The organism is Vicinamibacteria bacterium, from assembly GCA_035620555.1.
Lineage (GTDB): Bacteria > Acidobacteriota > Vicinamibacteria > Marinacidobacterales > SMYC01 > DASPGQ01.
Window position 1 is genome coordinate 1 of sequence record DASPGQ010000221.1, and the last position, 45,764, is coordinate 45,764.

Consider the following 45,764-nt stretch of genomic DNA (forward strand, 5'->3'; position numbering starts at 1 on the left):
CCGGGGTCGATCCCGAGAATCCTCAATTCAGCTCGACAGGGCGGCTTCGATCTCTGCTTCCTCGATGTCGAAGTTCGCCCAGACTTGGGTCAGGTCGTCGTGCTCCTCGAGCGCGTCCATGAGCTTGAGCATCTGCTGTGCCTGCCGGCCCTCCAGCTTCACGCTCGATTTCGGGACCATGGAGAGCTCCTCGGCAGCTATGCGAATGTGCTTGCTCTTGAGGGCCTCCCGGACGGCCTCGAAGGAATCGGGAGACGTATAGATCTCCCAGCTCGACCCGTCCTCTTTGACGTCGTCCCCTCCGGCTTCGAGGACTGTTTCCAGAAGGGCTTCCTCATCGATGTCGGTGCGCTCGACGACGAGATAGCCTTTCTTCTCGAAGAGCCAGTTCACCGAGCCGGACTCACCCAGGTTGCCGCCGTATTTGGAGAAGAGGTGGCGAACCTCACCCACGGTGCGATTGCGGTTGTCGGTGGTCGCCTCGATGAGAACGGCGACCCCCCCGGGACCATAGCCTTCGTACTGGACCTCTTCCAGGCTGTAACCCTCGAGCTCCCCCGTGCCTTTCTTGATCGCTCGCTCGATGTTGTCCTTGGGCATGTTCTCCGCTTTGGCTTTGTCGACGGCGAGCCGGAGCCGAGGATTGAAGCTCGGATCCCCTCCGCCGATGCGTGCGGCAACGGTGATCTCCTTGATGATGGCGGTGAAAGCCTTGCCGCGCTTGGCGTCGGCCGCCGCCTTCTTGTGCTTGATCGAATGCCATTTGGAATGACCCGACATAAGCGGAATCGTAGCATGGGGTCCGCGTTTACCTCAATGCTGCAACCGCTCAGTCATCGAAGACGAAAGTGGGCTCCTGGTAGTAGCGGACCTTGTGCTCCGTGACCTTGTGCTGAATCTCCTCCGCGAGCCAACGTCTCTTCTCCTCGAGGGGCAGGCTCGATTTGAGAAGCGGCAGGCGCAGGTTGAACCCGAGTACTCTTCGCGGCACGAGGATGCGCGTGACTCCCGACGGAAGCCGCTCACCGGCCTCGGCGATCGTTCGGATCTCCTCCTTGCGGAAATCGGGGAAGGAAACCAGCGCTCCGAAGTGCGGATGGTGCGATCGCAGCGTCTCGATGTCGTCGTGGCTGACACGGTCCATGCGCGCGTCGCCTCGGTGATAGACCTCGACGATCGAACGCCAGTAGAAGACTCGCTCACCGATCCCCTCGCCGCCGTAGAGATGTGTCGAGGCAGTTTCACCGGTCGAGATCGTTGCGAGATAGTCGGGGCCGTCTCGACGGGGCTCCCCGCCCCGGGCCACGATGCCGGGAATGTCGTGGACCTTTCTCGTGAGCGTGCGGGCCTCGATGTCGCGTACGACGTGATTCCAGTGGCGGACCTCGAGCGCAGGGTCGTCGAAATCCTCGACTTGAACCAGGAGATGAGGGATCTCGAGGTTCTCGAGCGCGGAGACGCGATTGGCGCCATCGAGCAACAGAAACTTCTGGCTCTGCCGCAATCTCGCGACGACGGGCGGGTTTCTCAACACCCCGTCGGCCGAAAGGCGATCGAGGAGACGGGCGACGCGCTCTAGATCGACGTCCTCGTGCCGGAGCAAGTCCTGGATGGAGACGACCCTGAGGTCGGGGAAGCTACCGGTGGGTGCACCCATGGAACGCTATTGTAATGCCGGCGCTCAGCTCCTCATGACTTGATGGATCTTACGTTCTCCGCGCCCTCCCGGTTCGGCGGTTCTTCTTCAGGGCGCTTTCGACCAGTTTGTCGATGTCCTTCACCGGCAGTCCGTCGATCGCCCGGAGCAGACGAGCGACCCGGCCAGGTTGACGATGGATGATGCGACGAATGTCGCTGCCGATCCGGCCGGCGAGCGAGAGAAATTCGTCGGGGTCCCGGTCGAGTGCTCTCGCGATTCGAACGACTTTGGACTCTGCCGGAGGGGGGAAGACGTCTCTCTCGATCGGGGCGAGATAGCTTGGACTGATACCAACCTTCTTCGCGAACTTCGCGATGCTGATGTTCTTTTCCTCTCGCAGTTTGCGGACCGTTCGGCCAAACTTCATCGCGAGGAGCCCCGGCGAATTCTAATGGGCAGTTCGGAGGAAGGTCAAGAAATTGAATTGGCGATTCAGTATTCCCAGTCGGAATTCAGTTTTCCTGATTCACGACTCCAGCCAATCCGACAGGGAGACGAGCGTTCCGCCTTCCGCTTTGCTCAGTTGAACGGTGTTCAAACCCTGGTGGTTCTCCGTATCGAAGCTGATCGGAGTCCCGAGGAAATTGTCGCTCCAGTCGTGGATGCTCTCGAGGGACTGGATCAATTTGAGACGGGTGAGATCCGGGCCCGCTCGTCGCAATCCCTCGACGAGCACTTCTGCCCGCGAGAGACCCCACATCGCGTAGGTTCCGAATTGGATGCCCTGCCCGTACTTCTGGATGATTTCCCGGGCCCGCGCCACCCCGGGCTCATTAGAGCCCGGCTCGGGGACGCTGGAGGCCACGATGGCGCCTTCCCAGCTGGGCCCCGCGAGCTCGAACATCACCGGATCGGAGAGAATCTGACTCGCTACGATTTGGGGTTGATACCCCTCGATCGCGTCGAGTGCCTTCACGAGCGCCGCGGCTCCTTCGGCAATCGTCCACACGAAGATCAAATCGACCTCGGCGTCCTTGAACTTCTGCGCGACACCCGACAAGTCCTCGGCGCCGACCTGGTAGGGCTCGGAGACAACGATTTCCTTGTCGGTATTACGAAGTCCGAGGCGGACCCCCTCCTGGCCCTCACGACCGAAGGTGTCGTCCTGGTACAGCAGACCGAACTTCTTGGCGGTCAGCTCCTCGGCCGCGTACTTGGCGAGAATCCGCCCTTCGGTGACGTAAGCCGGAAACGTGGAGAAGACGTAAGCGTTCACCGGTGACGTCCAGATGCGCGCTCCCGAGCCGGGATTCACCCAGGGAATGAGCTTGAGGGTGAGATAGTCTTTGACGGCGAGGCAGTTGGCGGTGCCGTTGCCGCCGAGTATGGCAAAGACTCGATCACCGTCGACGAGCTCCTCGACGACCGATGGCGTTCTTGCTGGATCGTAGCCATCGTCCTTGATGATCAGGCGGAGGTTACGTTCGTGGATACCACCCTCTTCTTCGTTGATGTAGGTGAAATAGGCATCCATCGCGCGGGCGATAGTCGAGAGGTTGGATGCGGGACCGGTCATGGGCGCCCACGTGCCAATCAAAATCTCGTCGCTCGTGACTCCGATATCGGGCCCGCCACAGGAGCTCGAGAAGATCAGGGCACAAGCGACCAACGACGACAGAGCGACATTTCTTGCTTTCATCTTTCTTCCGGATTCTCGGCACCAAGGAGGCGGCTCATCCTATCACACATTCGAAACGCACTCGTCCGCGGAGGAAGTGCTATAATCACCGACATTTCCATTCGATAGCAACCGAAGGAGCACGACCATGAGCGACGAGCTGGAGGTTGAGGACGACGTCTTTCTCGAAGGAGGGGTGCTCTACTGCACCTGTGGTCATCCTATCGATGCCGAGGATGCTTCCGGGCTCATCGAACGCTCGGCAGGGCGTGAGTTCGTCGAGTGTCCCACGTGCGACATGAAGCATTTTGCCGAAGGGGGCCATTTTCGCCTCGATGACTGACGTTCCCGATGGATCGGTCGGCCTCGTCGCACGCCGAGGGAAGCCCGCGAACCCAGACCCCGAACTCGAGAGGGGAACCAGCAAGCGGCCGGTAGACCGAAGTCAGATTTGACCGCCGGAAATCAGAAAGGGTCCACCCCTCCCGAGTAGGAATCGTCGTCGTCTCCGTCGTTCCCACCTCCTTCGCTATCCTGAAATCCCTCACTCGCGGGCTCGTCGGCGCCCCAGCCCAGGCCAGTCGACTCCCGTTCCCAAGGGGCCGGACTCTCCACGGCCGGCTGCGCCGTCGGCGACGGAGCGGGCTTGGGCGCTGCCTTGGGGGCCGACGCCGGAGGCTTGCTCGGCGCAGCCTTCTTCGAGGCCTTCTTGGCAGCCTTCTTCACGGCCTTCTTCTTGGCGGCCTTTGCCTTCTTCTTGGCCTTCTTAGCGGCCTTCTTCTTGCTCGCTTGCTTCTTGGAGGCCTTCTTTCGGGCTACTTTCCGCTTGGCCTTCTTGGCCTTTTTCTTCGATTTCTTCGAGGCCTTCCGCTTGACAGCCTTTTTCTTGACAGTCTTTTTCCTCGCCTTGGCTTTCTTCTTCTTTTTCTTCTTCATGATTGGATGTCCACCTCCATCGGGGATCGATCTCGTTATTTCGACCGGTGCTGCCGCTTTCGCGACAATTGCCTCCATCTCGAAAACGACCGAGGATAACATCGATTCATTGATTCATTCCACTTTCGAGCAGGAGCCGGGACAACAACCGGGGCGCGATTCTATTCGGCATTGCTTCCGGCGTCAAAGGGGTTTTTAGTAGACTTCCGAGGGGCAACATGGCGTTTGCGAGCGCGCTCAAGTACGGACGATTCGTCAAGATCGAGCATACCGTGTTCTCGCTGCCCCTGCTCGTGAGCGGGGCGCTCCTCGCTCGAGACGAGCTGACCCTTCGCGTCCTTCTCCTGATTCTTGTGGCCGGCACGGGGGCGAGAACGGCGGCACTGGGCTTCAACCGCTTGCTGGACCGCAAGATCGACCGCGACAACCCCCGCACCCGAGGACGCGAGCTTCCCTCGGGCATCATGTCCGTCGCCGAGGCTTGGCTGGTAACCGGCCTGGGAGTGGTCGTTTTCCTCCTGGCAGCGCTGGCCATCTCGCCGCTTTGCCTCTGGCTCTCACCCATTCCACTCGCGTTGTTCATTCTGTACCCACTCCTGAAACGGCTCACCATGTGGGCACACCTCGGAGTGGGCGCGGCGCTCGCGATGGGTCCTTTGGGGGCGTGGTTCGCGGTGAAACTCGAGTTTACGGATTTCGAAAATGCGTTGCTCCTCTGCTTCTTCACTTTCTTCTGGGTTTCGGGGTTCGACATCATCTACGCAACGCTCGACATCGATTTTGATCGCAGCTACGGCTTGCATTCCCTTCCCGCCCGTCTCGGTCGCGAGGCGGCCCTTCGGGTCTCGCTCGGGTTGCACCTCCTCGCGTTCGGCTTGCTCGTCACCCTCTACGTTCGCGCGCTCGAGGGGGTCGTGTCGCTTCTCCTCCTCGCCCTGGTCGGAGCACTCTTGCTCGTCGAGCACCAAAAAGCGGGCGATGTGGACCTCGCCTTCTTCAAAGTGAACGCGATCGTAGGTTTCGTCGTCCTCGGCCTGGTGGTCGCCGGGACACAGATGTAGGCCTCAGATGCGGATCTTGGTTGGGCTAAGTGGTTCATCCGGAATAATCTATGGTGTCAAGTTCCTCCAGCGCTGTCCCGGTGACAAATATCTCGTCGTTTCGAAGTGGGGTGCCCAGGTTCTCGAGCACGAGCTCGGCCTCGGTGTCGACGACCTCAGAGCTCACGCAAAGGCGGTTTTCGCCGACGACGACCTGTCCGCCCCCTTTGCGTCGGGATCCAATCGCTACGATGCCCTCGTCCTTCTGCCCTGCAGCGTGTCGACTCTCGGGAAAATCGCGAATGGAATCGCCGACACGCTGATCACCCGGGCTGCCCAGGTGGCGCTCAAGGAGCGGATCCGACTCGTGGTGGGGATTCGCGAGACCCCGCTGTCGACCCAGATGCTCGAGAATGCATGGAAGCTTTCGAGAGACGGTGCGATCGTGATGCCGGTCTCCCCGCCCTGGTACCGGAACCCTCGATCGATGGACGAAGTCGTCTCCGGATTCGTGGACAAGGTTCTCCCTCTGGTCGGCGTTCCCGTCGAAGGGGGCTGGCGGTCCGACGAGCTATAGCGTCCATCGAGCCGATGTGTAACAATTTCGGCAATCGTCCGCGTCCATCGGGCTCCTTCGAAGACGTGAGATGTGAGCACGAAGTGCGAATAAAATGACTTTAAGCGCGACCGACATCACCTTCCGCGACGAGAAGCTTGTACCCATCTGGGAAAAACTGCTCGGCTCGCGACGCCTCGACAAGCAAGACGGCCTCACGTTGTTACAGACCTGGGATCTGACCGCCCTCGGAAAGATGGCCGATCACGTGAAGCAATCGAAGACCGGCGAGAACGTCTTCTTCGTAATGAACCGCCAAATCAATCCGACGAACCTCTGCGTTCTGGACTGTACGTTCTGTGATTTCGCCGCCAAGCCGGGCGACCCCCATGCATACGAGATGAGCATCGACGAGATCCTAAGAAAGCTCGACGAGGAGATTACGGAAGTACACATCGTGGGTGGGCTCCACCCCAAATGGCGTTTCGAGGACTACCTGGGAATCCTCGAGGCGATCCATCAGTCCTACCCGAGTCTCCAAATCAAGGCCTGGACCGCGGTGGAGATCGACTGGTTCGCCCGAATCGGCAGGATGAGCCTCGAAGAGGTGATCGAGAGGATGAAGGAGAAGGGCTTGAGGTCCCTGCCGGGCGGAGGAGCCGAGGTCTTCTCCGAACGGGTGCGGCGTGAGACTTTCAAGAACAAGATCGGAGCGGACCGCTGGTTCGAGGTCCATCGGATCGCCCACCGGATGGGAATTCCTTCGAATGCAACGCTGCTCTACGGTCACATCGAGACGTATGAGGAGCGGATCGATCACATGCTGCGCCTGAGACGAGCCCAGGAGGAAGAGCCCGGATTTCTGTCCTTCATCCCGCTGGCGCTCCAGCCGGGGAACACCGGGCTCGCCGAGCGACAGGCTTCTGCCATCGAAGACCTACGCACGGTGGCGACCGCACGGCTCCTCCTCGACAACTTCGATCACATCAAGTCCTACTGGGTCATGCTCGGCGAAGACACGGCTTCGGTGGCGCTCAACTTCGGGGCGAGCGATCTCGACGGAACCATCGGCGAGGAGCGCATCGCCCATTACGCGCAGGCGAAGAGTGCGGTCGGGTTGGCGCGTGACCGGCTTCTCGGGATGATCCGGGAGTCCGGCAAGACTCCGGTCGAGCGAGATGCGCTCTATAACGTCATCCGCGTATACCATTGACCGCCGGAACGGCGGCTCATCCGGCATGAGACTGCTAGTCGGGCAGATTTCGTACCTGAACAGCCAGCCGTTCTATCCGCTTCTGGGCGAGCATCGACTGATCCCCACCCCGCCGCGCGAGCTCGGGCTAATGGCAATGAAGGGGGAGATCGACGCGGGGATCCTCGCCACCGCGGATTATCTCGTCTGCGAGGAACGCTACGAGCCCATCGCCCAGCTCGGCGTAGCCAACCGCGAAGAAGTCCACAGCATCGTGCTCGCGAGCAAGAGACCCTTCGAGGCCCTTTCCGGGGCGACGATCGGGATCACCGAAGAGACCTCGACCTCGGTGCGCCTGCTTCGCCTCCTGCTCGAAGTCCGGCACCGCGCCCGGCCCAAGCAGTACGTTCGCGGGCTGAGGGAGACCGCCGACGCGTTTCTCATCATCGGCAACGAAGCTTTGGGAGAGAAGGTGCGACCGAGACCTGGCTTTCCTCACCGCTATGATCTGGCATCCGAATGGTGGGCGTGGAAGGGGCTTCCGTTCGTCTTCGCCCTCTGGGCCATCCGTCGCTCCCTACCCATCGACGTGAAACGGGGCTTCGCCGAGCTTCTCGAGCGGTCGTTCGATGCGGGAATGTCGCAAATCGAGGAGATCGCGGCTCGATTCGCGCCGGCGCTCGGAAGACCCGAGGACCTCTCCAAGTACCTCCGCAACTTCCATTACCGCCTCGGAGAGGCGGAGATGCAGGGGCTCGCGGAGTTTCGGCGACTCGTGCTCCAGCATCGCATGCTCGAGCCGATCTGACCGTGAACATCGAGACCATTCGTACGAAAGTTCGCGACGGCGAGCGACTCGCCCCCGAGGACGGGCTGTTTCTCCTGCGTGAGGCCTCCATTCTCGACCTCGGGCAGCTCTCGATGGAAGTGCGGAACCGCCGCCATCCCGAACCGGTCGTCACCTACGTCGTGGACACGAACCCGAACTACACCAACGTCTGTAACGTCGATTGCACGTTCTGCGCTTTCTATCGGCCCCCGGAGCACCCCGAGGCGTACACGCACTCGATCGACGAGATGATGGAGCGCATCGCACGCTCGGTCGAGCGTGGCGTCACGACGGTTTTGATGCAGGGGGGCGTGAACTCTGAACTGCCTCTCGACTATTACATCGACATGGTGCGAACCGTGCGGGCGCGTTTCCCCGACGTGACCCCTCACTTCTGGTCGGCGGTCGAGATCGAGGGAATGGCCGCCGTGTCCCGGCTCACGGTTCGGGAAGTGCTCCTTCGTCTGAAACAGGCGGGCCAAACCACGATCCCTGGCGGCGGAGCCGAGATCCTGTCGGAGCGCGTCCGGCGCAAGATCTCGCACAAGAAAGGACTCACCGCCGGCTGGCTCGACGTCCATCGCGAAGCCCATGCGATCGGGTTTCGATCCACCGCGACGATGATGTACGGACATGTCGAGACCGAAGAGGACATCGTGGAGCACTTCGAGAGCATCCGCCGCCTCCAGGACGAGTTCTCCGGGTTCACCGCCTTCGTTCCCTGGAGCTTCAAGCCGGGAAATACTCCCCTGGTAAACAAGATACCGCGCCACGCGGGCCCGAACCGATACCTGCGCATCCTCGCGGCGGCAAGGCTCTACCTGGATAACTTCGATCACATCCAAGCATCCTGGTTCTCCGAGGGGAAGAAAACCGGCCAAGTGGCTCTTCATTGGGGAGCGGACGATTTCGGCGGCACTCTATTCGAGGAGAACGTCCACGCTGCCACGGGTTTCGTGAATCAGACGTCGACCGAAGAGGTCAAGACGTTGATTCGGGAGGCCGGTTTTCGACCCGCCCAGCGAACGACGCTCTACCAAATCCTTCGCTACGACTGAGGGGCGTGCCTCGTCCGTCAGGACTCCGCCTTCAGCGGCCGAGCCATGAGCTCTTCGACGACGGCTTTCGGACAGGTCTCCCCGCGCAGCAGTCGTTCCATTTGAAAAGCGATGGGCATTTCGACATCGTGTCGCCGAGCCAGGGCAACCGTCGCGTGGGTGGTTCTGACACCCTCGGCGACCTGTACCATGCTGGCGGTCACCTCCTGAATCGATTTGCCACGGCCAAGCTCGACGCCCACGTGTCGGTTGCGGGAAAGGTGGCCGGTGCAGGTCAGCACCAGATCGCCCATCCCTGCCAGTCCCGCCAGGGTGTCGCGACGTCCGCCCATGGCCTCCGTCAGCCGGGCGATCTCGGCGAGACCTCGGGTCATGATGGCGGCGATGGGGTTGTGGCCGAGCCCGAGACCACGGGCCACACCCGCAGCGAGCGCGATGACGTTCTTGACCGCCCCTCCGAGCTCCACGCCGATGATATCGCCGCTCGTATAGATGCGAAAACTGGCCATCGAGAAGCTGCTCTGGACAAGCTGTGCCGCTTCTTCGCTAGAGCTCGCGGCCACCAGCGCCGTCGGTTCGTCTCGGGCAACCTCCGACGCGAACGTTGGCCCGGACAGGACGGTGACGTCCGGCGCGAAGGGAAAGACCTCGGTCACGACCTCGCTCATGCGCCGCAGCGTCGATTCCTCGAGACCTTTGGTCGCGCTTACGAATCTTTGGCCGGGCCGCACGTGGCCGACGAGGCCCTGAAGCACTCCGCGGAGAAACTGAGATGGAACCGCGAGCACCAGGGCTTCGGCCAGTGCCGCCGCCCGCCCCAAGTCTCCCGTCACCGCGAGCTCTTGCGGCAGTCGAACCCCGGGTAGGAAGCGCTCGTTCACCCGCGTCTCGTGAAGCGAGAGCCGAACGTCCTCCTCGCGGCACCACATGGTGACACGGTGCCCCTTGAGGCACAGGAGTCTCGAAAGTGCCGTCCCCCAGGCCCCAGCCCCGATGACGGCGACGTTCACGTCAGGGCTGGTCCCGTTCCCGTTTCACGTTCTGATAGAGGAAGTAGGCGAATCCACCCCAGATACCGCCGACGATGACGAACATCGTTACCAGGGCGCTTGTTTCCACGAGGACTCCTTACTTTGCGCCGCTCAATCCTCTTCGTCGCCGAAGAAGAAGAAATCCGCGCACTGTTTCGAGCAAAACGTGCGACCGCCGCGGTCCACCAAACACTCGTCGCAGTAGTACCGGAAGCAAATGACGCATTTTCTCAGGCGACGCTCTTCCGAGGTCACCTGGCAGCGAACACACTGTTTTTCCATGGCGCGCGGTCGACGCGAGAAATCAGCGTCCTTTCTTGACAGGATCTCGGAACTCTCGTATCATATTACAGTTAGGACGATTTCTCCAGTTGTTTAAAAGCCTGCCCCGCTGGAGGCCCAACCCTCGAGCGATGCTGGTTCGAAGGGTCTCGGCCACCATCGAGCGATACGAAATGGTCTCCCCCGGGGAGCGCGTCCTCGTGGGCGTATCCGGAGGAGCCGATTCCGTGGCACTCGCCCAGGTGATGGCCGAGCTGGGCCATCCTCTCGCCGTCGCCCACTTGAACCACGGTTTGCGCTCCGACGCCGACCAAGACGAGATTTTCGCATCCGCCCTCGCCCAAAGGCTCGGTGTCCCCTTCGTTTCCGACCGGCTCGACTTGTTGCTCGAGGCAAGAAAAAACCGCCGCTCGATCGAGGACGAAGGGCATCAGGCCCGTTATCGTTTCTTCAAACGGTCCGCCGCCCGGCTCCGGTGCACACGCATTGCCGTCGGCCACACGATGGACGACCAGGCAGAAACATTCCTGCTCCGGTTGCTCAGAGGGTCGGGAACACGGGGTCTCGCAGCGGCGTACCCTAAGGTAGATGGCTTGATCATTCGGCCGCTCCTCGAAGCGAGACGAAGCGATGTCGAGGAATTTCTGCACGACCGCGGCCTGACGTACCGACAGGATTCTTCCAACCAGGATCTCCGTTTTGCGCGAAACCGCGTGCGCCACATGTTGTTGCCCGAGCTTCGGCGCCATTTCAACCCACGAGTCGTGGAAGCCCTCGCCGGCGCCGCCGCCCTCCTTCAGGATGATGAGGGGTGGATGGAGCGATTGACAGCCGATGCACTCGGGGAGTTGGCCCGAGAAACGGACGACGGTGCCCTCGTGCTGGACGTGAGCCCGCTTGCCCACCACTCCGACGCGATGAAGCGCCGCATCGTGCGACAGGCCCTCTCTCGGGTCCGAGGGCACCTCAGGAACGTGGGTCGGGCCCACGTCGATCAGGTACTCTCGCTTCTCGCCGACGGCAAGAGTGGCCGGGAGCTCCACCTGCCCGGAGTGTTGGTCCGGCGCTCCTTCGATCGGCTGATCATGACCTGCGAACCAGGACGAATCGAGCGCAACCGCTCGAAACATGGCTATAATGGCTTCGAGTACCGCTTGCCCATCCCTGCCAAGCTTCTCATCCGGGAGAGGGGAGGGACGCTGACGGCGGCATGGAGGAGAAGCGGAGCGACCGAAGAAATCACGGAGCCGAAGGCTTCGGGAGACTCGGTGGTCCTGGCTCTCGCGGGAGAGTTTCCCGAGTTGATGGTCAGGAGCGCGCGGCGAGGAGACCGTTTTCGGCCCTTGGGCGCGAGCGGTTCCAAACCTCTCACGCGATATCTAATGGAACGGAAAGTGCCTAGCGAGAAAAGATGGGCCGTCCCGCTGGTCGCCCGCGCCCGGGGCGGGGAGATCCTCTGGGTAGTCGGCCATGGGGTTTCGGAGTCTTCCCGTTTGCGCTCGGGAGTGAGACAGCTCGAGCTCGGTTGGGTCGGCGGATGACGACCGAGGGAGAATTGACGGTGCTCTTCGATGAGGGCGCGATTCGCTCCCGCGTCCACGAGCTCGGACGCACGATCACCGAGGATTTCTCCGAGGGCAACATCGCCTGCGTCGGCGTTCTGCCCAACTCGTTGGTGTTCATGGCGGACCTCATCCGGCACATTCGCCGCTCGCTTACCTGCGATTTCCTGAAGGTGGATACCCAGAGCCCGAGGCGTGTCGACATCGCTTTCGGCTCGGCGAGCGATTTCGGAGGCCGCGACGTGCTGCTCATCCAGGGCGTGGTGGACACGGGGGTTACGTTGTCTTTCATCAGGGGCCAAATCGAGGAGACCTGGAGGCCACGGACCCTGAGGGTTGCGGCTCTCATCAATCGTGAGAACCACCGCAAAGTGGACAGTCCGGTGGATTATGTATGCTTCGAGCTCACCGAGGAAGGCTTCGCCGCCGGCTATGGGCTCGGGTTCAACGAGCATTTTCGGGGGACGCCTTTTCTCGGAATGATGCGGCAATCAAGGTAGAATTCCAGATCGGAGGCAACTTTGAACTCTCACATGAAGAACTTGATGTTCTGGATGGTTGCTGCCCTCGTCATCTTTCTCTTCTGGAGCGTCTCTTCCCGAATCCAGAAGAACGAGCGCGAGCTCAGCTTCAGCGACTTCATGGCACAGCTCGAGCGCGGTCACGTCGCCAAGGTCACCATCACCGGCACGGGAGCGGGCAGCCAGATCGTCGGCGAGTTCAAGAACGGCCAGTCGATTCGGACGTTTGCGCCACCCCAGGTGGACAACCTCGTGAACACGATGCTGGACAAAGGGGTCGAAGTCAGGGCCAGGGACGCCAACAGCTCCTCTTGGATTGGCCATATCATCAGCTGGACGCCCATCGTCATCATGATCGCTTTTCTCATCTTCTTCATGAGACAGATGCAAGGTTCGGGCAACCGCGCCCTGTCGTTTGGAAAGAGCATGGCCAAGCTGAGCAGCAGCCAGCAGAAAAAAGTGACGTTCAAGGACGTCGCCGGCGTCGATGAAGCGAAGGAGGAGCTCCAGGAGATCATCGACTTTCTCCGAGAGCCCCAGAAGTTCCAGAAGCTCGGGGGGCGGATTCCCAAAGGCGTCCTGCTCATGGGTCCTCCGGGAACCGGCAAGACGCTGCTCGCGCGCGCCATCTCCGGCGAAGCCAACGTCCCTTTCTTCTCCATCAGCGGCTCTGACTTCGTGGAGATGTTCGTGGGAGTGGGCGCGAGCCGCGTGCGCGATCTTTTCGAGCAGGGCAAGAAGAACGCTCCTTGCATCATTTTCATCGACGAGATCGACGCGGTAGGCCGCCATCGCGGCGCCGGTCTCGGTGGGGGTCACGACGAGCGGGAGCAGACCTTGAATCAGCTGCTCGTGGAGATGGACGGTTTCGAGTCGAACGAAGGCGTGATTCTCATCGCCGCCACGAACCGGCCCGACGTCCTGGATCCGGCGCTCCTTCGTCCCGGACGGTTCGACCGGCGCGTCGTGGTATCGCTCCCCGACGTTCTGGGACGCGAGGGTGTCCTGAAGGTCCACACGAGCCGCATCCCGCTCGCGAACGATGTCAACCTCACGATCCTGGCGCGCGGGACGCCGGGGTTCTCCGGCGCTGATCTGGCAAATCTCGTCAACGAAGCCGCGTTGAACGCGGCGCGGCGGGGGCAAAAAGTCGTCATGATGGACGACTTCGAGGAGGCCAAGGACAAAGTGCTCATGGGCGCCGAAAGGCGCTCGATGATCATGAGCGACGAGGAGAAGAAAACGACCGCCTATCACGAGGCGGGTCACGCTCTGGTCGCCGCATTCATCGACAAGGCGGACCCGATCCACAAGGTCACGATCATCCCCAGGGGAATGGCCATGGGCGTGACCATGCTTTTGCCCGAAACCGATCGCCACAGCCACGACAAGGAGTACGTGGAGGCCATGATCGCCGTCAAGATGGGCGGCCGGATCGCCGAAGAGATGGTGCTCGGACAGATGACCACCGGTGCCCACGACGATCTGGAGAAGGCGACGGAGCTGGCGCGCAAGATGGTCTGTGAGTGGGGCATGAGCGAGAAGATGGGACCTCTCACGTTCGGCAGACGTGAGGAGCAGGTTTTCCTCGGACGCGACATCGCTCGTCACCAGGACTACAGCGAGGACACCGCCATCAAGATCGACCAGGAGGTCAAGCGCATCGTGGAGCAGAGCTACGCCAAGGCGAAGGCTCTCCTCACGGAGAATCGGGCCATATTGGAGCGGGTGTCCGAGGCCCTCCTCGAACGGGAGGTCCTCGACGCCGAGGAAGTGAAGTTGCTGATCGAGGGGCTGCCGCTCAAGGAAAAGGAGCCGACGGCTCGTGATCTGGTAGCGGAGAAGCCGGAGCCCAAAGGGAAGGAAGAAAAGGAGCGTAAAGCTCCCCTGACACCTCCTATTCTGCAGAATCCGGGAAGCGTCACGCAGAGCTAGAGCCTTCCGGTTTGCCTGGGCTTCGTTTCTTGCGTCCCCCCAACAACCGCAAGTGCGTTGGCTGACGTTTCGCGCAAGGGACAAAGCGCTGATCTTGGGCAAGAGGACTGCGCTCATGGGGGTCGTAAACGTGACCCCGGACTCCTTCTACTCCGCGAGCCGCGTCCTCGACGAGTCCGCCGCGGTGGAAAGGGCTCTGATGATGGTGGAGGCGGGCGCGGACATCATCGACATCGGCGGCGAATCCACGCGCCCGGGGGCCGAAGATCTGTCCGAGAGCCAAGAGCTGGACCGGGTCATCCCCGTCGTCGAGAGGCTCCGCCGGGAGACCGAAGTCATACTCTCGGTGGACACGCGCAAAGCGGCCGTGGCGAAGCGCGCTCTCGTGGCCGGCGCCGACGTGATCAACGACGTCTCCGCCCTGAGCGCCGACGAGCGAATGGCGTCCGTCGTGGCGGAGTCCGGGGCGGGCGTCGTCCTCATGCACATGAAGGGACGCCCGAAGACCATGCAGGAACAGCCAAGGTATGACGACGTCGTCGCCGAGGTCCGGGCTCATCTTCGAGACCAGGTTCGACTCGCGGAGCGCGCCGGGATCCGAAGCGAATCCATCCTGGTCGACCCCGGAATCGGATTCGGCAAGTCTCTCGAGCACAACTTGATGCTGCTGAACCGGCTTCCCGAGCTTCTTAGTCTGGGCAAACCCATTCTCGTGGGAACCTCGCGAAAGAGCTTTCTTGGTCGCATTCTCTCGCGACCGCCCGAGCAAAGGCTCTTCGCCACCGCCTCGAGCGTTGCCTGCGCGGTGCTCCGCGGCACCCACTTGGTGCGGGTCCACGACGTTGCCGAGATGCGTGACGTTCTTCTCGTGGCCGATGCCGTCAGGAACGAGAAGGCGGATTCGGGCGAGAGCCGATGAGCACCGCCACCGAGTTTCTCTGGGATCTGGCGCGCGATCTGACGTGGACGGGTGTCGTCGACATTCTCCTGGTCAGCTACCTCTTCTACAAGCTGTTCCAGCTCATCCGCGGCGGGCGCGCCTTCCAGATGGTCGTGGGCACCCTGGTTCTCGTGCTCTTTTTCTTCGTGTCGCGCTGGGCGCAGCTTTCGACGGTAAACTGGCTGCTCAGAAATTCGCTGGCTTACGTGGGTTTCGCCGTGATCGTGCTCTACCAGCAGGAGCTTCGCAAGGCGCTGTCTCAACTGGGCCAGGCTCCGCTCTTCCGCTTTCTCAATCCGACTTCGAGCAAGGGTACGATCGACGAGGTCGTCTTTTCAGTGATTGCGCTGGCCCAGCGTCGGATTGGGGGCATCGTCGTGCTCGAGCGTGACATCGGTCTGAGAAGCTATATCGAGGGCGGCGTACTGCTCGATGCGGTCGTCACTTACGATCTGATGCTTTCCATCTTCAATCCCAAGTCCCCGCTTCACGATGGCGCGGTGATCGTGCAGGGCAACCGGGTCGCGGCCGCTGCCTGTTTTCTCCCGATCTCGATCAACCCCCAGCTGTCGAGAGCCCTTGGAACGCGGCATCGCGCCGCACTGGGCATCACGGAAGACACCGACGCCGTTGCGATCGTCGTGTCGGAGGAGACGGGTGTGGTGAGCTTCGTCGAGAACGGTGCCCTCTTTCAGGGTCTCGATTCCGATGGACTGCGCCAACGTCTTCGAGATGCCCTGGGGCAGTCGGAGAAGGCTTCCGAAAAGGACCTCGAGAAAAGGGGGTCCGACCGGGCCGGTGAAGAACCGAGCCGCACGGGTACGGTCGGATGACGGCGCGTTTGACGGGCAACCTCGGTCTGAAGATCCTCGCCCTACTGCTGGGATTCTCGCTTTGGTACGCCGTTGCCCGAGAGCAGGGGGCCGAGTTCGCCTTCACCCTTCCGCTCGAGCTACGTGGTGTGCCCGAGGGGCTCGAGGTGGTCGAGGAATCGGCGCAGCAAGTCGAGGTTCGTCTTCGGGGATCTGCCGAGCTCTTGAGGCGGCTGACCACGTCCGACATCGTCGTCACCGTCGATCTGTCGGATGCAGAACCGGGCGAGCGCATCGCCTACCTCACTCCCGAGAATGTCAAAGTGCCGTTTGGAGCCCGCGTGATGCGGGTCACCCCGACGAGCATCAAGCTCGAGCTCGACCGCACGCTCGGGCGGGCCGTGGAGGTGATTCCCCGCGTGCTGGGTTCACCGGCGACCGGATTCGAGTTGCTCGATATCGAGCTCACGCCGCGTCAAATCACCGTGGTCGGGCCGGCATCGCGTTTGAAAGGCCTCGAGCAGGTGACCACCGAGCCGATCTCCGCCGAAGGACTGCGAGAGCCCTACTCGCGCGCCGTTCGCGTGGAGCTCGACCCGCTAGTGCGGATCGACCGGGACACAACGGTGGAAATCACCCTCCAGGTGGGCGAGGAGCGGATCCGAAGGGAGATCAGCGGGGTCGTCGTCGTGGGAGACCCGGAATCGAGCTCGGCGCGGCTCGATCCGAAGACCCTGCGCGTCATCGTCGAGGGACCGAGGAGCCTCGTCGAAGCGCTTTCAACCGAAGACCTGGTGGCGACGGTGCCTCTGGGTGGACTGTCCAGCGGGCGCCACAGCTTGGCTCCCATCGTAAGGGCGCGTTCCGCCTACATGACGCAGGTCGAGGTGATTGGGATCAAGCCCGAGGAGATAACCGTCAGAATCCCGTAAGCGGAAGACGGGATGTTGCGGGAGAGAGATGGGTCGAGGATGAGCTTGTTCGGCACCGATGGAATTCGTGGCGTGGCCTACTCACCTCCTCTCGACCGAGAAACGGTGACCCGCGTGGGGATTGCGCTCGCTCGAAACCTGCCGTCCTCGCCCCGGGTGCTCATCGGGAGGGACACTCGGGCGAGCGGTCCCGACCTCGAGCGCTGGCTCACCGGAGGCCTGGTGGCCGATGGGGCCGTCGTGGAGTCCGCCGGTGTCCTTACGACCCCCGCGATCGCCTTTCTCACGCAAAGGCTCGGGTTCGACGCCGGCGTGGTCATCTCCGCATCCCATAATCCCTATCGGGACAACGGCATCAAGATCCTGATGGCGAGTGGGCACAAACTCGACGATGAGATCGAGAAGGCGATCGAAGAGGACGTTCGCCGTGGCCGGCCCGTTCCCCAAGAACCGGGGAGCCCGCGCCCGCCGGAGCCTCGTTTCGCGTCGCTCTACGTCGATCATCTCATCGGCGCTCTCGGAGGAGTGCAGCCACAATCGCTCCCCCTCGTGCTCGATTGCGCCCACGGCGCCGGCTACCGGGTCGGGCCAGAACTTCTCGGTAGGCTCGGACTCGCTCCTCGTATACTGGCGGCCGAGCCCAATGGCCAGAACATCAACCGAGAGTGCGGCTCGACTCACCTCGAGGGCCTCTGCAGGAAGGTCGTCGAGGAGGGACTCTCCCTCGGAGCGGCGCTCGATGGGGACGGTGACCGGTTGCTCCTTTGCGACAAGACCGGCCGGCTCGTCGACGGGGATGCCATTCTGCTGGCGTCGGCACGAAGGCTAAAGAAAGAAGGGCGGCTTTTGGGCGATGGTGTCGTGGCCACGGTGATGAGCAACATGGCTCTCGAGGTTGCTCTGGAGCACGAAGGCATCCGTCTTCACCGCACACAAGTTGGCGACAAGTTCGTCTCCCGTGAAATGAAAGAAAGAAACATCGTTCTCGGGGGCGAGCAGTCGGGGCATATCATCTATGCCGAGTTCGCTTCGACGGGAGACGGGCTCTTGACCTTACTTCAGGTCTTGCGGGTACTGGCGCTCGAGGGGAAGGGGTTGGATGAGGTCGGCCGTCTCGAGCCGTTTCCGCAAGTCCTGACGAGCGTCCGAGTGTCCCAGCGGCCCGACGTTCGGGACGTCCCGGAGATAGCCGAAGCGATTCTCGGGGCGGAACGAATGCTCGAGGGCCGGGGACGAATCCTCGTCCGGTACTCGGGAACGGAACCGCTGTTACGGATCATGGTCGAGGGACCCGAGAGAAACGAGATCGAAGACATCGCCGCGCGCCTCTCCACCGCGGTAGAAGCGTCGATCGGAGAACCGGCGTGATCGAGCTCGGAGTAACTCTGGATGAAGTTGCCGTACTCCGGGAGTCTCGAAAATCGCGAACCCCCGACCCGGTGTTTTGCGGATTTCTCGCCGAACAAGCGGGTGCGACGGCGGTGAACGTGCAGCTCCGAGGCGATCGCCGCTACGTTCAGGAGCGCGACGTTCACCTGCTTCGGGACGCTCTCGGAGTCGAGCTCAATCTGGTGCTTGCCCCGACCCAAGAAATGATCCATTTCGCCCTGACCGCCAAACCCGATCGGATCACGTTCGTCCCCGAAAGGCTGGAGACGGCCGGGGGGGGCGGGCTCGACGTGATTTTGAACGCGCCACAACTTCGCGAACGCGTGCGGGAGATTCGTGAGGGCACGATGTTTCCCGTGATCTTCATCGACCCTTCGATCGAACAAGTCAAGGCGGCACACCAGGTTGGAGCGCTGGGGGTGGAGCTGTCCGCCACCGCGTTTACCGCAGCGAGCGATTCGATGGGGCTCGCGCGCGATCGCGAAGCCGTCGAGCACGAGCTGCAAAAGCTTCGTGACTCCGCCCGGCTCGCCGCGAAGCTCGAGCTTCACGTATCCATCCGCCACGGAATCACGCTCCGGAACGTCCGGCACCTCCTGGACGTCCCTGGGCTCGGTCGCATCAACGTGGGTCACGATTTGGTGGCGCGCGCCGTCACCGTGGGATTCGAGTCCGCGGTTCGCACCTGGGCCGAGGTACTATGGAAAGCGCCCGAGAATTGACGACACGGTGGTTCTTTGCTAGGTTCAATGGTTTAGGGAGATCTTAGCCGGGCAAAACGTGGTGGGGAGGAACAAGAGGGACGACGCCAAGAAAAGCGAGAAGTCTACTCTCCGCGAGTATTTCGAGTCGATCTGTGTCGCCGTAATCCTAGCGCTCTTCATCCGAACTTTCGTTTTTCAAGCCTTCAAGATTCCGACGGGATCGATGGAAGAGAATCTCCTCATCGGAGATCACTTGATCGTGAACAAAATGCTCTACGCACCCACCGCCACGGCGCTGGAGACGGTGATGGCACCGGTGCGCGAGGTCAAGCGGCAGGACGTGGTGGTGTTCAAGTTCCCTGCCGAGCCGGAGCGCGATTTCATCAAGAGGGTGATCGCGCTGCCGGGAGAGCGCATCGCGATCAAGAACAAACAGGTCTTCATCGACGGCGTGCCGCTGGACGAGCCTTATGTATTCTTCAATGAGCCGCCGGGAAATCCCGAGCTGGGCTCCTTCGCCGACTCGAGACGGGACAGCATGCCGGAAATGCTGGTTCCCCAGGGCCACTATTTCGTCATGGGGGACAATCGCGACAACAGTCACGACAGCCGCTTCTGGGGAACCCTGCCGGCCGAGCTGCTGAAGGGTCGCGCCCTGATGATCTACTGGTCCTATGATGCTCCCGACGGCCGCGACGCCTATTTCAAAGAAGGCTTGGACCGCATCATCGAGGTCCTTTCCGTGATTCCGTACTTCGTGACCCACACACGCTGGGATCGATTCTTTCACCTGGTGCATTGAGCTTCTCACAAGGAGACATGCCTATGAGAAAGGTCCGGAATGATCGCGGGGGGTCGAATCTGAGCTTGCTCTTCACGATTCTCATCGCCGTCTTCCTGGTGTACGAGGCGAAGCAGTTCGGTCCGCTGCTCCTCGCGCAGTTCGAGTTTCACGATGCGGTGGTGGAAGCGGCGAAGTTCTCGAGGGACAAGGACCCTTCGACGGTACAGAACGAGGTCCTGGCGAGAGCGAGCGCGCTCTCGCTTCCCATCTCCCGAGAAATGATCAAGGTTACTCGACAGCCTTGGAACACGCGAATTCAGGTCTCCTACCAGCTGTCGGCGGAGTGGGCCCCGGGAAGGCTCTACTCCTGGACCGTCGTGGTGGACGAGGAGAGCGTTCTGTTCTAGTTATTCGGCGCTGTCGGCGCGTCGTTTGAGGAACGACAGCTTCTCTCGATCGGCCTCGCTCTCGCTCATGAGTTGAATGAGATTTCTGAGGTTCGCGATCGCGCCGAGGATCGAGTTCAGCACCTGCCGCTTCTGCACTTTGAGCTCGAGTATGTCCTTCTCGATGTCGTGAGCCCGAGACTGTGCGGCCTCGACGAGCCGATCGGCGGCTAGCTCCGCCTCTCGAAGCAGCATCTGCGATTGCTTTTTCGCGGTCTCCTTGAGCTCCTCGGATGTTCGCTGTGCGGCGACGAGAGTATTCTTCAGGATCTCCTCGCGCTGGTGGTGCTCGCCGAGAAGGACGTTCAAACGTCGAACTTCTTCGCCGAGCTTTTCGTTGTCGGAGCGAAGACGCCCCATCTCCTCGGAAACGCCGTTGAGGAAGGCACGCACTTCGTCGGCGTCGAGGCCGCGAAAGGTTCGCCGCTGGAACTCGTGTCTTTGGATGTCGAGGGGGGTAAGCTTCATCCAGATCGCTCCTTTGGTTGTTCTTTTATCAAACGAGGGCGGAAGTGGTTTCTCGCGATCGCCTTTCACCGAATAGCGCGGTGCCGATTCGGATGTACGTGGAGCCCTCTTCGATGGCGACCTCGAAATCGTGGCTCATCCCCATCGAGAGCTCGAGCGAGGGGATCAAGTCGTCTCTTTGCGCTCGTTCCCCGAGAACCCGGAGGCGCCGAAAGTAGGGCCGCGCGTCTTGCGGATCCTCGTGGAACGGAGGGAGGACCATGAGCCCTTCCACCTTGAGATGGGAGAACTCCTTGAAGCTCTCCAGGGCGCCAATGACCTCGCTCTCCGCCAATCCGTACTTCGTGGTCTCACCCGCGAGATCGACTTGCAGGAGTACGCGTTGGATCCTCGCCATCTCGGACGCGAGCCGGTCGACTCGCCTCGCCAGATCGACACTGTCCACCGAATGAATCAACTCGAAGAGCTCGATCGCTTTCTTCACCTTGTTCTTTTGAAGGTGTCCGACCAGGTGCCACTCGAGATTCTCGAGCTCAGGTTGCTTCCGCTCTGCCTCCTGGACGCGATTCTCGCCAATGATGCGGACACCCGCTTCGACGGCGAGGCGAATCTCGTCAGGGGTGCGGGTCTTGGCAACGGCGACGAGCCTGACCGAGTCGATTTCGCGGCCGACACGCCGGCAGGCTCCGGCCATGCGCTCGCGAATCATCTCTAGACGAGCCGAAATCTCCATCGTTCGGTCCTGAGCACGAATGCCGATCTTCGATGAGCTTTGAGAACCGCTATTCTAACGGCGGGGAAACTCGCTGTAAACCATAAGGCAGCTCAGAGCTCCCCGTAGGTCGCGCTATAGGTAGGCGCCTCCCAGACTCGTACCCGATGGAGCACCACACCGCGAGGAAGGCTCTTCGCGAGCGTCTCATAGAAGAACCGCGCGATGTTTTCCGTCGTTGGGTTCTCCTCATCGAATGGGGCGATGTCGTTGAGATGACGGTGATCGTAGGGTGCCACGACTTCTCTGAGCTTGGCCTCGAGCTCGAGGAAATCGATGATCAACCCGGAGTCGTCGAGTGACTCGGCCCCGACGAAGACTTCGACTCGGAAATTGTGCCCATGAAGCGGCTCCAAATCTGCCTTGTATCCCCGCAGCTGATGAGAAGCCGCGAAGGTGGTCTGCACCGAGACTTCGTAGCGCTGGCTCATACGACCTCTCGGGCGAAGAAGCGCTCCACGTCCCGAAAATCCTGGGTCAGCTGGTACGGGGGAAGGCTCTTCAGAAACCGGCGACCGTAGGCCATCGTGGCGAGACGACTGTCGAGTACCGCGACGACGCCGCGGTCGGACGTCGAGCGAATCAGCCGGCCCAAACCCTGCTTCAGCGACAGGATCGCCATCGGCACCTGATAATCGTGAAACCCGCTTCCTCCCTTCGACTCGATCCACTCGATGCGAGCGGCCACCAGAGGATCATCGGGGACCGCGAACGGGAGCTTGTCGACCACGACGCAGGATAGCTGCTCGCCAGCGACATCGACACCTTCCCAAAAGCTGGAGGTGGCGAGGAGAACCGCGCCAGGAGTCCGTCGAAACTTCTCGAGAATCTCGCTCCTCGGTGCGTCACCCTGCACCAGGAGGGGGAACGCCAGATCGTGTTCCAGCGCCCGGCGAACGGTATGGAGGTTGTGAAAGCTGGTAAACAGCACGAAAGCCCGCCCGTTGCTCGCGTCCAGGATCGCGCGTATCTCCTTAATCGCCTCGGGCAGGAATCGCTCGTCCCGCGGCGGCGGAAGGTGTCGGGCGATATACAACAGGGCCTGCGTCCCGAAATCGAAGGGTGACTCCAATAACCGGCTGCTGCGGGAGGAGACCCCCAGGCGCTCGCTTATGTAGTCGAACGAGCTCTCGATCGCCAGGGTCGCCGAGGTAAGGACCACGGCCCGCTTTCTCTCGATCAGCGTCCGCCGGAGCGTGGAAGCGACCTGGATCGGGGCCGACCGCAAGGCAATGGAGCGCTCCCTCGTTTCACACCACGATACGGTCTCGGGGTCCGCGGAGTCGAGAATCGTCTCGAGGTCCACGATCAGCTCCGACGCACGGCGGACGAGAGCGATGCTGATCTCGTCGGGCTTGGGAATCGTCTCCAAATCGGAGCGAACCCGCTGGAGCTGCGAGTTGAACGCCTGCCAGGCGCTCTTTTGCCTTCGCGTAGCGGCACCGGGCGCGAGTCGATAGCGCTCCCGCTCGGTCCGGAAGGACTCGAAAAGAATGGAGGCAGCATCTCTCATGCGCTCGAGCTCTCTGAGCGCCGCTCTCGCCCGTGATTTGGCATCCCGCTCGGCCCAGGCCGCCTCGACGTCCCGGGCGAGCTCCTGGACCCTGGCCGTGCTGACGGTGAGACCGAAATAGGTCGTTGCCACGTCCTCGATCTGATGGGCCTCGTCGATGACGAGATGGTCGTATTCGGGAATCACCTCGCCGTAGGAGCCTTCACGGATCAGCAGATCGGCGAACAAGAGATGGTGATTGACCACGATGACGTCGCACTCCGAAGCTCGCCTTCGAAGCTGGGTCACGTAGCAGCGGTCATAGTCGGAGCAGTCCGTGCCGATGCAATTCTCGCTGCGCGCCGAAATGCCTTTCCAGAAGTCGAGCCGGTCGGGAAGACCCGCGACCTCGGATCGGTCGCCCGTCTTGGTCAGTGATGCCCAACGCGCGAGGGTGTCGAAGTGCGTCTGCTCCTCGAAGAAGCGGAACGTGGGCTGCAGCTGGAAGGCTGCGTAGCGCTTCAGGCAGAGGTAATTCCCCCGGCCTTTCATCAGACAAGCGGTAAAAGGAATCCCTAGCGCCCGGCGAACGATGGGGATGTCCTTGTCGAAGAGCTGTTCCTGCAGATTCTTGGTGCCGGTGGATACGACGACTCTTTGGCCGGAAACGACGGCGGGGATGAGATAGGCGAGGGTTTTCCCCGTTCCCGTCCCCGCTTCGACGAGGAGCTCTCCGCCGCCGCGGAATGCATTGGCTACGGCGACCGCCATTTCCTGCTGGGGGCCGCGGCACTCGAAGCCGGATAGAGTCGCGGCAAGGGGGCCGGAAGGCCCCAGCAGCTCCCGGACGCGGCCGCCGTCGAGCTCCTCCAGGCCTCGGGCGGTGGTTACGGCGGCTCCCATCGTCCCTTCATGACGGAATCGCCATGACTCAACCTCCCGCCTTCTCGAGAAGCTTCCGGTAGAGCGGGAAAGATGCGGTCATCTCGAGCACCTGCCCGGCGATCGCTTTGAGCTCGGCGTCGTTCTCTCTCGAGCGAAGAGCCCTCGCGATCATCCGCCCGATGGCTCTCATCTCTTCTTCCCGCATACCCCGTGTCGTCAGCGCCGGCGTCCCCAGCCGGATGCCGCTCGCGACGAGAGGTGGCCGAGTATCGAAAGGAATGGCGTTCTTGTTGACGGTGATACCCGCTTTCTCGAGCGCCTCTTCGGCTTCCACGCCGGTGAGACCGCTCGCTCCCACGTCGACGAGAATCAAATGATTGTCGGTACCGCCGGAGACGAGACGAAGCCCCTCGTCCTCGAGGACCTCGGCGAGCGTCCTGGCGTTGGCGACGATCTGGCGGGCGTAGGCTTTGAAGGATTCCGCCATCGCGAGCCCGAAGCAGACCGCCTTCGCCGCGATTACGTGGACCAGGGGTCCGCCCTGGATGCCGGGGAAGGTGACCCGGTTGATGTCCTTCGCATAGTCCGATCGCGAAAGGATCATCCCACCTCGAGGACCGCGAAGGGTCTTGTGGGTCGTGGACGTGACGATGTCGGAATAGGGGACGGGATTCGGGTGAACGCCACCAGCGACGAGGCCCGCGATATGAGCCATGTCGGTCACGACCTTGGCCCCGACTTCGTCGGCGATTGCGCGAATGCGGGCAAAATCTATGAGCCGCGGATAGGCGCTCGCTCCCACCATGACGAGCTTGGGACGCCTCTGCTTCGCCAGTTCGGCCATCGAATCGTAGTCGATTTGCTCGTCGTCACGTCGGACACCGTAGGGAACGACTCGATAGAAGCGACCCGAGAAGTTCAGGGGATGACCGTGGGTGAGATGACCCCCGTGCGAGAGATCCATCCCCATGAAGACGTCTCCGGGCTCGAGCAGCGTCAAGTAGACGGCGATGTTGGCCTGAGTTCCGCTGTGTGGCTGGACGTTCGCATGCTCGGCCCCGAATAGCTGACGAGCGCGATCGATGGCGAGCCGCTCCACCACATCGACGAACTGGCACCCTCCGTAGTACCTCCGTCCGGGGTAACCCTCGGCGTATTTGTTGGTGAAGACCGAGCCCATCGCCTCGAGGACGGCCTCACTGGTGAAGTTCTCGGACGCAATGAGCTCGAGAACGTCGGACTGCCTCCTCAGCTCCGCCTGAACCGCCGCCGCGACCTCGGGAGCCGCCTCACGGAGCGTGTAAACCATTTCTTCGTTCACATCGGCGGTTATCTTAACCCCGATTCGAGCGAAAGTCCCCCCGCCGGGAGCGAGCGCCCGAGGCCGGCGTCCGGCTACAAGATCTCGGGAATTTTCGTTACACTAATCAAGATCGATAATCACGTTCAGTCATCGAATCCCGAACCACAATTGGGGGCAAAAAAGTTGGAGAATCAGAGGGACGACTTCCAGGACGAGGAGCCCCGGATGAGGGATACGTCTGCCCCCGAAGCGGAGGATTCGAACGAGATTTTCGAGATCGTGGACCATTACGAGCCGCCGGCTCCCCAATCGGGCCAGGCGGATTACCCCGCCGAAGCGCTCCAGGAGATCCAGAGCCTGCGCGAGCAGCTCAAGCGAAGGGACGCGCAGATCGAGCAGGTCATGGAGGCCTATCGCAGCAAGAAGGACGAGACCGAGAAGCTCAGAAGGCGCATCGAAAAAACCGAGCGTAAACGTTTCGAACAGTCGAAAGGCGATTTCATCGCGCGCTTCGTGGAGGTTCTCGACAACCTCGACCGGGCCATCGATTCGATCGAGAACGCATTCGATCCGGATTCGGTGCTGCAGGGGATCATGCTCGTCCGCTCGAGGCTCGTCCAGCTCCTCAAGGAGGAGGGGCTCGAAAAGATCTTCGTGCGGGGACAGGGATTCGACCCGTCGCACAGCGAGGCGGCGGAGATGCAACCCGTCGACGAGGAGACCCAGGACGGTATCGTCTTGAGAGAGCTCCAGCCGGGATACATGCTGAAGGGATCGCTGCTTCGAGTCGCCCGGGTGGTCGTCGGTCGGTTCGGCCCGGATCGACCGGAGCAGGACAAGCCTCCATCCACGGACCCAGGGCAAGGAGCCCACACGGCGCCGGACCCCTCGTGGGAAGCGGGCGAGACCGGACACGAGCTCGAGTTCGGCGAGGAAGGTCTGGATTTCTCCTCCGACGAGGACCCCACGTCAGCCTGATTCGTCACCCACGCCTTGGTGAACCCGTACTTTTTCGGGATGAGGCGTGCTAGAATCCCGTTCCTGCTCAAAAAGGGAGACCACCATGAATTTGCCGAAGCTTCGGTTGATTCTCGTCCTGACCGCTTCGCTCGCAAGCGCCGCTTTCGGCCAGCACGAGCACGCGCGCGAGGGCATGCCGCCCGAGCGGCTCGGTAAGGTCCATTTCGCAACCTCCTGCAGCCCTGGGGTCGAGAAGGATTTCGATCGGGCGGTGGCCTTGTTGCATTCGTTCTGGTTCTCGGCGGCCATCGAGGCCTTTCAAAATGTCCACGCGAAAGACCCCGAGTGCGCCATGGCGCACTGGGGAATCGCGATGAGCTGGTGGGGGAACCCTTTCGGAGGATTCAGGCCAGGAAAGGCGATCGCGGAAGGAACGACCGCCGTCGAGAAAGGCAAAGCGGCGAAGGCCAGCACGGAGAGGGAGAGGGGCTACATCGCCGCCGTGGAGCTCTTGTACAAAGATGCCGCCACCGTCGACCAGAGGACGCGGACTCTCGCCTACGAGAAGGCAATGGAGCGCTTGTCGGCGAGCTACCCGGAGGATCCGGAAGCCCGGATTTTCTACGCGCTCTCACTCGACCAGACCTCGCTTCCGACCGACAAGACTTATGCGAACCTGTTGAAGGCTGCCGAGATTCTGGAAAGGGAGTTCCAGACCCAGCCCGATCACCCAGGAATCGCTCACTACATCATCCACAGCTATGACGTGCCGCCTCTCGCTCCCAAGGCCCTCGATGCCGCCCAGCGCTACGCCAAGATCGCTCCCGACGCGCCCCACGCGCTCCACATGCCATCCCATACGTTCACTCGGGTTGGTTACTGGCAGGAGTCGATCGAGACCAATATCGCCTCGGCGGAAGCGGCCCGAAAAGACAAGGCTCCCTCCGAGGAGCTCCATGCGCTCGACTATCAGACCTATGCGTACCTCCAGACGGCGCAGGACGAGGCAGCGAAGAAAGTCCTCGAGCAAATTCCTGCGATCGGAGCGCAGATCCAGGCCAATGCTCCGGGCGCCGCGGCACCGGCCCCCGCCGGCTGGTTCGCGCTCGCTGCCATCCCTGCGCGCTACGCCCTCGAGCGGAACGCCTGGGCCGAGGCCGCCGCGCTCGTCCCGCAGAAGACGGGCTTTGCCTGGATCGACGCCGTCACCTACTTCGCCCGGGCGCTCGGCGCCGCGCGAAGCGGGAATCCCGCTGCTGCGGTCCAAGACGTCGAGAAGCTCAACGCTCTCGCCGCAGCTCTGAGAGAAGCGAAGGATGCGTACTGGACCAGTCAGGTCGAGATCCAGGCCGCGACGGGATCTGCCTGGATCGCGTTCGCCGAAGGAAAGACGGAGGAAGCGCTCGCGCGGATGCGCGAGGCGGCTGAGATGGAAGATCGTACGGAGAAGAGCGCAATTTCGCCGGGACCGTTGAAGCCTGCCCGCGAACTGCTCGGCGAAATGCTGCTCGAGGCGGGAAAGCCCGCCGAGGCCCTCGCGGAGTTCGAGGCAACGATGAAGAAAGAACCGAACCGCTTCCGTGGCCTCTACGGTGCCGCCGTCGCAGCGGAGCGGTCTTCTTCGCAGGAGAAAGCAAGGCGGTATTACGAACAGCTCGTCACGATCTGCGAGAGAGGAGACGCCGCCGGCCGGCCCGAGCTCGAGTCCGCGAGGCGAGCCGTCAAGAGCTGAACCCGCCCGGCCCGATCGGAATGGATTGGGCCACACAATCCTCGGCAAGACGACCCGAGTCTTGCATTCAGAGCTCTGCATGCAGTATGCGAGTTGTTCGTTTCGTCAATTTGGAGCCTCGCTCCGAAGAGTTGGATCCCGGTCCATTTGCCGCTTCGACGCTTCTTAATCTTCCTCCGCTAATCAGTGAGATCGGGAACCAACTTCTCGTTCCGGGCTGGTACGAAGCATGCATCTTCAATACCCGTCGTTCGAAGCTCCTTCATCGGCGTAGACAAAAATTTGGATCGATGACACCTCGTGACTCCGCAGATGGACTTCGATACCTCAAAGTCTAGGAGGGAAAGAATGCGGAAACTGTCTCTAACAGTCATCGTCGTGACGATGCTGCTCGCTTCGGTCACGGCCTTCGCCCAGTCGGGAGACGGAAGTCTCCGCGGCTACGTCCGCGATGAGTCGGGAGCGGTGCTTCCCGGCGTAACGGTGATGGCGGAGAGCGCCGTTCTGATGGCGCCGAGGTCCTCGGTGACCGACGGAACCGGTCTCTATCGCATCACGAACCTGCCGCCGGGCGAGTACAGCCTCACCTTCGAACTGTCTGGATTCGCAACGGTGCGCCAGGAAGCCATCGTCCTCCGTGCGGGAGCGAATTTCAACGTGGACGCGGCACTCGGGATCAGCGCCGTGGAAGAGACGGTCACGGTGACGGCGGAAACGCCGATGCTCGAGATCGCGCGGCCCTCGAACGTTCTCAACATCGAAGGAGAATTCCAGAGGGAAATGCCCATGCAGGCCCGCAACAACTGGAGCGATTTCCTCGAGCTCACCCCCGGAGTGAACGCCCGTCCTTTCGACGACGGGAGCGGCCGCATGGTCTATTTCGGCCACGCCACCGAGCATTTCGCTCACGTGATCCAGCTCGAGGGGATGACAGCCTCGTCCTACAACGACTCCCAGGTCACCTATATCGGTATGGACACGGAGATGATCCAGGACGTGCAGGTGAAGACCGGTGGGGTCGACGCCGCATCGCCGCTCGGAACCGGGCTCGTCATCAACGTCGTCACGAAGAGCGGCGGAAACAATTTGAGCGGGTCCGCGGGGTTCTCCTATCAGCCGGAGTCCTGGAACGGAGACAACGCCCCGACGTCGGGAACGGGTCTCGCGGGCACACCTTCGGTGAACATCGTCAAGCAGCTCGATGCCTCGGTGGGAGGCCCCATTGTGCCGGACAAGCTCTGGTTCTTCGGATCTTTCCGGGTGTCGCGCATCGAGAGCGGCATCAGCCGGACCGATCGCGAGGTGAACAACCTGAACACCCTCTCGGGTCTTCGGCTCTTCGACCTGAGCGGCAGAGAGTATCTGACCGTCCCACAGTTCCAGCAGTTCAACCAGCAGGTGGAGAACTTCCAGCCCTACATGAAGGTGACGGGGCAGCTCAGCCCGAACCACGAAGCGAGCGCCTACTACCAGAGGGACAAGCAGACCAACGGCTCGAACCGTGAGTTCCTCTGGGAGCCGATCTGGTTCGTGGAGACGGGAGGAGATCTCTTCGGCGGCAAGGTGACATCGGTCTGGGGAACGGACACCACCAGCCAGTTCACCTTCAACTACAACAACAAGACGGCTCAGACCGATTATGCCAAGACGCCGACGGATACCTTCTACACCGAGGTTCACGAGGGGTACGTGGAATCCTCAGGAGTCCTCAATGGAACTGGCCGCATCATCGCCGGAAACGCCGACGACATCACCAGCACCGCTCCCGCTCGGGTGCTCCTGTTCCGGTTCGATCTGACCCGGTTCGCCGAGGGAATGGGAGGCTCGCACGAGTTCCAGACGGGTCTGTTCCTCGCACCCAGCAACCACCGCGACGATTTCACTGCGTACTCCAACGCCAGCGGGGACGGGTTCTACACCTATTACTTCCGACTTCTCTCCGGCGACGAGAACGACCCGTCTCAAGGTGCGGTCCCGTTCTACCGGGAGCGCAGGGACGTGACCGAGACCCAGACCGTCGGCGCTCGCGACCGCGACATCGGGCTGTACTTCCAGGACAACTGGAAACCCAACCCGCGCTTGACCCTGAACCTCGGTGCTCGCATCGATTTCGTGCGGCGCTTCGATCAGCTCCGCGATTTCGCAAGGATGAACACGACGGTGTTTGGCCCCCGAGTGGGCTTCTCGTACCTCGTGACTGAAGATGCGCGCAACGTCCTTCGCGGCTTTGCCGGCCGGGTTCACGAGCAGGTGATGGGCCGCGATCAGGTCACGAGCTTTTCCGGCTCGGAAGGCGGATCCGGCGGTCTTTCCACGCGCATCCGCGAGTATGACCGTGAAGGCGACGGCATCTTCGAGTCGGTCGTGGTCAGCCCCCGCTCCGCGGGCTCCGTGGATCCCTCGGTGGAGTTCAACGAGAACCTCACCCAGCCCTACGTCGACGAGTACATCCTGGGCTTCCGCAAGCAGTTCCCCAAGCAGTTCTCTCTCGACGTGGCGGGGATTCACCGCCGGTACACCAAGAACTACGCGCTCCTGGAAGTGAACGGGATCTATCCGAGCGGTCCGGGACAGCCGTTCATCGGCTTCGGAGCCGTCGATCCCAACCGGGGCACGATCTTCCAGCAGACGAACAACGACTGGAGCAAGCTGGTCTATACCGCGCTCGAGATCACCGGAACCCAGCGGCTCGGCCGGAGCCTCCAGGGGATGTTCGGCTTCAACTACCAGTGGCAGCACTTCGCCGGCGATTGGAACCCGACGGATCCGGCCGCGTTCGTCGAGCCGGACAAGTTCGACTCCAACCGCGCGCTCTACATGCCGCGGGGGAACAACGAGCACAACTCGCTCCAGATCGACAACACCAATCTGTCCTACAACCCAACCTGGCGCCGTTACTCAGTCCGGATCGGTCTCAACTACAGGACTGCGTACGGCATCAACATCGCGGGCAGCTACACCGGGAACGCTGGACCTTGGTCAGGAGCGATTCTCGACGATCCCGGCCGCGACCCGATCTACGGCCCCGCTCGGGTTCCGCTAGCGAACGGCACCACGTTCCCCAACCCGCTGGCCACGGCCTATCGCTTCGTGGGTGAGAACCGCGGGACGGGGTGCGAGCAAACCACGCTTCCGGACAACGGGGTTTCCTGCGACGGACAGGCCAGGGCGCCGACGATCCATACGCTGAGCGTCAAGGTAGGCAAGATCTTCAACCTCGGCAATACCCGGGAGTTCGAGATCGGTGGGAACATCTTCAACGTCTTTAATGCCGGGCATCACCACCAGTTCACCTACAGCGGCGCGAACCGCTCTTTCAGCGCGAACTACGCCGAGCTCCGGAGTTTGCAAGCGCCGATTGGCTTTCAGCTGAACCTGAATTTCCGGTTCTAGCTGGAGACAGGGAAAAGCTCGAAAAGAGGGCCGCCGCGTCCGCGGCGGCCCTCAGAGCCGTTTCGAGGGCTTACAATCTGCGACGCCAGTCGTCGAGCAGATCCCGCAGGGTCTTCGCGAGCGCGTAGCGCGGCGTCCAGCCGGTCTCCGACCGGAGCCGTCGGTTGCTCCCGACGATGAGGGGGGCATCGATCGTGTGATAAAGCTCGGGGTCGATGCTCACTCGAACCCGAGCGTGCGCCAGCGCGACCAGCTGATCGACCACGTCGCGGATCGCCACCGCCTCGCCGCTGCAAACGTTGTACACGCGTCCGGGACGGCCGTGGTCGATAATCGCCTCATAGGCGCGAACGACGTCGCGCACGTCGGAAAAGTCCCGGCGCGCCTCCAGGTTGCCAGCCCGAAGAACGGGCTCGCGGAGCCCTTTTTCACTTTCCGCGACTTGCTTCGCAAAGCTGGAACAAACGTAAACGTCCGACTGCCCCGGACCCGTGTGGTTGAAGGAGCGCGTGAGATAGACGGGCAGCTCTTCCGCCAGGACGTATTGCTGTCCCAAGAGCTCCTGGGAAACCTTGCTGACGGCGTACGGCGTCTGGGGCCGGAGCACCTGCTCTTCGGAGATCGGCTGGCTCTCCCGGTCCACGAGACCGTACTGCTGGGCCGACCCCACGAGAAGTACTCGGGGCCTACGCCCGGTGCTCGCCGCGGCCGAGAGTAGATTGTTGGCTCCGATGACGTTGGTCTCGAGCGTCTTCCGTGCGCTTCCGAAAGAGCGTTCGGGATTCGAGAAGGCTGCGAGGTGATAGATGGTATCGGGAACGAAGGTGCTCACCGCGTCCGCAAGCGCGTCGTCGTCCAGCAGGTCCACGCCGCGGGTCTCGAATGGCTCGGTGGGGCCGACGTCTTTCGGGAGCACCAGGCCCAGGACCTCGTGGCCACCTTCGTGAAGGTACGCCGTCAGGTGGCGGCCCACGAAGCCCGCGGCTCCGGTAACGAGCACGCGCAACTCAATCGGTCTCCTCTCTCCAGTAGTCGAGCATGTCGGATAGGGTTTGTTCGTAGGGGATACGAGGGGCCCAGCCCGTCGCCTCGCGAAACTTCGTGCAATCGCCCACGAGAACCGGCACGTCCGAGGGCCGAAGCCGCTCGGGGTCCTCTTTCACCTCAACGCTGGCGCCGGAGATCTCGAGAAGCATATCGAGCACCGTCCGGATCGAAAAACCCGCGCCCGAGCAGATGTTATAGGCCTCACCCGGCTCACACCTGCCATCGACCGAAAGCCAGTATCCTCGCACCATGTCGCGGACGTCGGTGAAGTCGCGCTGAGCGTCGAGATTCCCCACGTGGATGACCGGCGGCTTCCTTCCCTTCTCGATGGCGGCGATCTGTTTGGCGAAATTCGAGGAAACGAAAACGTCTCCGCGCCGAGGCCCGTCGTGATTGAATCCGCGCGTCCGGACGACTTTCGTGCCGAAGCTCTTGAAATACTGATAGCCGAGATAGTCCTGGCCCACCTTGCTGACGGCGTAGGGAGAGAGCGGTCTCAAAGGGTTCGTCTCCCGAATCGGGAGCTCGTCCTCCTGCACCAGCCCGTACTCCTCGCTCGAGCAGGCGATCTGAATCCAGGGGTCGATCCCCACGGAGCGCACCGCCTCGAAGACGTGCAGCTGGCCAATGATGTTCGTTTGCAGCGACTCGGCCGGAGCGTTCCACGACGAGGGAACGAAGCTCTGGGCAGCCAGGTGGAAGATCCGATCGGGACGAACCCGTTCCATGAGTACTTTGACCGAGCTCTGATCTCTCAGATCGCATTCCAGAAGCGTGATGCTCCCCTCGATGCTGCGAATATTCTCGGTACGGCTCCGCCAGCGCATCGTTCCGTAGACTTCGACCTCTGGATGCTCGGCCAGAACGAACTCGGCGAGGTGGCTGCCGGCGAAGCCGGTGATCCCGGTGATCAATATGCGCAAGGGATGTCCTCCTTCTTTATGTTAATGCCGTGGCGGAACCCGCGACTTACCGGCCGCCACGGCTCGGTCTTTGCGGCGCTTTCGCGCCGGGCTCGCTCCGCTCGCGCAGGGTGGGCTGAAGTTCTTTCATCACCCTGCTCGTGCTCCAATGCCGTGGCGGGACCCGCGACTTACCCGCCGCCACGGCTCGACCTCTCCCGGCGCTGCGCGCCGATCTCGCCCGCCTACGCCCTTTGGGCTTCGGCGCGGTTCCGACGTAGCCTTGGCGAAGTCGAACAGCAGATGCAACGGCTGCGTGTTGTTCTTCGCCATCCCCTTAGCTCGAGGCGAGATAGCGCCGAAGCGCATCCAGCCAGCTTCGCGATGGCTCACCCGTCGTCCGTTCGAAGCGCTCCACGGAAAGGACCGAGTAGCTCGGCCGGCGCGCCAGGCGGCTCAGCTCGCTCGCCTGGACCGGCCGGATCCTGGGGTTTTCTACTCCAAGCTCCTGTGCCAGCGTCCTTCCGAAGTCGAGCCAGCTCGTTCTCCCTGGGTTTACGTAGTGAAACAGGCCGAGGTGTCCTCCTTCGACGAGCCGCAACAGGGCTCTCGCGAGCTCACCAGCGCTGGTAGGGGATCCCATCTGGTCCTCGATCAATCGCAGCTCATCTCCCCTCTCCAGGCGTCCTCGCGCCCAGTCGACGAATCCTTTCCCCGGCCCGTAGAGCCACGCCGTTCGCACGATCACGTGACCCTTAGGGTGGGCCGAGGCAACGCGGCGTTCCCCTTCGAGCTTCGATCTTCCGTAGCTCGAAAGAGGAGCGGTCACGTCATCCTCCCGGTAGGGCCGGTGTGCCTTTCCATCGAAAACGTAATCGGTGCTGATGTGGACGACCCCCGCATCCAGCTCCCGGGCCGCCTCGGCCACGTGGGCGGCGCCACCGGCATTCACCTGAAGGGCCCGCTCCGGTTCCCGCTCGGCGCCGTCGACGTCCGTGTAAGCGGCGCAGTTTATCACGACGGAGGGCGAGAACTCACGAATCGCTCGCCTCACACCGGCCCGATCGGTGATGTCGAGCTCGGTTCGCGCCAGGCCCGAAACGTCGTGGAACCGCCTGGCCGCCGTCTCCATCACGAGTCTGCCAAGTAGGCCAGAGGCCCCGGTGACGAGGATTCGCAAGGTTTCAGTACACTCTCGACTCTCCCCCGCCGAGCGAAGTACCGAAGCTTCCCACGTTTGCGAGAGTGATGCCGAAGCGGAAGGTGTTCTCGTCTCGTAGGGAACCAAAATTGAATCGGTTGTACTCGACGAGAAAGCCGCAGCACTGGACGTTGTAGACCGCGCCCGCACGCAGATGCTGGAGCGTTCGGTTCGAGTAGTCGTAGGCGGAGCCAAAGCTCACCGCAAGCCCCGGCGCGAGATTCACCGAGGTGCCGAGGCGGAAATTGCTGCGGATGACCTCCCGGTCGGGGATGTTGCGGCGGGTCCAGTTGCCCGAGAGCGAGCCCCAGCGGCCGGAAACGGTCCCGGCAAAGCTGGAGGAACGGACCGCATGGAAATTGAAATCGTAGTCCACGTTCCAGCTGGCGGTGAGAGCGCGGGACGGCCGGAAGTTCACTCGAGACGTGATGGGCGAGTAGTTGCTCGGGGTGCCGTCCTCGGTGAAGTAAGGCGTCGAGAACTGACGGTCGTAGAGGGAGGCGTTCGCATCGACGAAGTATCTCTGCGACAACACCCAGGTCAGCATCTCGGTGGGCGTCGATTGCTCCTTCCCGTTCACCATCCGCTTGGCAAGAAATCGGTTCACCAGCGAGAAGGCGATCTGGTTCGTTCCCGGGATGTAGTCCTGGCCGTCGAACCGGGGAACCTGGTCGAAGGTGTCGACGCGCGATCGGTAGCTCCAGAGCATCTGCGGCTCGATCACGTGCTTGAATCGGCTGGCATAACCGTTGCCGGGAGTGTTGAATATCTTGGCAAATGTCGGTCCCCGCATGTCGAAGGACGTCTCGTAATACCGACGTTCGATTCCTTCTTCGGGAAGGAATGCGCCCGACGGCGAAAGAGAAGACGTGTAGTAGGTGTATCGCCCCGTCAGGCTGGTCCGAAACGTCAGAAAACTCAACCCGGTGAACGGGTAGGAGACGACCGGCTGGACGTCGAACCGTTCGTATTCTTGAAGCTGGTTCCTGTTGGTGCGACCGAGCGAGGATGCCTCCCCGTCGAACGAGAACAGGATGGGCGTTCCCGCGAGCCGGCTCGGTCGGGCCCCGATGGTCACTCGAGGAAGGATCTCGCGCACGGCAACGTTCTCCCCGAACGACGTGTCGTTTCGATCGAAGAGCACGCGCAGCGTGTACGGGCCCATCGATTTGGATATCGTCCCCGAGGCCCGCTTGGAGCGCTGCGTGGCTCGGTTGTAGTCCTCTTGGAAACGCTGTTGAAAGTCGAAGCTCGAAAAGTAGTCCACTCTGGCGATCGCGCGGAAGTCCCCGGGAAGGTTCTGGTTGGCGGCCGCTCTCACCGTGTACTCTTTCTGGTCGTTCGTCGTATCGTCGAGGTAGAAGGTGTCGATCTGGCCGCGCGAGGCTTCACTCGCCACGTAACGATATTCGGCCGAGCCGCCGTTTCCAATTTGAGAGAAGCGCTCGTAGCTGAACGTCGCGTCCATCGAGCGATTGATTGCCCAGAAGAAGCCCTGGGTGAAGAGAAAGCCTTTGATCGACGAGTTCCCAATCTGCGGAAACAAGAAGCCGGTCGATCGGTCTCGCTCGTTGATGGGGTAGTAGAGAACCGGAGTGTAGAAAACGGGAAGCGATTTCACCTTCAGAAACGCGTTGTGGAGGGCGACGTGGTGGTCGCGTTTGATCGTGGCTTTGCCGGCGGTGAAATTCCATCGCGGGACGGGTTGGGCGCAGGAGGTGAAGGCTCCGCCTTCGACCACGTAGGTGTCGTCCGACACCTTTTCGATGATGTCTCCATAAAAATACAGATCGGCGCCCGCCATTCCGTGGGCGTTGAAGAAGCGGCCGGTCTTGGTCCGGAGATCGGCCTCGAGGCGAGTGGCGATGATCTTCTGATCTCCCTGCTCGTAGACCACGTTCCCCTCGGCGACAACGCGCATCTCGTCTTCCCAGAACTCGACGCGATCGGCGGTGAGCTGAACATCCTCCGTGCGGATATCGACGTAGCCTTCGGCCCGAACGTGGCCCTTGCCGAGCTGCTCCTGAGAGAAGGCTTTGATCGTCGCCTCCTGTTGCCGAGCCTGGAGGCTCGTGGCGAGCAGAACCAGGAGCGCTGCTCTCCCGATTGGCATCGAGGCCTAATTATATACTGGTTGGTCGAAGCGGATTTGTCGGTCCGTGGGCCAGCCTCAAGGGTAGACCCACTTCACCTCTTGCGCCAGACGACGTGCAAAGAGATTCTTTTGAGCTTGCATCCTATCCCACTCGGCCTCGGTGTAGATGAGAAGATCGGCGGGAACCGGAAGCTCTTCCAGATTCCAGGTGAGAGCGCGGCGCTCGAAGGGCTCGGTCGAACGGCTGACGATCGCCACCAGGTCCAGATCGCTTCCCACACCCCAGTCACCGCGGGCGTAGGAGCCAAAGTAGCCGAGACGGCGGAGCTCCGGGTGTGCTATCGCTTCCCGGGCAACCCAGTCCCGCAAGGCTCTTTCCACCAGGTCGCGGTTAGGCCATACGATTACGCACGAATTCAAGGATCTCACCGGCATAGCGGATCGCCTCGCCGCTCTGAATGGGGCCGTAATGCTCGAACGGGGCTCCCTCGGGATGTCCATTCGGGTAACGACTCGGAACGTAGAAGTTGTCGAGGACTCGCGCTTTCTCCACCAAGTCCTGCGGGACTTCGATGGGGAGCTCTCGCAGCAGCCGGGCGACAACCTGTCCCCAGGCTTCCTGACCGAGGTGGAGATGGAGCGCTTTGGCCGCTTTCTCGGCGGATTGCTGGGCCGCGAAGCAAGCCCACTCATGACGTCCGCCGGATTGAGACGCTCTCGAATGCTCAAGGTCCCGTTCGGCTTGAGCGTACCAATCTGGCGCCCGGTTTGTCACGATATTCACTCCCATTCGAGGCTCGTGGCGAGCAGAACCAGGAGCGCTGCTCTCCCGATGGGCATCGATGACAAATTATACAACCGGGTCCCCACGTCGGGTGCGAGAGCGTGCAGCTCTCGCGTGTTACGTGCTCGGGTGTCGTCGAACCTCTGCTCAGGCCCAATCAGCCGCCACGAGGCCATCCGTCGTCTACGACGACACGAATGGATATTCATTTACTCTGATCATATGTGTATATATAATAGAGACATATGAAACGCACCACAATCTTCGCCGACGAAGAGGTCTTGAGGGAGCTCAAGGTGATCGCGAAGAAGGAGAAATCGAACCTCTCCGTCACCATTAGAAAGGCTCTCGAAGACTACGTGAGCAGGCATCGGCGCGGACGCCCCCTTCCTTCCTTTGTCGGGGTGGGGCGAAGTGGAAGGAAGGACGTAGCGGAGAGGGCCGAGGAGCTGCTGTGGGAGCGGGATGGCTCCCGACGCGAACGCCGTTGAACAACATCCTGGCCGACACCGGACCGCTCTATGCTCTCGCGGATGAGAGCGACGAATGGCATGTCCGGGTTCGGACGTTTCTCGAAGAGTTCTCACCGAGGCTCGTCGTCCCCGTTACCGTACTTCCGGAAGTGACTTACCTTCTGAGCAAGTTCCTCGGAAGCTCGGCCGAGATCCAATTCGTCGAGTCCGTCCATCGCGGAGAGCTGCTCCTGGAAGCTGTGACCCGGGCCGACCTGGCACGCTCGATCGAGGTGATGCGCCGCTATGTGGATGCAGAGCTCGGGTTCGTCGACGCGTCCGTTGTCGCCGTGGCCGAGCGTCTTCGTCTCACGAACGTCCTGACCGTGGATCGCAAGCACTTCGGGATGGTGCGCCCAAGGCATTGTCGGGCCTTCTCACTCTATCCCTGAGAGTCCAGGTCTGGAGTGGAGCTCGTCGACTTGTATACTGGGGCCATGCGATCGACTCCGAGGAGCGTCCTGCTCCTGTCGTGCTACGAGCTGGGCCGGAAACCTCTCGGGCTAGCAGTGCCTCTGGCCTTCTTGAGGCGCAGCGGATTTTCCGCACGTGGCATCGACCTTTCGGTCGACCCCCTGGACGAGGCGGCGGTCGGAAGGGCCGATTTCGTCGGGATCTCGGTTCCGATGCATACCGCCCTGCGTATCGCGCTTCGGCTTTTGCCTCGGATTCGGGCGCTCAATCCGTCCTGCCATATCTGCTTCTATGGACTGTACGCGACGCTGAACGCCGAGCTGCTTCTCGCGAAAGGCGCCGACTCGGTCCTGAGCGGGGAGTGCGAGGAGGCTCTGGTCGAGCGGGTCGCCTCCTCAAGAGATCTGGAGAGTCGACCGCGGCCTTTTCGCGTTCGACTCGACTTTCCCGTGCCGGAGATTGCCCAGCTTCCGCGCCTCGAGCACTACGTGCACTTGGACCGGGGCGACGGCCACCACGTCCCCGTCGGTGCCATCGAGACCACTCGCGGTTGCCTCCATCTCTGCCGCCATTGCCCCATCCCGCCGATCTACGAGGGGCGCTTCTTCGTCGTGCCCAGGGAAACGGTCCTTGCCGACATCCGGCAGGCGGTCGGGGAAGGCGCGCGCCACATCGATTTCGTCGATCCCGATTTCCTGAACGGACCCGGTCATGCCCTCGCCATCGTGCGGGCGATGCATCGGGAGTTTCCCGATCTGACGTTCGATTTCACCGCGAAGGTCGAGCACCTCGTACGGCACCGTGGCATCCTGAAGGAATTCGGCGATTCCGGATGCCTGTTCATCGTCACTGCGGTCGAATCGCTCAGCGACCACGTGCTCGAGGTGCTCGACAAAGGCCACTCACGAGCCGACGTGCTCGAAGTGCTCCATGCCACGCGAAGTGCGGGCATCGGCCTGCGACCGACGTTCGTGCCTTTCACCCCTTGGACGACCCTCGGCGATCATCGTGAGCTACTGCAATGGATTGCGGAAGAGCGGCTCGTCGACGACGTGGAACCGGTGCAACTGGCTCTGCGGCTGCTCGTTCCCCCGGGCTCGCTCCTCCTCGGAAGGCCGGCCCTGAGCCCGCATCTCGGAAGCCTCGATCCCGAGGCACTGACTTACCGATGGGAGCACCCCGACCCGGAGATGGATCGGCTCCAACGAGCGAGCCAGAAGCTCGTGGAGAACGCTCTGGTCGAGGGGTGGCCCCATCGCCAGACTCTGGGCAGTCTCGCCGAGCTCACGGGCGCCTCGCTTCCTGAGCTCGGAGCACCGCGGGCGACTCCGAGACTGACCGAAGCCTGGTTCTGCTGAGCCGAGCCCACCCGGGACCAGTTGGGTCCCATCGAACGTCGGCAGCAGCTATAATCGAGGCATGAATACGATCCGTATCACTGCCGAACCCAAGGACGCCAATCACTGCCGCTTCGTCGTGGACCGTCCCGTCTACCCGGACGGCTCGGTTTTCTTCGGCACGGCCGAGACCGCATCGGGCTCACCTCTGGCCGAGAAGCTCTTCACTATCGACGGCGTCCAGTCCGTCCTCATTCAGGACGATATCGTGACCGTGGCGGCCGCCACCGGCGGAAACTGGGCACCGATCGCGAAGCAGATCGGCGCCACGATCCGGGAGGTGCTGACGAGCGGGATAAACCCCGTTTCCGACGACGTCCTCGATTCGATTCCCGATCCCGAGACGATCAAAAAGAAAGTCCAGAACATTCTGGACCGGGAGATCAACCCGGCAGTGGCAGCTCACGGAGGTTGGATCGAGCTCATCGACGTTCAGAAGAACGAAGTCTTCATCCGCATGGGTGGTGGCTGCGTCGGCTGCGGCATGGCGGACGTCACCCTCAAGCAGGGCGTCGAGCGCACGATCCGCGAGGCGATCCCGCAGGTGGGCGCCATCATGGACACGACCGATCACGCCTCGGGACGAAACCCCTACTACAGCCCGGCCAAGTAAGCGGATTCTTACTCGATTCTGAAGTCGAGCCGGCGGTGGGCGTCCCGCAGAGCACGCTCCGCCTCTCCGGGCATATCGGCCCGGGCAAAGATGAACCCGAGATAGCTCGATCCCTCGGGAAGCGGAATCAACCTTTGTCCCCGATGGGCGGTGATGACCACCTCGGACACTCCTTCGACGGCGCCCGCCGCGGCGAGGCCAGTCACTTCCTCGAGAACCCCTCTTTTCGGTATCGGGATCATCATGACGCCCGCCGCTCGCGACTCGCGGCTGATTCCTTTCACGTCTTCTCCGATCGCATGCTTCAGTATCAGCTCTTCGAGAGAAAGCCCCAGACCGAATCGAAGGACCCTGGAGCACAAACCGCCAATCGAGCGTCCGGCGATCTCGATGACCGTCGGGCGGCCGCCCTCGGGCAATCGAAGCTCGGCGTGAATTGGACCGTGCCGCAGTCCCAGAGCTTCGGCGGCGCGGGTCGTCACTTCGAGAATGTCTTCCTGGACAGACTGGTCCAGCCTCGAGGGCGTCACGTAGATGGTCTCCTCGAAGTACGGGCCGTCGAGCGGATCCGGCTTGTCGAAGAGCGCCAGCGGCTGCAAGCGACCTTCGGTCAGAAGCGCTTCGACGGCAACCTCGACACCGGGAACGAAGTCTTCGATCAAAACGAGCTCGGCCTGCTCGCCGCCTCGCCTCCTGAGCTCGGGTGAGGACAGCAACTCGCAAAGCCACTGGAATCCTTCGGAGAAGCTCTGGACATCGTCGGCGCGAACCACCCCGCGACTTCCCGACAGGAACACCGGCTTGAGGACGACCGGGTACCGCAACGTCGCCCCGAGAGGAACCGGGCTCTCCGCCGTGGACGCCACGCGAAATCGTGGAGATGGAACTGCGGCGGAGGCGAGCGCCTCTCGCATGCGATGCTTCGAGCGGGCCCGTTCAGCCGCGAGAGATCCATGATGGGGAAGTCCGAGACGCGAAGAGATGGAAGCGGCGACGACAGCGGATTCCTCGTCCACGGGCACGATTGCGCTCAGCGGATGAAGCGCGTGAAACCGCGAGACTCGCTCGGCCGCTCCCGCGGGGTCTAGGAGATCAATCGTCAGAAGTCGGGTTTGCTGAAGCGGCTCGAAAGTGCTCGCCTCCTCCGATGCGACCACGACCTCGATTCCGAGTCGATCGGCCGCATACAAGAAGTCTCGCGAACGGTAGGTCGAGGTGGGAAGCAACAGCAAGACCCGATGCATGAGTCAAGTTAGCACGAGCCCACTCTATTCAGGACAGTGGCTGTTACTATTCAAAATACTGAAGCACGATTCAACGTTCCAAAATCACTAGAGACCGCGTCCAAGATCACGTAGCCGAATCCGAAGTCTCGGATTCTTTCCTCGGGTATCCGCTCACCCATCAGCTGGCCAACTCGCTGGTTCACCAACGTTTGTTCGAAGCGGTCGCGTTGCCGACTCGTGGCACAAGCGTTGCACAACTCGTCTCGAGACATACGTCGTCGACGGTGTCCGTCGGCGCGCGCGATTTCAATTTTTGGAATTGCCCGGCTCCGTCGATTTTCGACAAACGAGAAAGGAGAGCAGTTTCCATGAAGAGAAAACTAATCGCCCTGCTCCCGTCCCTGCTCCTGATTTTCGGTTCTTTCGCCGCGGCTCAGACCGCGGGTGAGATCCAGGGAACGGTCGCGGACGCGCAGGGCCTCGCGATGCCCGGCGTCACGGTGACGATGACCGGCGCCGCCGTGCTGGGCGAACAGGTCGCGGTGACCCTCGCAGACGGTACGTTTCGTTTTCGTGGTTTGAGGCGTGGATCCTACGATCTTCGCTTCGACCTTCAGGGCTTTCAGACGCTCAACCGCGAAGGGATCCTCGTAGAGGGGAATCGGACGGTGACGATCAACGTGACGCTCGAGGTGGCGACCATCGCCGAGACGGTCACCGTGACGGGAGAATCACCGGTGGTCGATGTGCGAAACACGGCGCTCAGCAACGACTTTGGCCGCGAGGAGCTCCAGGATGTTCCCAGCGCCACCGACGTCTGGGCGGTGCTCGGACAGACCCCGGGGGTACGCATGCGCGGTTACGACGTCGGCGGAAGCCACAAGAGCCAGCAGATCGGCTACGAGAGCTTCGGGGTTCGGCGCCAGAACCGCGTGATCTCCGATGGCGTCGATTCGACCGAGGGCACGAGCGGCACCGGCTTCTACTACGATTACTATTCCATCGACGAGTTCACGACTTCGGCGGCCGGCGCCGACGTGGAAATGACCTCACCGGGATCGCTGGTCGTCATGACTCTCAAGAGCGGCGGTAACGAGTTCTCCGGGCTCTTCCACGGAGACTACGAGGACGACAGCTTCGTCTCCGACAATATCGACGACGCGACGAGGGCGAGAGGGTTCACCGGCAATCCCAACCTTCTCTTCTGGGAAACGCATTTCGACGTGGGCGGCCCGATCGTGACCGACAAGGCGTGGTTCTACGGCTTCTACAACCACTTCAAGATCGACAAGCAGATCTCCGGTGTGGACCCGAGCGTTGCCACCGACATCGGAGATTTCGATCAGTTCGGCGGCAAGGTGACCTTCCAGATCACCGACAAGGATCAGTTCATCGGCTACAGCCAGTACCAGCTCAAGGAGAAGCCCGTACGGGGGCTCTCGGCGGTCATCCCACCGGAGTCCATCCTCGCGCAAGCGAGCTGGTCCTGGGTCCACAAGGCGGAGTGGCAGCGGGTCTGGAACGATCAGGCCTTCAGCAACGTCCAGGTGAAGCACTTCGGCTTCGGCTGGCCGATGGTCCCGGCGGTCGATCCCGTTTCCAACCCACCGCGGATCGACCAGGCGACCAATATCCGAGCGGGCGCGGGCTGGAACAATACCAATCCGCCCTTCACCCTCGATCGATGGAAGCCGCAGGTCACCGCGACCCTCAACTACTACATCCCCAACAAGGCGGGCAGCCACGACTGGAAGTTCGGCTTCGACTGGCAGATCGATAGCTCCCAGTATGGCTCCAACTCGAACTCGGGTCCCCTGCGCTACTTCGACAACAGCCAGCTCGGACGCCCGAACAACGTGGACGAGATCGCGCTGTTCAGCGTCCCCGACAACGGCGCCGTCAGCGCCGACAACCGGAATACGACGACGGCGTTCTTCGTTCAGGATACCTGGAGCCCGACCGACCGGCTCACGCTGAACCTCGGGTTCCGCTTCGGCCGGCAGCGTGCCTACTACCTCGACTCCGAGCTGACGCCCTTCTTCTCGAGCTTCTTCCCCACCGGGACCATTCAAGGGCAGACGCTCACCACCTGGAACAACGTCGCTCCTCGTCTCGGCGTTACGTACGATCTGAGCGGCAGCGGCCGGACGGTGGTGAAGGCGCACTACGGGCGCTACTACAACAACATCGCCGATACGCTATCCCCCGGTAACCCGGCGAACGTGGCGTTCATTCGATTCAAGTTCCTGGACCAGAACCAGAACGGGCTCTTCGACGGCGCTCAGGAGCTCGGAGACATCGTCACTCAGTCGGGAACGGTGGGGTCGAGCCTCGAGGGCGCTTCGGGAACCGCCGTCAATCCCGATCTGAAGCCCGCCTACGCTGACGAGTTCAGCGGCTCGGTCGAGCACGAGATCGTCACCGACACGTCGATCCGGTTCTCGTACGTCCGCAAACAGCAGCGAAACGATTACGGCCAGTGGAACCGGGCACAGCAGCTGCCACTCTTGAACGGTCAGGGTATCTCTTGTGGTGACGCGGTATTCCCCTGCCCGACCGATCCGTTTACCGGGCAACCCTTGAGGGTGCAGCGGGTTCCGGATTCGGCGGCGAATGCTCAGGACCAGGTCATCGACACCTTCCCCGGGAGCGACGGCAACTACGACACGATCCAGGTGGCGTTCGACCGGCGGTTTACCGGCAGCTTCTTCCTCCAGGGCAGCTTCGACTACCAGTGGCGCGACGAGCTCCGACGCGGCACCGGGGAAAGCACCAGCCCGCTCGATGCCGATCCGCTCGATGTCGGTTGTGACCTCGGAGGGGCGTCGAACTGCTGGCAGAATCACAGCCTCGATGTGCCGTTCCGCCAGGACAACACGAACTGGGGCGCCCGGCTGCTCGCGCGCTACGTGTTCCCCGTGGAGGTCGCGCTTTCCGGCAACTTCCGCTACCAGAGCGGCTGGCCCTGGGCACCCATCCATACGGTCAACATTCCCGGGTCCGGGAGCAGTCAGGTCTTTCTCAGCAACGTCGACCAGAACCGCTCCGAGGACGTGGTCATTACCGACGTGCGCGTGGAGAAAGGGTTCGCCGTCGGCCGTGGCCGGATCTCGGCGATGCTGGACATCTACAACCTGTTCAACAGCAACTCCGAGGTGAACTTCAGCCTGCGTACGGGTGGCAATTTCAACAACATCATCGCCACCCTGGATCCGAGGACGTTCAAGATCGGCGTTCGCTACCAGTTCTAGCTGCGCTTACGTTTAAGACGGCGGGTGGGGCCTTCGAGCCTCACCCGCCGTTCCTGTCCCGAGCCGGGCTACGCTAGACTCTAAGCATGGCTCTCGTTTCCCGCCGCGACCTCCTCGCGCTCGGTTCGGTCTGTGTCTTCGCGCGACGGAGCAGCGCTTTCGAGGAGCCGAAGCCGGCAGACCCGATCGAGGTCGTTCGGCCAGAGTTTCGCCGGACTCTCGAAAGCGCGCTGATTACTCTGCCCGCGGGCACGATGGACTACGCGGCTCACGACGGGCTCGGCCGCGCCGCCCTGTCCCGGTTCTTGGAGGCCGTCTTCCAGGACGTGCTCGCGGCGTTCCCCAGCTATACGAAAATTCACGTGGCGACTCGCGTCGACCGCCGGGACTTCGGACAAAGGGCCGTGAAGCTCGCGGGCGAGCGGGCCACTCAGCTGCATGTCGTCACCGATCCCGAAGTCGAGATCGAGGTCTGGGCCCAGGATCTCGGCGAGCCCATATTCCAGGATGGGCAACTGCGGTTCGTCGTCGGCATGCGGATGGATGCATCGATGGGACCTCAGAGCCAGATGTCCATTGATCGCAAGCGCGTGGCCGAGATCGCCTTTGGGCGGGATGCGGTCATGGAAGCTCCGTTCGCCTTCGAGGGGGGCAACCTGGCTTTCGATTCGCGGGGAGAGCGCACGAGGGTCTTCGTCGGGTACAACGTGGTGACGCGCACCATCGCTGCCTACGCTGCTCGAAATCGCAACGTGACGCGAAAGGAGGTCTTGGCCGATATCGCACGGACGTTCGGAGATGCCGAAATCGTGGTCATCGGTGATGAAAAGCAGAGCCCTCTCCTTCAGCACATCGATCAGTCCTTCCTCCTCCTCGACGACCAAGTGGTCGTCGCCACCCGATTGGCGGACGAAAGTCTACCTACCGAAGCTCGGCAGCTGAGGCGTCACACCGATCAGCTGCGTGAGCTCGGCTACGACGTCGTCTTCCTTGACCACGAATCCACCGACGTCGAGCAAGGTCGCTTCTCGATCAACGCCGTTCCCTACGT

Annotated in this window: 44 protein-coding genes; 25 read left to right on the forward strand and 19 right to left on the reverse strand. The window is 62.0% G+C overall.

Annotated elements, in window-relative coordinates; translation table 11 throughout:
- Window positions 1–27: 27 nt before the first annotated feature.
- From VEK15_09030 to VEK15_09045, 4 genes are all read right to left on the reverse strand, one after another.
- A complete protein-coding gene (locus tag VEK15_09030; protein ID HXV60825.1) occupies window positions 28–780 on the reverse strand; it encodes a YebC/PmpR family DNA-binding transcriptional regulator in 753 nt (250 codons plus the stop codon).
- Window positions 781–829: 49 nt separating this feature from the next.
- Window positions 830–1,657 carry a hypothetical protein gene (locus VEK15_09035; protein ID HXV60826.1) on the reverse strand — a complete coding sequence of 276 codons (828 nt, stop codon included), beginning with the start codon at window positions 1,655–1,657 and terminating at the stop codon, window positions 830–832.
- Between the two features lie 49 nt (window positions 1,658–1,706).
- Window positions 1,707–2,066, reverse strand: coding sequence for a helix-turn-helix domain-containing protein (locus VEK15_09040; protein HXV60827.1), 360 nt, complete (start codon window positions 2,064–2,066; stop codon window positions 1,707–1,709).
- Between the two features lie 99 nt (window positions 2,067–2,165).
- Window positions 2,166–3,338 (reverse strand): ABC transporter substrate-binding protein, encoded by a 1,173-nt coding sequence (locus VEK15_09045; GenBank protein HXV60828.1) that lies wholly within the window; start codon window positions 3,336–3,338, stop codon window positions 2,166–2,168.
- Between the two features lie 127 nt (window positions 3,339–3,465).
- On the opposite strand from VEK15_09045, the gene VEK15_09050 reads away from it, so the two are divergent.
- A complete protein-coding gene (locus VEK15_09050; protein HXV60829.1) occupies window positions 3,466–3,660 on the forward strand; it encodes a hypothetical protein in 195 nt (64 codons plus the stop codon).
- Between the two features lie 122 nt (window positions 3,661–3,782).
- Here VEK15_09050 and VEK15_09055 read toward each other — a convergent pair whose 3' ends face one another.
- Complete coding sequence (locus tag VEK15_09055; protein HXV60830.1) at window positions 3,783–4,253, reverse strand: hypothetical protein; 471 nt, start codon at window positions 4,251–4,253, stop codon at window positions 3,783–3,785.
- A 218-nt stretch (window positions 4,254–4,471) separates the two neighbouring features.
- Between VEK15_09055 and VEK15_09060 the strand changes: the two genes are divergently transcribed.
- From VEK15_09060 to mqnC, 5 genes are all read left to right on the forward strand, one after another.
- Window positions 4,472–5,314, forward strand: a complete 843-nt coding sequence (locus VEK15_09060; GenBank protein HXV60831.1) for a 4-hydroxybenzoate octaprenyltransferase — start codon at window positions 4,472–4,474, stop codon at window positions 5,312–5,314.
- A 7-nt stretch (window positions 5,315–5,321) separates the two neighbouring features.
- Window positions 5,322–5,870: a UbiX family flavin prenyltransferase gene (locus VEK15_09065; GenBank protein ID HXV60832.1), complete on the forward strand. Its 549-nt coding sequence runs from the start codon at window positions 5,322–5,324 to the stop codon at window positions 5,868–5,870.
- Window positions 5,871–5,964: 94 nt separating this feature from the next.
- The gene (mqnE, locus tag VEK15_09070) at window positions 5,965–7,062 is read left to right on the forward strand and encodes an aminofutalosine synthase MqnE (GenBank protein ID HXV60833.1); all 1,098 of its coding nucleotides are present in this window, start codon (window positions 5,965–5,967) and stop codon (window positions 7,060–7,062) included.
- A 25-nt stretch (window positions 7,063–7,087) separates the two neighbouring features.
- A complete protein-coding gene (locus VEK15_09075; protein ID HXV60834.1) occupies window positions 7,088–7,849 on the forward strand; it encodes a menaquinone biosynthesis protein in 762 nt (253 codons plus the stop codon).
- Window positions 7,850–7,851: 2 nt separating this feature from the next.
- Window positions 7,852–8,928 (forward strand): cyclic dehypoxanthinyl futalosine synthase, encoded by a 1,077-nt coding sequence (mqnC, locus tag VEK15_09080; GenBank protein ID HXV60835.1) that lies wholly within the window; start codon window positions 7,852–7,854, stop codon window positions 8,926–8,928.
- A 17-nt stretch (window positions 8,929–8,945) separates the two neighbouring features.
- Here mqnC and VEK15_09085 read toward each other — a convergent pair whose 3' ends face one another.
- Together VEK15_09085 and VEK15_09090 are read right to left on the reverse strand one after the other, a co-directional pair.
- The gene (locus VEK15_09085; GenBank protein ID HXV60836.1) at window positions 8,946–9,938 is read right to left on the reverse strand and encodes an NAD(P)H-dependent glycerol-3-phosphate dehydrogenase; all 993 of its coding nucleotides are present in this window, start codon (window positions 9,936–9,938) and stop codon (window positions 8,946–8,948) included.
- Between the two features lies 1 nt (window position 9,939).
- Window positions 9,940–10,047 carry a MetS family NSS transporter small subunit gene (locus tag VEK15_09090; protein ID HXV60837.1) on the reverse strand — a complete coding sequence of 36 codons (108 nt, stop codon included), beginning with the start codon at window positions 10,045–10,047 and terminating at the stop codon, window positions 9,940–9,942.
- 325 nt (window positions 10,048–10,372) lie between these two features.
- On the opposite strand from VEK15_09090, the gene tilS reads away from it, so the two are divergent.
- The 10 genes from tilS to VEK15_09140 all read left to right on the forward strand — a co-directional run bounded on the left by tilS (window position 10,373) and on the right by VEK15_09140 (window position 20,227).
- On the forward strand, window positions 10,373–11,782 hold the full coding sequence (gene tilS, locus VEK15_09095; GenBank protein HXV60838.1) for a tRNA lysidine(34) synthetase TilS: 1,410 nt from the start codon (window positions 10,373–10,375) through the stop codon (window positions 11,780–11,782).
- Entirely contained in the window at window positions 11,779–12,303 is a 525-nt protein-coding gene (locus VEK15_09100) for a phosphoribosyltransferase family protein (GenBank protein ID HXV60839.1), read from the forward strand. The genes tilS and VEK15_09100 overlap by 4 nt, the downstream gene beginning before the upstream one ends.
- 33 nt (window positions 12,304–12,336) lie before the next feature.
- A complete protein-coding gene (ftsH, locus tag VEK15_09105; GenBank protein HXV60840.1) occupies window positions 12,337–14,259 on the forward strand; it encodes an ATP-dependent zinc metalloprotease FtsH in 1,923 nt (640 codons plus the stop codon).
- Between the two features lie 115 nt (window positions 14,260–14,374).
- Entirely contained in the window at window positions 14,375–15,178 is an 804-nt protein-coding gene (gene folP / locus VEK15_09110) for a dihydropteroate synthase (GenBank protein ID HXV60841.1), read from the forward strand.
- On the forward strand, window positions 15,175–16,032 hold the full coding sequence (gene cdaA / locus VEK15_09115) for a diadenylate cyclase CdaA (GenBank protein HXV60842.1): 858 nt from the start codon (window positions 15,175–15,177) through the stop codon (window positions 16,030–16,032). The genes folP and cdaA overlap by 4 nt, the downstream gene beginning before the upstream one ends.
- Complete coding sequence (locus tag VEK15_09120; protein ID HXV60843.1) at window positions 16,029–16,943, forward strand: CdaR family protein; 915 nt, start codon at window positions 16,029–16,031, stop codon at window positions 16,941–16,943. The genes cdaA and VEK15_09120 overlap by 4 nt, the downstream gene beginning before the upstream one ends.
- Window positions 16,944–16,982: 39 nt before the next feature.
- Window positions 16,983–18,311, forward strand: a complete 1,329-nt coding sequence (glmM, locus tag VEK15_09125) for a phosphoglucosamine mutase (protein HXV60844.1) — start codon at window positions 16,983–16,985, stop codon at window positions 18,309–18,311.
- A complete protein-coding gene (locus VEK15_09130) occupies window positions 18,308–19,054 on the forward strand; it encodes a pyridoxine 5'-phosphate synthase (GenBank protein HXV60845.1) in 747 nt (248 codons plus the stop codon). Before glmM ends, VEK15_09130 begins: the two co-directional genes overlap by 4 nt.
- Before the next feature lie 58 nt (window positions 19,055–19,112).
- Window positions 19,113–19,838 (forward strand): signal peptidase I, encoded by a 726-nt coding sequence (gene lepB / locus VEK15_09135; GenBank protein HXV60846.1) that lies wholly within the window; start codon window positions 19,113–19,115, stop codon window positions 19,836–19,838.
- 23 nt (window positions 19,839–19,861) lie between these two features.
- Entirely contained in the window at window positions 19,862–20,227 is a 366-nt protein-coding gene (locus VEK15_09140) for a hypothetical protein (GenBank protein HXV60847.1), read from the forward strand.
- Here the strand turns inward: VEK15_09140 and VEK15_09145 are convergent, their stop codons facing one another.
- From VEK15_09145 to glyA, 5 genes are all read right to left on the reverse strand, one after another.
- Window positions 20,228–20,734, reverse strand: coding sequence for a DivIVA domain-containing protein (locus VEK15_09145; GenBank protein ID HXV60848.1), 507 nt, complete (start codon window positions 20,732–20,734; stop codon window positions 20,228–20,230). It lies immediately after the preceding gene.
- 28 nt (window positions 20,735–20,762) lie between these two features.
- Window positions 20,763–21,467 carry a YggS family pyridoxal phosphate-dependent enzyme gene (locus VEK15_09150; GenBank protein ID HXV60849.1) on the reverse strand — a complete coding sequence of 235 codons (705 nt, stop codon included), beginning with the start codon at window positions 21,465–21,467 and terminating at the stop codon, window positions 20,763–20,765.
- 92 nt (window positions 21,468–21,559) lie between these two features.
- Window positions 21,560–21,937, reverse strand: a complete 378-nt coding sequence (gene queD, locus VEK15_09155; protein HXV60850.1) for a 6-carboxytetrahydropterin synthase QueD — start codon at window positions 21,935–21,937, stop codon at window positions 21,560–21,562.
- Window positions 21,934–23,901, reverse strand: coding sequence for an ATP-dependent DNA helicase (locus VEK15_09160; GenBank protein HXV60851.1), 1,968 nt, complete (start codon window positions 23,899–23,901; stop codon window positions 21,934–21,936). The genes queD and VEK15_09160 overlap by 4 nt, the downstream gene beginning before the upstream one ends.
- Window positions 23,902–23,929: 28 nt before the next feature.
- Entirely contained in the window at window positions 23,930–25,192 is a 1,263-nt protein-coding gene (glyA, locus tag VEK15_09165; GenBank protein HXV60852.1) for a serine hydroxymethyltransferase, read from the reverse strand.
- Window positions 25,193–25,411: 219 nt separating this feature from the next.
- On the opposite strand from glyA, the gene VEK15_09170 reads away from it, so the two are divergent.
- From VEK15_09170 to VEK15_09180, 3 genes are all read left to right on the forward strand, one after another.
- Entirely contained in the window at window positions 25,412–26,164 is a 753-nt protein-coding gene (locus VEK15_09170) for a nucleotide exchange factor GrpE (GenBank protein HXV60853.1), read from the forward strand.
- An 85-nt stretch (window positions 26,165–26,249) separates the two neighbouring features.
- Window positions 26,250–27,878 (forward strand): hypothetical protein, encoded by a 1,629-nt coding sequence (locus tag VEK15_09175; protein ID HXV60854.1) that lies wholly within the window; start codon window positions 26,250–26,252, stop codon window positions 27,876–27,878.
- A 348-nt stretch (window positions 27,879–28,226) separates the two neighbouring features.
- A complete protein-coding gene (locus VEK15_09180) occupies window positions 28,227–31,271 on the forward strand; it encodes a TonB-dependent receptor (GenBank protein ID HXV60855.1) in 3,045 nt (1,014 codons plus the stop codon).
- Between the two features lie 70 nt (window positions 31,272–31,341).
- Here VEK15_09180 and VEK15_09185 read toward each other — a convergent pair whose 3' ends face one another.
- From VEK15_09185 to VEK15_09210, 6 genes are all read right to left on the reverse strand, one after another.
- Entirely contained in the window at window positions 31,342–32,271 is a 930-nt protein-coding gene (locus VEK15_09185) for a GDP-mannose 4,6-dehydratase (protein ID HXV60856.1), read from the reverse strand.
- Between the two features lie 7 nt (window positions 32,272–32,278).
- Window positions 32,279–33,241 (reverse strand): GDP-mannose 4,6-dehydratase, encoded by a 963-nt coding sequence (locus VEK15_09190; GenBank protein HXV60857.1) that lies wholly within the window; start codon window positions 33,239–33,241, stop codon window positions 32,279–32,281.
- A gap of 316 nt (window positions 33,242–33,557) precedes the next feature.
- Entirely contained in the window at window positions 33,558–34,400 is an 843-nt protein-coding gene (rfbD, locus tag VEK15_09195) for a dTDP-4-dehydrorhamnose reductase (protein HXV60858.1), read from the reverse strand.
- Window positions 34,401–34,404: 4 nt separating this feature from the next.
- Complete coding sequence (locus VEK15_09200) at window positions 34,405–36,534, reverse strand: putative LPS assembly protein LptD (GenBank protein ID HXV60859.1); 2,130 nt, start codon at window positions 36,532–36,534, stop codon at window positions 34,405–34,407.
- A gap of 57 nt (window positions 36,535–36,591) precedes the next feature.
- The gene (locus VEK15_09205) at window positions 36,592–36,897 is read right to left on the reverse strand and encodes a nucleotidyltransferase domain-containing protein (GenBank protein HXV60860.1); all 306 of its coding nucleotides are present in this window, start codon (window positions 36,895–36,897) and stop codon (window positions 36,592–36,594) included.
- Window positions 36,898–36,907: 10 nt separating this feature from the next.
- On the reverse strand, window positions 36,908–37,306 hold the full coding sequence (locus VEK15_09210; protein HXV60861.1) for a HEPN domain-containing protein: 399 nt from the start codon (window positions 37,304–37,306) through the stop codon (window positions 36,908–36,910).
- A 239-nt stretch (window positions 37,307–37,545) separates the two neighbouring features.
- Between VEK15_09210 and VEK15_09215 the strand changes: the two genes are divergently transcribed.
- From VEK15_09215 to VEK15_09230, 4 genes are all read left to right on the forward strand, one after another.
- Window positions 37,546–37,791, forward strand: a complete 246-nt coding sequence (locus tag VEK15_09215) for a ribbon-helix-helix protein, CopG family (GenBank protein ID HXV60862.1) — start codon at window positions 37,546–37,548, stop codon at window positions 37,789–37,791.
- Window positions 37,755–38,204, forward strand: coding sequence for a PIN domain-containing protein (locus tag VEK15_09220; protein HXV60863.1), 450 nt, complete (start codon window positions 37,755–37,757; stop codon window positions 38,202–38,204). Before VEK15_09215 ends, VEK15_09220 begins: the two co-directional genes overlap by 37 nt.
- Window positions 38,205–38,249: 45 nt before the next feature.
- On the forward strand, window positions 38,250–39,584 hold the full coding sequence (locus VEK15_09225) for a CUAEP/CCAEP-tail radical SAM protein (GenBank protein HXV60864.1): 1,335 nt from the start codon (window positions 38,250–38,252) through the stop codon (window positions 39,582–39,584).
- Window positions 39,585–39,645: 61 nt separating this feature from the next.
- A complete protein-coding gene (locus VEK15_09230) occupies window positions 39,646–40,236 on the forward strand; it encodes a NifU family protein (GenBank protein HXV60865.1) in 591 nt (196 codons plus the stop codon).
- An 8-nt stretch (window positions 40,237–40,244) separates the two neighbouring features.
- Here the strand turns inward: VEK15_09230 and VEK15_09235 are convergent, their stop codons facing one another.
- On the reverse strand, window positions 40,245–41,480 hold the full coding sequence (locus tag VEK15_09235) for an ATP-grasp domain-containing protein (protein ID HXV60866.1): 1,236 nt from the start codon (window positions 41,478–41,480) through the stop codon (window positions 40,245–40,247).
- A 350-nt stretch (window positions 41,481–41,830) separates the two neighbouring features.
- On the opposite strand from VEK15_09235, the gene VEK15_09240 reads away from it, so the two are divergent.
- Window positions 41,831–44,713, forward strand: a complete 2,883-nt coding sequence (locus VEK15_09240) for a TonB-dependent receptor (protein HXV60867.1) — start codon at window positions 41,831–41,833, stop codon at window positions 44,711–44,713.
- Between the two features lie 86 nt (window positions 44,714–44,799).
- Window positions 44,800–45,764 (forward strand): agmatine deiminase family protein (locus VEK15_09245; protein HXV60868.1); only part of this gene is annotated, 965 nt, incomplete at its 3' end.

Excerpts from the sequence above, each read along its gene's own strand:
- VEK15_09030 (HXV60825.1), bottom strand. The coding sequence starts at position 780 with ATGTCGGGTCATTCCAAATGGCATTCGATCAAGCACAAGAAGGCGGCG.
- VEK15_09035 (HXV60826.1), bottom strand. The coding sequence starts at position 1,657 with ATGGGTGCACCCACCGGTAGCTTCCCCGACCTCAGGGTCGTCTCCATC.
- VEK15_09040 (HXV60827.1), bottom strand. The coding sequence starts at position 2,066 with ATGAAGTTTGGCCGAACGGTCCGCAAACTGCGAGAGGAAAAGAACATC.
- VEK15_09045 (HXV60828.1), bottom strand. The coding sequence starts at position 3,338 with ATGAAAGCAAGAAATGTCGCTCTGTCGTCGTTGGTCGCTTGTGCCCTG.
- VEK15_09050 (HXV60829.1), top strand. The coding sequence starts at position 3,466 with ATGAGCGACGAGCTGGAGGTTGAGGACGACGTCTTTCTCGAAGGAGGG.
- VEK15_09055 (HXV60830.1), bottom strand. The coding sequence starts at position 4,253 with ATGAAGAAGAAAAAGAAGAAGAAAGCCAAGGCGAGGAAAAAGACTGTC.
- VEK15_09060 (HXV60831.1), top strand. The coding sequence starts at position 4,472 with ATGGCGTTTGCGAGCGCGCTCAAGTACGGACGATTCGTCAAGATCGAG.
- VEK15_09065 (HXV60832.1), top strand. The coding sequence starts at position 5,322 with ATGCGGATCTTGGTTGGGCTAAGTGGTTCATCCGGAATAATCTATGGT.
- mqnE (HXV60833.1), top strand. The coding sequence starts at position 5,965 with ATGACTTTAAGCGCGACCGACATCACCTTCCGCGACGAGAAGCTTGTA.
- VEK15_09075 (HXV60834.1), top strand. The coding sequence starts at position 7,088 with ATGAGACTGCTAGTCGGGCAGATTTCGTACCTGAACAGCCAGCCGTTC.
- tilS (HXV60838.1), top strand. The coding sequence starts at position 10,373 with ATGCTGGTTCGAAGGGTCTCGGCCACCATCGAGCGATACGAAATGGTC.
- VEK15_09100 (HXV60839.1), top strand. The coding sequence starts at position 11,779 with ATGACGACCGAGGGAGAATTGACGGTGCTCTTCGATGAGGGCGCGATT.
- ftsH (HXV60840.1), top strand. The coding sequence starts at position 12,337 with ATGAAGAACTTGATGTTCTGGATGGTTGCTGCCCTCGTCATCTTTCTC.
- folP (HXV60841.1), top strand. The coding sequence starts at position 14,375 with ATGGGGGTCGTAAACGTGACCCCGGACTCCTTCTACTCCGCGAGCCGC.
- cdaA (HXV60842.1), top strand. The coding sequence starts at position 15,175 with ATGAGCACCGCCACCGAGTTTCTCTGGGATCTGGCGCGCGATCTGACG.
- VEK15_09120 (HXV60843.1), top strand. The coding sequence starts at position 16,029 with ATGACGGCGCGTTTGACGGGCAACCTCGGTCTGAAGATCCTCGCCCTA.
- glmM (HXV60844.1), top strand. The coding sequence starts at position 16,983 with ATGAGCTTGTTCGGCACCGATGGAATTCGTGGCGTGGCCTACTCACCT.
- VEK15_09140 (HXV60847.1), top strand. The coding sequence starts at position 19,862 with ATGAGAAAGGTCCGGAATGATCGCGGGGGGTCGAATCTGAGCTTGCTC.
- VEK15_09145 (HXV60848.1), bottom strand. The coding sequence starts at position 20,734 with ATGAAGCTTACCCCCCTCGACATCCAAAGACACGAGTTCCAGCGGCGA.
- VEK15_09150 (HXV60849.1), bottom strand. The coding sequence starts at position 21,467 with ATGGAGATTTCGGCTCGTCTAGAGATGATTCGCGAGCGCATGGCCGGA.
- queD (HXV60850.1), bottom strand. The coding sequence starts at position 21,937 with ATGAGCCAGCGCTACGAAGTCTCGGTGCAGACCACCTTCGCGGCTTCT.
- VEK15_09160 (HXV60851.1), bottom strand. The coding sequence starts at position 23,901 with ATGGGAGCCGCCGTAACCACCGCCCGAGGCCTGGAGGAGCTCGACGGC.
- glyA (HXV60852.1), bottom strand. The coding sequence starts at position 25,192 with ATGGTTTACACGCTCCGTGAGGCGGCTCCCGAGGTCGCGGCGGCGGTT.
- VEK15_09170 (HXV60853.1), top strand. The coding sequence starts at position 25,412 with ATGAGGGATACGTCTGCCCCCGAAGCGGAGGATTCGAACGAGATTTTC.
- VEK15_09175 (HXV60854.1), top strand. The coding sequence starts at position 26,250 with ATGAATTTGCCGAAGCTTCGGTTGATTCTCGTCCTGACCGCTTCGCTC.
- VEK15_09180 (HXV60855.1), top strand. The coding sequence starts at position 28,227 with ATGCGGAAACTGTCTCTAACAGTCATCGTCGTGACGATGCTGCTCGCT.
- VEK15_09200 (HXV60859.1), bottom strand. The coding sequence starts at position 36,534 with ATGCCAATCGGGAGAGCAGCGCTCCTGGTTCTGCTCGCCACGAGCCTC.
- VEK15_09210 (HXV60861.1), bottom strand. The coding sequence starts at position 37,306 with ATGGGAGTGAATATCGTGACAAACCGGGCGCCAGATTGGTACGCTCAA.
- VEK15_09215 (HXV60862.1), top strand. The coding sequence starts at position 37,546 with ATGAAACGCACCACAATCTTCGCCGACGAAGAGGTCTTGAGGGAGCTC.
- VEK15_09225 (HXV60864.1), top strand. The coding sequence starts at position 38,250 with ATGCGATCGACTCCGAGGAGCGTCCTGCTCCTGTCGTGCTACGAGCTG.
- VEK15_09230 (HXV60865.1), top strand. The coding sequence starts at position 39,646 with ATGAATACGATCCGTATCACTGCCGAACCCAAGGACGCCAATCACTGC.
- VEK15_09235 (HXV60866.1), bottom strand. The coding sequence starts at position 41,480 with ATGCATCGGGTCTTGCTGTTGCTTCCCACCTCGACCTACCGTTCGCGA.
- VEK15_09240 (HXV60867.1), top strand. The coding sequence starts at position 41,831 with ATGAAGAGAAAACTAATCGCCCTGCTCCCGTCCCTGCTCCTGATTTTC.